The organism is Winogradskyella ouciana, from assembly GCF_965284585.1.
In the GTDB taxonomy this organism is placed as follows: Bacteria; Bacteroidota; Bacteroidia; order Flavobacteriales; family Flavobacteriaceae; genus Winogradskyella; species Winogradskyella ouciana.
Genome location: NZ_OZ260095.1, coordinates 2,422,200 through 2,479,870, shown reverse-complemented (window position 1 = coordinate 2,479,870; position 57,671 = coordinate 2,422,200). Strand labels below are relative to the sequence as shown.

Annotated in this window: 55 protein-coding genes (2 of these 55 cut by a window edge); 25 read left to right on the top strand and 30 right to left on the bottom strand. The window is 34.8% G+C overall.

Going from position 1 to position 57,671, the window contains the following annotated elements:
- A protein-coding gene (locus tag ACQ65V_RS11045; protein WP_430467928.1) for a hypothetical protein crosses the window boundary here: on the top strand, positions 1-117 show its end. 684 nt of this gene lie to the left of the window's left edge; only the last 117 of its 801 coding nucleotides appear in the window; the start codon falls outside the window, past its left edge; its stop codon occupies positions 115-117.
- 35 nt (positions 118-152) lie between these two features.
- Here ACQ65V_RS11045 and ytxJ read toward each other — a convergent pair whose 3' ends face one another.
- Positions 153-530, bottom strand: coding sequence for a bacillithiol system redox-active protein YtxJ (gene ytxJ, locus ACQ65V_RS11040; protein WP_430467927.1), 378 nt, complete (start codon positions 528-530; stop codon positions 153-155).
- A 310-nt stretch (positions 531-840) separates the two neighbouring features.
- Between ytxJ and clpB the strand changes: the two genes are divergently transcribed.
- The 5 genes from clpB (at position 841) to ACQ65V_RS11015 (ending at position 6,923) form a co-directional block, all read left to right on the top strand.
- On the top strand, positions 841-3,450 hold the full coding sequence (gene clpB, locus ACQ65V_RS11035; protein WP_430467926.1) for an ATP-dependent chaperone ClpB: 2,610 nt from the start codon (positions 841-843) through the stop codon (positions 3,448-3,450).
- Positions 3,451-3,567: 117 nt separating this feature from the next.
- Complete coding sequence (locus ACQ65V_RS11030; RefSeq protein ID WP_430467925.1) at positions 3,568-3,972, top strand: hypothetical protein; 405 nt, start codon at positions 3,568-3,570, stop codon at positions 3,970-3,972.
- Positions 3,973-4,197: 225 nt separating this feature from the next.
- The gene (locus ACQ65V_RS11025; RefSeq protein WP_430467924.1) at positions 4,198-5,061 is read left to right on the top strand and encodes a TraB/GumN family protein; all 864 of its coding nucleotides are present in this window, start codon (positions 4,198-4,200) and stop codon (positions 5,059-5,061) included.
- A gap of 237 nt (positions 5,062-5,298) precedes the next feature.
- Positions 5,299-5,961, top strand: a complete 663-nt coding sequence (gene deoC, locus ACQ65V_RS11020; protein ID WP_155087218.1) for a deoxyribose-phosphate aldolase — start codon at positions 5,299-5,301, stop codon at positions 5,959-5,961.
- A gap of 77 nt (positions 5,962-6,038) precedes the next feature.
- A complete protein-coding gene (locus tag ACQ65V_RS11015; RefSeq protein ID WP_430467923.1) occupies positions 6,039-6,923 on the top strand; it encodes a histidine phosphatase family protein in 885 nt (294 codons plus the stop codon).
- Here ACQ65V_RS11015 and ACQ65V_RS11010 read toward each other — a convergent pair.
- A complete protein-coding gene (locus ACQ65V_RS11010; protein ID WP_155087215.1) occupies positions 6,906-7,670 on the bottom strand; it encodes a DUF6503 family protein in 765 nt (254 codons plus the stop codon). The two genes, ACQ65V_RS11015 and ACQ65V_RS11010, sit on opposite strands and share 18 nt — an antisense overlap.
- Positions 7,671-7,855: 185 nt before the next feature.
- Between ACQ65V_RS11010 and smpB the strand changes: the two genes are divergently transcribed.
- The 4 genes from smpB (at position 7,856) to ACQ65V_RS10990 (ending at position 13,532) form a co-directional block, all read left to right on the top strand.
- A complete protein-coding gene (gene smpB, locus ACQ65V_RS11005; RefSeq protein ID WP_155087214.1) occupies positions 7,856-8,314 on the top strand; it encodes an SsrA-binding protein SmpB in 459 nt (152 codons plus the stop codon).
- 171 nt (positions 8,315-8,485) lie between these two features.
- Positions 8,486-10,948 carry a DUF5686 and carboxypeptidase regulatory-like domain-containing protein gene (locus ACQ65V_RS11000; RefSeq protein ID WP_430467922.1) on the top strand — a complete coding sequence of 821 codons (2,463 nt, stop codon included), beginning with the start codon at positions 8,486-8,488 and terminating at the stop codon, positions 10,946-10,948.
- Between the two features lie 61 nt (positions 10,949-11,009).
- Positions 11,010-11,537 (top strand): hypothetical protein, encoded by a 528-nt coding sequence (locus ACQ65V_RS10995; protein WP_430467921.1) that lies wholly within the window; start codon positions 11,010-11,012, stop codon positions 11,535-11,537.
- 159 nt (positions 11,538-11,696) lie between these two features.
- Positions 11,697-13,532 carry a Xaa-Pro dipeptidyl-peptidase gene (locus tag ACQ65V_RS10990; RefSeq protein WP_430467920.1) on the top strand — a complete coding sequence of 612 codons (1,836 nt, stop codon included), beginning with the start codon at positions 11,697-11,699 and terminating at the stop codon, positions 13,530-13,532.
- Here the strand turns inward: ACQ65V_RS10990 and ACQ65V_RS10985 are convergent.
- On the bottom strand, positions 13,529-14,809 hold the full coding sequence (locus ACQ65V_RS10985) for a T9SS type A sorting domain-containing protein (protein WP_430467919.1): 1,281 nt from the start codon (positions 14,807-14,809) through the stop codon (positions 13,529-13,531). The two genes, ACQ65V_RS10990 and ACQ65V_RS10985, sit on opposite strands and share 4 nt — an antisense overlap.
- A gap of 3 nt (positions 14,810-14,812) precedes the next feature.
- Positions 14,813-15,454: a protein-L-isoaspartate(D-aspartate) O-methyltransferase gene (locus ACQ65V_RS10980; protein WP_430467918.1), complete on the bottom strand. Its 642-nt coding sequence runs from the start codon at positions 15,452-15,454 to the stop codon at positions 14,813-14,815.
- A gap of 143 nt (positions 15,455-15,597) precedes the next feature.
- On the opposite strand from ACQ65V_RS10980, the gene ACQ65V_RS10975 reads away from it, so the two are divergent.
- The 8 genes from ACQ65V_RS10975 to miaA all read left to right on the top strand — a co-directional run bounded on the left by ACQ65V_RS10975 (position 15,598) and on the right by miaA (position 24,721).
- Positions 15,598-16,557: a Gfo/Idh/MocA family protein gene (locus ACQ65V_RS10975; RefSeq protein ID WP_430467917.1), complete on the top strand. Its 960-nt coding sequence runs from the start codon at positions 15,598-15,600 to the stop codon at positions 16,555-16,557.
- Between the two features lie 132 nt (positions 16,558-16,689).
- Positions 16,690-17,580: a 3-hydroxyacyl-CoA dehydrogenase family protein gene (locus tag ACQ65V_RS10970; protein WP_430467916.1), complete on the top strand. Its 891-nt coding sequence runs from the start codon at positions 16,690-16,692 to the stop codon at positions 17,578-17,580.
- Between the two features lie 71 nt (positions 17,581-17,651).
- Entirely contained in the window at positions 17,652-18,890 is a 1,239-nt protein-coding gene (locus ACQ65V_RS10965; protein ID WP_430467915.1) for a DUF1015 domain-containing protein, read from the top strand.
- A complete protein-coding gene (locus ACQ65V_RS10960; RefSeq protein ID WP_273289867.1) occupies positions 18,880-19,548 on the top strand; it encodes a YggS family pyridoxal phosphate-dependent enzyme in 669 nt (222 codons plus the stop codon). The genes ACQ65V_RS10965 and ACQ65V_RS10960 overlap by 11 nt, the downstream gene beginning before the upstream one ends.
- Before the next feature lie 69 nt (positions 19,549-19,617).
- Positions 19,618-20,988 carry an exonuclease domain-containing protein gene (locus tag ACQ65V_RS10955; RefSeq protein ID WP_430468628.1) on the top strand — a complete coding sequence of 457 codons (1,371 nt, stop codon included), beginning with the start codon at positions 19,618-19,620 and terminating at the stop codon, positions 20,986-20,988.
- Entirely contained in the window at positions 20,985-22,931 is a 1,947-nt protein-coding gene (locus ACQ65V_RS10950; protein ID WP_430467914.1) for a DUF3857 domain-containing protein, read from the top strand. The genes ACQ65V_RS10955 and ACQ65V_RS10950 overlap by 4 nt, the downstream gene beginning before the upstream one ends.
- 25 nt (positions 22,932-22,956) lie before the next feature.
- Complete coding sequence (locus tag ACQ65V_RS10945; protein ID WP_430467913.1) at positions 22,957-23,826, top strand: ion transporter; 870 nt, start codon at positions 22,957-22,959, stop codon at positions 23,824-23,826.
- Positions 23,819-24,721: a tRNA (adenosine(37)-N6)-dimethylallyltransferase MiaA gene (gene miaA / locus ACQ65V_RS10940; protein ID WP_430467912.1), complete on the top strand. Its 903-nt coding sequence runs from the start codon at positions 23,819-23,821 to the stop codon at positions 24,719-24,721. The genes ACQ65V_RS10945 and miaA overlap by 8 nt, the downstream gene beginning before the upstream one ends.
- 36 nt (positions 24,722-24,757) lie before the next feature.
- Here the strand turns inward: miaA and ACQ65V_RS10935 are convergent, their stop codons facing one another.
- The 19 genes from ACQ65V_RS10935 to ACQ65V_RS10845 all read right to left on the bottom strand — a co-directional run bounded on the left by ACQ65V_RS10935 (position 24,758) and on the right by ACQ65V_RS10845 (position 46,648).
- Positions 24,758-25,471: a response regulator transcription factor gene (locus tag ACQ65V_RS10935; protein ID WP_155087202.1), complete on the bottom strand. Its 714-nt coding sequence runs from the start codon at positions 25,469-25,471 to the stop codon at positions 24,758-24,760.
- 9 nt (positions 25,472-25,480) lie between these two features.
- The gene (locus tag ACQ65V_RS10930; RefSeq protein WP_235898257.1) at positions 25,481-27,055 is read right to left on the bottom strand and encodes a sensor histidine kinase; all 1,575 of its coding nucleotides are present in this window, start codon (positions 27,053-27,055) and stop codon (positions 25,481-25,483) included.
- Between the two features lie 71 nt (positions 27,056-27,126).
- Positions 27,127-27,714, bottom strand: a complete 588-nt coding sequence (gene coaE, locus ACQ65V_RS10925) for a dephospho-CoA kinase (RefSeq protein WP_430467911.1) — start codon at positions 27,712-27,714, stop codon at positions 27,127-27,129.
- A gap of 1 nt (position 27,715) precedes the next feature.
- Entirely contained in the window at positions 27,716-28,672 is a 957-nt protein-coding gene (locus ACQ65V_RS10920; protein ID WP_430467910.1) for a CdaR family protein, read from the bottom strand.
- 7 nt (positions 28,673-28,679) lie between these two features.
- Positions 28,680-29,672, bottom strand: a complete 993-nt coding sequence (locus ACQ65V_RS10915) for a glycosyltransferase (protein WP_430467909.1) — start codon at positions 29,670-29,672, stop codon at positions 28,680-28,682.
- A gap of 75 nt (positions 29,673-29,747) precedes the next feature.
- Positions 29,748-31,487 (bottom strand): FG-GAP-like repeat-containing protein, encoded by a 1,740-nt coding sequence (locus ACQ65V_RS10910; RefSeq protein ID WP_430467908.1) that lies wholly within the window; start codon positions 31,485-31,487, stop codon positions 29,748-29,750.
- Positions 31,488-31,552: 65 nt separating this feature from the next.
- Positions 31,553-33,262, bottom strand: coding sequence for an FG-GAP-like repeat-containing protein (locus tag ACQ65V_RS10905; protein WP_430467907.1), 1,710 nt, complete (start codon positions 33,260-33,262; stop codon positions 31,553-31,555).
- A gap of 22 nt (positions 33,263-33,284) precedes the next feature.
- Positions 33,285-35,018 carry an FG-GAP-like repeat-containing protein gene (locus ACQ65V_RS10900; RefSeq protein WP_430467906.1) on the bottom strand — a complete coding sequence of 578 codons (1,734 nt, stop codon included), beginning with the start codon at positions 35,016-35,018 and terminating at the stop codon, positions 33,285-33,287.
- An 84-nt stretch (positions 35,019-35,102) separates the two neighbouring features.
- Positions 35,103-36,809, bottom strand: a complete 1,707-nt coding sequence (locus ACQ65V_RS10895; protein WP_430467905.1) for an FG-GAP-like repeat-containing protein — start codon at positions 36,807-36,809, stop codon at positions 35,103-35,105.
- Between the two features lie 68 nt (positions 36,810-36,877).
- The gene (locus ACQ65V_RS10890) at positions 36,878-38,260 is read right to left on the bottom strand and encodes a T9SS type A sorting domain-containing protein (RefSeq protein ID WP_430467904.1); all 1,383 of its coding nucleotides are present in this window, start codon (positions 38,258-38,260) and stop codon (positions 36,878-36,880) included.
- Positions 38,248-39,063, bottom strand: coding sequence for a proprotein convertase P-domain-containing protein (locus tag ACQ65V_RS10885; protein ID WP_430467903.1), 816 nt, complete (start codon positions 39,061-39,063; stop codon positions 38,248-38,250). The genes ACQ65V_RS10890 and ACQ65V_RS10885 overlap by 13 nt, the downstream gene beginning before the upstream one ends.
- A gap of 196 nt (positions 39,064-39,259) precedes the next feature.
- Positions 39,260-40,078: an enoyl-ACP reductase FabI gene (locus ACQ65V_RS10880; RefSeq protein ID WP_155087193.1), complete on the bottom strand. Its 819-nt coding sequence runs from the start codon at positions 40,076-40,078 to the stop codon at positions 39,260-39,262.
- A gap of 81 nt (positions 40,079-40,159) precedes the next feature.
- Positions 40,160-41,812 (bottom strand): DNA repair protein RecN, encoded by a 1,653-nt coding sequence (gene recN / locus ACQ65V_RS10875; protein WP_155087192.1) that lies wholly within the window; start codon positions 41,810-41,812, stop codon positions 40,160-40,162.
- An 85-nt stretch (positions 41,813-41,897) separates the two neighbouring features.
- On the bottom strand, positions 41,898-42,788 hold the full coding sequence (locus tag ACQ65V_RS10870) for a DUF4835 family protein (RefSeq protein ID WP_155087191.1): 891 nt from the start codon (positions 42,786-42,788) through the stop codon (positions 41,898-41,900).
- Positions 42,781-43,992 carry a bifunctional phosphopantothenoylcysteine decarboxylase/phosphopantothenate--cysteine ligase CoaBC gene (coaBC, locus tag ACQ65V_RS10865; protein WP_430467902.1) on the bottom strand — a complete coding sequence of 404 codons (1,212 nt, stop codon included), beginning with the start codon at positions 43,990-43,992 and terminating at the stop codon, positions 42,781-42,783. Before coaBC ends, ACQ65V_RS10870 begins: the two co-directional genes overlap by 8 nt.
- Positions 43,993-43,998: 6 nt before the next feature.
- A complete protein-coding gene (locus ACQ65V_RS10860) occupies positions 43,999-44,325 on the bottom strand; it encodes a DNA-directed RNA polymerase subunit omega (protein ID WP_430467901.1) in 327 nt (108 codons plus the stop codon).
- 11 nt (positions 44,326-44,336) lie between these two features.
- Positions 44,337-45,137 carry an outer membrane protein assembly factor BamD gene (locus ACQ65V_RS10855; protein WP_202913863.1) on the bottom strand — a complete coding sequence of 267 codons (801 nt, stop codon included), beginning with the start codon at positions 45,135-45,137 and terminating at the stop codon, positions 44,337-44,339.
- A gap of 108 nt (positions 45,138-45,245) precedes the next feature.
- Positions 45,246-46,130: a 4-hydroxy-tetrahydrodipicolinate synthase gene (gene dapA, locus ACQ65V_RS10850; protein WP_430467900.1), complete on the bottom strand. Its 885-nt coding sequence runs from the start codon at positions 46,128-46,130 to the stop codon at positions 45,246-45,248.
- Complete coding sequence (locus ACQ65V_RS10845; protein WP_155087186.1) at positions 46,130-46,648, bottom strand: DUF6913 domain-containing protein; 519 nt, start codon at positions 46,646-46,648, stop codon at positions 46,130-46,132. The genes dapA and ACQ65V_RS10845 overlap by 1 nt, the downstream gene beginning before the upstream one ends.
- A 71-nt stretch (positions 46,649-46,719) precedes the next feature.
- Here ACQ65V_RS10845 and ACQ65V_RS10840 point away from each other — a divergent pair, with 71 nt between their 5' ends.
- The 3 genes from ACQ65V_RS10840 to ACQ65V_RS10830 are packed head-to-tail and all read left to right on the top strand — an operon-like array spanning position 46,720 to position 48,847.
- Positions 46,720-47,481 (top strand): 5'-nucleotidase C-terminal domain-containing protein, encoded by a 762-nt coding sequence (locus ACQ65V_RS10840; protein WP_155087185.1) that lies wholly within the window; start codon positions 46,720-46,722, stop codon positions 47,479-47,481.
- A gap of 2 nt (positions 47,482-47,483) precedes the next feature.
- Positions 47,484-48,395 carry a bifunctional metallophosphatase/5'-nucleotidase gene (locus tag ACQ65V_RS10835; protein ID WP_273292591.1) on the top strand — a complete coding sequence of 304 codons (912 nt, stop codon included), beginning with the start codon at positions 47,484-47,486 and terminating at the stop codon, positions 48,393-48,395.
- Positions 48,396-48,454: 59 nt separating this feature from the next.
- Positions 48,455-48,847: a DoxX family membrane protein gene (locus tag ACQ65V_RS10830; protein WP_430467899.1), complete on the top strand. Its 393-nt coding sequence runs from the start codon at positions 48,455-48,457 to the stop codon at positions 48,845-48,847.
- Here ACQ65V_RS10830 and ACQ65V_RS10825 read toward each other — a convergent pair.
- The 6 genes from ACQ65V_RS10825 to ACQ65V_RS10800 all read right to left on the bottom strand — a co-directional run bounded on the left by ACQ65V_RS10825 (position 48,836) and on the right by ACQ65V_RS10800 (position 54,583).
- Positions 48,836-49,573: a hypothetical protein gene (locus ACQ65V_RS10825; protein ID WP_430467898.1), complete on the bottom strand. Its 738-nt coding sequence runs from the start codon at positions 49,571-49,573 to the stop codon at positions 48,836-48,838. The two genes, ACQ65V_RS10830 and ACQ65V_RS10825, sit on opposite strands and share 12 nt — an antisense overlap.
- 100 nt (positions 49,574-49,673) lie before the next feature.
- Positions 49,674-51,668, bottom strand: coding sequence for an NAD-dependent DNA ligase LigA (ligA, locus tag ACQ65V_RS10820; protein WP_430467897.1), 1,995 nt, complete (start codon positions 51,666-51,668; stop codon positions 49,674-49,676).
- A 5-nt stretch (positions 51,669-51,673) separates the two neighbouring features.
- A complete protein-coding gene (locus tag ACQ65V_RS10815) occupies positions 51,674-52,537 on the bottom strand; it encodes a hypothetical protein (RefSeq protein ID WP_430467896.1) in 864 nt (287 codons plus the stop codon).
- A 47-nt stretch (positions 52,538-52,584) separates the two neighbouring features.
- On the bottom strand, positions 52,585-53,166 hold the full coding sequence (locus tag ACQ65V_RS10810) for a TIGR00730 family Rossman fold protein (RefSeq protein WP_430467895.1): 582 nt from the start codon (positions 53,164-53,166) through the stop codon (positions 52,585-52,587).
- Positions 53,167-53,219: 53 nt separating this feature from the next.
- On the bottom strand, positions 53,220-54,089 hold the full coding sequence (gene prmC, locus ACQ65V_RS10805) for a peptide chain release factor N(5)-glutamine methyltransferase (RefSeq protein WP_430467894.1): 870 nt from the start codon (positions 54,087-54,089) through the stop codon (positions 53,220-53,222).
- A 2-nt stretch (positions 54,090-54,091) separates the two neighbouring features.
- Positions 54,092-54,583, bottom strand: a complete 492-nt coding sequence (locus ACQ65V_RS10800; RefSeq protein ID WP_430467893.1) for a GNAT family N-acetyltransferase — start codon at positions 54,581-54,583, stop codon at positions 54,092-54,094.
- Positions 54,584-54,644: 61 nt separating this feature from the next.
- Here ACQ65V_RS10800 and ACQ65V_RS10795 point away from each other — a divergent pair, with 61 nt between their 5' ends.
- From ACQ65V_RS10795 to ACQ65V_RS10780, 4 genes are read left to right on the top strand one after another with little or no spacing between them, the layout of a single operon-like run.
- Positions 54,645-55,103, top strand: coding sequence for an LEA type 2 family protein (locus tag ACQ65V_RS10795; RefSeq protein ID WP_430467892.1), 459 nt, complete (start codon positions 54,645-54,647; stop codon positions 55,101-55,103).
- Entirely contained in the window at positions 55,104-56,108 is a 1,005-nt protein-coding gene (gene ribD, locus ACQ65V_RS10790) for a bifunctional diaminohydroxyphosphoribosylaminopyrimidine deaminase/5-amino-6-(5-phosphoribosylamino)uracil reductase RibD (protein WP_430467891.1), read from the top strand.
- Between the two features lie 29 nt (positions 56,109-56,137).
- Positions 56,138-56,749 (top strand): HAD family hydrolase, encoded by a 612-nt coding sequence (locus ACQ65V_RS10785; protein WP_430467890.1) that lies wholly within the window; start codon positions 56,138-56,140, stop codon positions 56,747-56,749.
- Positions 56,746-57,591 (top strand): EamA family transporter, encoded by an 846-nt coding sequence (locus ACQ65V_RS10780; RefSeq protein WP_430467889.1) that lies wholly within the window; start codon positions 56,746-56,748, stop codon positions 57,589-57,591. Before ACQ65V_RS10785 ends, ACQ65V_RS10780 begins: the two co-directional genes overlap by 4 nt.
- Positions 57,592-57,595: 4 nt before the next feature.
- Here the strand turns inward: ACQ65V_RS10780 and ACQ65V_RS10775 are convergent, their stop codons facing one another.
- Positions 57,596-57,671, bottom strand: the 3' end of a protein-coding gene (locus tag ACQ65V_RS10775) for an aryl-sulfate sulfotransferase (RefSeq protein WP_430467888.1). It continues 1,520 nt past the right edge of the window; only the last 76 of its 1,596 coding nucleotides appear in the window; its start codon lies off the right edge, out of view — the gene reads right to left on this strand; it ends in the stop codon at positions 57,596-57,598.

Here is a 57,671-nt window from a genome sequence, read left to right as displayed (position 1 = left end):
TATTATAACATTCTCAAAAACTTTGGAAGCTATATTACTTATGCTCACCTACTAGATGGACGCAATAGCTTTACAGGACCTTCTTATGGTATAGGTTTGGTTTGTAGTTTAAATTGATTTGTTTAAAATATCTATGTGAGAACTACATAATTTTAAATAAATTTAGCTAAATCTATCTCATTAATCCCACCATGAGACGCATGTGCCACCACTGCTCCATTCTTAATCACCAATAGTTGTGGCGATTCGTGCAGGACTTGGAATTTATGACCTGCTTCGTTAGACACGTCTCTATAACTTAGTAAATCGAGGTAATATAAATCGGCATTTAAGTTCAGATCATAATCAGACACAAACTGGTTCATTACCATTCTACTGATACCGCAACGCGTAGAGTGCTTAAATATCAACTGGGTTTTGGTTTTGGATTGGTCTTCTATGGTACTGAGCTGTTCAGTACTGGTCAGCGGTATCCATGGTAATATTTTTTCCTCTTTGGGTTCAGATGACCCGAATATTTTTTTAAACATAGTTTCTATTTTATAATGTAGTCGTAACACAAATTACAACTTACAAATTGACAAAACGTCATTATAAATTACATTAAATCAGACATTTTGTCGTTTTTTTCTTACCTTTTAGTATTGGTAAGATTGTTGAATAAAGATAGGAAAAACATTATAAAAAAATATAGGGTTGTCATTCAGAGCGCTAGCGAAGAATCTCATCAAGAGATTGCCGCGTCCTGCGTCCCTGTCTGCCGAAAGGCAGGCTCGCAATAACAACAAAAATCAAGTTAAACGATAAAAAGATACCTGCTTTCGCAGGCATAATAAAAAGATGAACTTTAATAATTATACAATTAAATCACAAGAAGCCATACAGCAGGCGCAGCAGCTTGCCCAAGGCTTTGGTCATCAACAGATAGAAAATGAGCACATTTTTAAGGCGCTCTTTAATGTTGATGAAAACGTATTACCATTTTTGCTCAAAAAGCTGAATGTTAATGTGTCTATACTACAACAGATTTTAGACAAGGAACTAGAGAGCTTTGCTAAAGTTTCTGGTGGAGAGATTATGCTTTCCCGCGAAGCGAGCAAAGCACTTAACGAAGCATCCATCATCGCTAAAAAGATGAACGATGATTTTGTTTCCATTGAGCATTTGGTCTTGGCTATATTTAAGTCCAAGAGTAAAATTGCACAGATTTTAAAAGACCAAGGCGTAACGGAAAAAGGTCTGAACGCAGCCATTGAAGAATTGCGTAAGGGAGATCGCGTAACGTCTCAAAGTCAAGAGGAAACTTATAATTCCTTGAGCAAATACGCCAAAAATCTTAACCAATTGGCACAAGACGGAAAATTGGACCCTGTTATTGGTCGCGATGAAGAGATTCGTAGAATACTTCAGATTTTATCGCGTCGTACCAAGAACAACCCAATTTTGGTCGGTGAACCTGGTACTGGTAAAACCGCCATTGCAGAAGGCTTGGCGCACAGAATCATCGATGGTGACGTGCCTGAAAATCTAAAGGATAAACAAATTTTTGCGCTAGATATGGGAGCATTGATTGCTGGTGCAAAATTTAAAGGTGAATTTGAGGAACGTTTAAAAGCGGTCATCAAAGAAGTGACGACTAGTGAAGGTGACATCGTACTCTTTATAGATGAGATTCACACCCTTGTTGGTGCAGGTGGTGGACAAGGTGCCATGGATGCCGCTAACATTCTAAAGCCTGCCTTGGCGCGTGGAGAACTTAGAGCTATTGGTGCCACAACTTTAGACGAATACCAAAAGTATTTTGAACAGGATAAAGCCTTAGAACGTCGTTTCCAGAAGGTAACGGTCAACGAGCCAGATACGGAAAGTGCGATTTCAATCCTACGTGGTATCAAGGAAAAGTACGAAACACATCACAAGGTACGTATTAAGGACGAAGCAATTATTGGTGCTGTGGAACTTTCCAACAGATATATCACCAATCGTTTTCTTCCGGATAAGGCGATTGACCTTATGGACGAAGCCGCTTCTAAACTGCGTATGGAAATCAATTCCAAACCAGAGGAACTCGATGTTTTGGATAGAAAGATTATGCAGCTCGAAATTGAACACGAGGCCATTAAACGCGAAAAGGATGAATCCAAATTAAAGTCCTTAAAGGCTGAATTGGCAAATCTTAAAGAAGAGCGTAACGAATTGAATGCCAAGTGGAAATCTGAAAAGGAATTGGTTGAAAATGTTCAGAATATAAAACAAGACATAGAAAACTATAAGCTTGAAGCTGAGCGTGCCGAACGTGAGGGTAACTACGGTAAAGTGGCAGAAATCCGTTACGGAAAAATAAAGGAAGCCACAGAGCAACTTGAAGGTTACCAAAAGCAATTGGCAGAACAACAGGAAACAGCCTTGATTAAAGAGGAAGTGACCTATGAAGATGTGGCTGATGTTGTAGCGAAGTGGACAGGAATTCCTGTAACGAAGATGATACAGAGCGAACGTGAAAAGCTCTTAAAACTTGAAGACGAATTGCACAAACGTGTGGTCGGACAAGAAGAAGCAATTGAAGCTGTGAGTGATGCCGTACGTAGATCTAGAGCTGGTTTACAAAACCCACAGAAACCAATAGGAACCTTCTTGTTCCTCGGTACAACTGGTGTAGGTAAAACAGAGCTGGCAAAGGCATTGGCCGAATATCTGTTTGATGATGAAAATGCCATGACACGTATTGATATGAGTGAATATCAAGAACGACACGCAGTCAGTAGATTGGTTGGTGCGCCTCCAGGATACGTAGGTTATGACGAAGGTGGTCAGCTGACGGAAGCTGTAAGACGTAAGCCGTATTCCGTAGTGCTATTGGATGAGATTGAAAAAGCGCATCCAGATACCTTCAATATTTTATTACAGGTATTGGACGAAGGTCGCTTAACGGATAACAAAGGTCGTATTGCGGATTTTAAGAATACCATAATCATTATGACCTCTAATATGGGAAGTCAGATAATACAAGAGCGCTTTGAAGCGACTAAAGATATTCAGACAGCCATTGAAGGTGCAAAAATTGATGTACTTGGTTTGTTAAAGCAAAGCGTAAGGCCAGAGTTCTTAAACCGTATTGATGACACCATAATGTTTACTCCTTTATCAAAGGAAAACATTGTAGATATTGTTGATCTGCAATTAAAAGGTGTGTCTAAAATGATTGCACAACAAGGCATCACGTTTGATGCCACACCTGAAGCTAAAGCGTACTTGGCTGATAAAGGTTACAATCCTGAGTATGGAGCTAGACCTGTAAAGCGTGTGATTCAGAAAGAAGTTTTAAATGAACTGAGTAAAGAGATTCTAGCAGGACGAGTGACAACGGATAGTATTATTCTACTAGATGAGTTTGACGATAAATTAGTATTTAGAAATCAAGGAGACCTCGTCATTGAGGACACCGAATAACGATTTTTTTGATTGATTGGTTGATAGAAGCAACGTGAGTTTTCTTTAGAAAATGAGCGTTGCTTTTCTTTTTATAGGTTTTATTTTTGTATCTTGAGGATACTCAAAAAATCACTTATGGGAATCATTAAATATCTTAGTACTGAAGATACAGAATGCTTTATTTTTGATGATTTCTTAATCAATCAAATAAAAGAAGGTGTTGTTGTTGAGCCAAAACATAACGAGGATCTCAACAAAATTATTAAGGAATATTTTAGTGGAAAAGACATGGTCTATGTTTCCAATCGGGTAAAGTCCTACTCCGTTAACCCTTTAATTTATGCAGAAACAGAAGCCATACCCAATCTGGTTGCCATTGCTATGATTCCCAAAACGGATGTGATGCGAAAAAATGCTGAATACGAACGTAACTTCTACGATAAGCCTTACGAGATTTTTGACACACTAACCGAAGCCATTACTTGGGTACAAAGTATTCTGGAAAAAGAAAGCAGCCAACAGACTGCAGATAAATCATAGACGTTTTACCGCTTATTACAAAGTACAATCCGCTTTCCAAAATTTAAAAGACATCAAGTTAAACCATTGTGTAACAATTGAGCCTAAAATCAGTCTTTATTATGATTGGTTGGTTAAAGCAACACTGATTTCAAGCCGAGTCGCTATCGGTAGTTTGACGTGTTGCTTTCCTTTTGTAACAAAACCAAGTTTTAAGCTACCTATAGACAATTCAAAACCTTTAAAATGAAACGTATTTTATCTATACTTGTTGTAGCCATTATATCCATCTTTTCTACTAATGCCCAAAAATTAGAAAACTCGACGCTTTGGAAAATTGAAGGCAACGGTCTCGAAAACCCATCTTATCTCTTTGGCACAATTCATCTGACCTGTGATGCTACACTAGAAGACGACGTTAAAAGAGCTCTCGATGAAACATCCCAAATTGTATTAGAATTAGACATGGACGACCCAACCATGCAAACAAAATTAATGTCTGGCATTTATCTTTCGGAAGGTGAAAGCATAAAAGATTATGTTTCTGATGATGAATATAAAGCCATTGACTCGCTGCTCACCAACCAGTTAGGCATGCCATTAAAACTTATGGAAAACGTAAAGCCCTTTTTCTTGAGTTCTAGTTTATATCCAAAAATGCTCGATTGTTCTATGCAATCTTTTGAGCTTGAGTTTATGAAAGTCGCCAAAGAACAGAACGAAGACATTAAAGGATTGGAAACCGTTGAAGACCAACTCAAGGTATTTGACGAAATTCCGTTAAAGGACCAATATGCCGATTTAGTTAGAATGGCAGAAGACAATCTTCAATATGATAAAACAAGTTTTGCCAAAATGCTCGACATCTATAAAAAAGAAAACATTACAGAGCTATTGGAACTGATGAATGATGAAAACAATCTTACCGTTTCGGAGCATCAAGATATTCTATTAGATGAGCGAAACAAGAATTGGATATCAAAAATCACTGAATATGCTAAAGAACAACCTACTTTTTTTGGTGTAGGCGCAGGGCATTTAGCGGGTAAAAACGGTGTGATTAATCTACTTAGAAATGCTGGCTATACAGTGACAGCAGTAGTTGAGTAAAGTTTACTCATTTTTAATAATTCACTCTCAGGTAATTAAGGTTTCAGATTGAACTTTTCGATGAAATGCACAATAAAATATGAGTTTTAACATACATTTTAACGGATAAATCGTTAATTTTACCGAGCTATTTAATTCCAACATTACTTAAGACACGATTAAGCTTGTCTGGTATTCCCTCAAACCGTAAGGGAATTACTATAGTTATTTTTTTGTCAAAACCCTACTTATAAATAAATGGAATTAAATAGATACATAGACCATACATTGTTGAGTCCAACAGCGACCGAAGCCGATATCCTTAATCTTTGTGATGAAGCATTAAAACACAACTTCTATTCTGTTTGTGTAAATAGTTGCTATGTCCCTATAGCAAAACAAGCCTTGGGAAGATCTAATGTTAAAATTTGCGCGGTTGTCGGGTTTCCTTTAGGAGCCATGTCCACCGAAGCTAAAATTTTTGAAGCCAAAAAAGCTATTGAAGACGGAGCTTCAGAGATTGATATGGTTATAAATATCGGACGCCTTAAAAGTAAAAATCATGTTGCCGTTCTAAAAGATATAAGCGATGTAAAACGTGCTATTGGACTAAATACCTTAAAAGTTATTCTAGAAATCAGCGAGCTGTCTAAAAATGAAATTGTAAAAGCTTGTGAAATATGTATTGATGCCAGAGCTGACTTTGTAAAAACCTCAACGGGTTTCTCTACAAGTGGTGCTACGTTAACTGCGGTAAAAATCATGAAGAAGAGTGTTAAGGACCAATTGAAGATAAAAGCTTCTGGTGGTATTAGAGATGCTGAAACGGCTTTAAAGTATATTGAAATTGGTGTGCACAGAATAGGAACATCCTCTGGTGTTGCCATGTCAAATGAAGCCAATATTTTCAAGGCCTCATAAAACTTATTTAACAAACATTTAAAAAAAACATAGCGATTCTACTTTATATTTGAGAGTATTAATCAATCTCTCTCATTATGAAATCACTTCTCGCTACACTTTTGCTATTATTTTCATTTTCTGTTTTTGCACAAGATTCATCAGACGAAGCACAAATTGAAACGACTTTAAACAATTATTTAGATGGCTTTTACAAAGGAGACACGCTTAAACTAAAAGCAGCCTTAAAGTCTAGATTGTATAAATTTGGCTATTGGAAAAACAAAGAGTCTGGAGAATACGAATATTATGACCAGATGACTTTTGACAAGGCTATTGATTTTGCTAAGCGTATAAAGAAAAACAATCAGCAAAAGGGTGATGATGTGATTAGAAAAGCAGAAATCTTAGAGGTAAGCAATCATATTGCAGCAGCAAAGGTTATTGGTTTTTGGGGTGTAGATTATATGTTACTATCCAAGGAAGACGATAAATGGATGATAGAGCAAGTCATTTGGGAAGGGCCTTTAGAGAAAACACATTTAGGAAAAACCACAACCTATTATTTAATAAGGCATGCTGAAAAAGATACCTCAGATAAGGAGGATAAAGATCCACATTTATCGGAAGCAGGTAAAACACGTGCCGATAAATGGGCCAAACATTTTGAAGGTATAGCTTTGGATGCTGTATATTCCACAAACTACAACAGAACCAAAGAAACAGCGACTCCAACAGCAAAGTCAAAAAACTTAGAGCTCACCTTTTATGATCCACGTAATATGGATGCCAAGGAATTTATGGCGCAAACCGAGGGGAAAACCGTTTTAATCGTTGGTCATAGTAATACTACTCCAATGTTTACAAATGCTATTTTAGGCGAAAAGAAATACGAAATGATGCAAGAAGATGACAATGCAAGTCTCTATAAAGTTACTGTGACAGAAGGTTCTAAAACCTCAGAGCTATTGAAGATCGATTAGATCAACCGTAACATTTTCGAGTTCAATTTTAGAGAGCAGTTCCAACTGGTTGTTTTCAAAAGCTTTTCCCAAATCCTGAAGTTTTATGGATTTATCTTTGGGTTTGTAATTATTATAATCTACAAAACGCAAACCATTGACATAACGTTCGTTATAGGCTTCCCTGAATCGCATTCCTTTTCCGTCAGCTTCGTTATACGAATAGGCTAAATAATCGACTTTAAAACTTTCTTTATCAATCCAATACAAAAAAACATCTTCATAATCCTCTCCTCCACCATTTTTATCAAAAGTGACTTGGATTTTGTAATAGTTTTTAGCTTTAATTTCTTCTTCTCCAATTAAGGTTTTGTTTACGGCTTTATCATTTAAACCATAAGGCAACACAGAAAAATAGTGCACTGAATTTACAGAAGCTGAGTATTTAGTAATCATCGAATCTGGAACGACCACATTAATCATATCATTCAATTTTCGTTCATAACCAGCATTAGTCAAAACGTCATAAATTGAGTCGTTGTTTGCATTAATAGTAACACGCATCAATAAGAAGTCTCCATGATTTCTTTTAGCATAGTAATGCCTATCTCTAAAGTCAAAGTTTATTTCCGATTTATTAAAACTATCGCCGCCAGCTACTTCAATAGATTTATTGATTATATCATCAGCGGATAAGTTCTCAACTTTTGGCTCATTCTTACAGCCAAAAATCAAAAGGGCAAAAAATAAAATTGAAAATCGTTTCATATAGAAGTATTAAGTGCTTTCAGTCGCAAAAATAAAGATAAGTTTACAATATGCTTAGCCTTCAAATCAAATCCCACTTTACACTATATACTTTACACTCCACTCTTCAATACTTTACGCCTCTGCGAGAAAACTTCTAACTTCTGTCTTCAAACTTCAAACTTACTTTACTACCTTTGCCATCCATGCAAAAAAAGGTCAACATACTCAACAAAAAAGCGAAATTCCAGTACGAGCTATTGGATAAATATACCGCTGGAATTGTACTTACTGGCACAGAAATAAAATCGATAAGAGCTGGTAAGGCTTCAATTGCTGAAGGGTTTTGTGAATTTAACGACAGAGGTGAACTCTTTGTGATAAATATGACCATTCAAGAGTATGCTTTTGGTAACCACTACAACCATAAACCAAAAGCCGAGCGCAAACTTCTTCTCAATAAACGTGAGCTAAAAAAGCTAGAAAAAGAAGTCAACATTAAGGGTAATGCTATTATACCAACACGACTTTTTATCAATGATAAGGGTTTGGCAAAATTGGAAATTGCATTAGCAAAAGGAAAGAAACTCTACGATAAGCGCGAAACCATTAAAGACCGCGACAACAAGCGTAACTTAGACCGCATTAAGAAAAGTTTTCGATAACTTTAAGATTGTTATAACTTTCAGCAGTGTTTTTTTAATCTATGTTTGAAACTGAATTTAACAATCACAGGCAACCATTTTTCATTTTTAAGCGTCTATTTTAATTAAGTATATGAAATCCGTGCTAATCCGCGGAATCCGTGTCTAAATATTAACCATCAATCAAACTCAATGAACAGACTATTACTCAGTGTTTGCTTTCTTATCATCAGTTTTATGGCTTCGGCACAAGTTGTCGGCACAATCACAAACACCAAAGGCGAGCCCTTACCATTTGTAAATATCCTTATCGAAAACACCTATAAAGGTACTACCAGTAATGACGATGGCTATTACGAGCTCAATATTACAGAGCCCAAGACTTATACTATTATATATACCTATTTAGGCTACAAAACCGTGAGGGAAAAAGTGGCTGTTGAGAAATTTCCCTATACCATTGATGTCACACTACAAGAGGAATCGGTTTCCCTAGGTGAAGTGGTTATAGATGCAGAAGACAATCCTGCCAATGCCATTATACGTCAAGCTATAGCAAATCGAAAGGAAAATCTTGAAAAAATACAATCTTTTGAAGCCAATTTCTATTCCAGAGGTTTAATAAAAATCAAGGACGCTCCCGAAAAAATATTAGGCCAGGAAGTTGGGGATTTAGGTGGTGGGCTGGATTCTACACGTAGCGGCATTATATATCTTTCTGAAACCATATCCAAAATCCAATTCTTAAGACCAGACAAGCTCAAGGAAAAAATCACAGCCTCAAAAGTCAGTGGAGATGATAACGGTTTTAGTTTTAATACTGCCATTGATGTGAATTACAATTTTTACAATAATACGGTTGAATTTGGCAATGAAATCGTTTCTCCTATTGCCAATAACGCCTTTGGCTATTATCGATACAAGTTAGAAGGCGTGTTCTATGACGAACGTGGCAATCTTATCAATAAAATAAACGTGATTCCTAAAAGTGAAAACGACCCAGTCTTTTCCGGAACCATCTACATAGTTGAGGACCAATGGACTATTTATGCTTTAGAACTGGATATCACTGGTGTACAAGCTCGTATTCCTGTGGTGGATGTTATATCACTGAAGCAAAGTTTTTCGTATTCTGAAGCTATTGATATGTGGGCAGTGATTTCGCAGAGCATCGATTTTAAATACCAATTTTTGGGCATAAAAGGTGATGGGCGTTTTACGGCAGTTTACAGTGATTATGAATTTAATACAGGACTTACTAAAGCAGATTTCGGGCGAGAAATTGTGGCTTTTGAAAACGAGGCCAATAAGAAGGATTCACTATTCTGGAAAACTCTAAGACCAGTACCTTTAACTATTGAAGAACGTACGGATTACATCAAAAAAGATAGTATTCAAATTGTGAAGGAATCTAAACCCTATCTCGATTCTATTGATCGAGCAAACAATCGATTCAAATTAGGAAGTATCTTGGGTTACACCTATCAAAATTCGCATAAGGATTTTCGAGCTGGGTGGGATATTCCAACAGTTCCTCAGTTTAATACGGTTCAAGGCTACACAGCAAAAGCGAATCTGTTCTACATCAAAAATTATGACGAATTTAAACGCTTTTTTAGAGCCAATGCTAATTTAGAATATGGATTTTCAGATAAACGCTTAAGAGCAACAGGTTCCTTAACTTATAAATTCAACAATACAAGCCGACGGTTTTTAACGCTTTCAGGTGGCGTGAGCGCAGAACAGTTTAATCCTTCAGAACCAATATCACCACTTATCAATAGTGTTAGCACCTTGTTTTTTGAAGACAACTATATGAAGTTGTATGATAGAAGTTTTCTTCAACTCAGCTATTCCGAAGAGTTGTTTAATGGTTTTAGGTTTTACACCACCTTAAGCTACGACAGACGAAAAGCGCTATTCAACACTACAGATCAAGTCTTTATTAATGAAGATAATGATATGTACACGAGTAATAATCCATTGGATGAAACCGCTTATGGAGTGGCTCCTTTTGAAACCCATAATATTCTAAAAGCCAATGTGACGGCGCAAATCAATTTTGGGCAAGAGTATCTCAGTTATCCTGATAGTAAATTCAATATTGGAAATGACGCCTACCCTACTCTGGTTTTGAGTTACGAAAAAGGCTTTGGTGCCACCAATAGCGATTATAATTTTGACCAAGTCAAAGCAAGGTTGTATCAATCTTTTAACGTGGCTGATAAAGGGCGCTTTAGATACAACCTAAGAGCAGGCAAGTTTTTTAATGCGGATGATATCGCCTTTATGGATTACCAACATTTTAACGGTAACCAAACCCATGTGAGTACAGAAGGCAATTACACCAATGTCTTCAACAACTTACCATATTATGCTGGCAGTACCAATGACGCTTATTTAGAAGCACATGCTGAGCACGATTTTAACGGTTTCATTTTAGGAAAAGTACCATTACTGAACAAGCTCAACTTTAACTTGGTTGTCGGAGCACATTTGCTGGCCACACCAGATTTTAAACCGTACCAAGAATACAGTATCGGAGTCGATAATATAGGTTGGGGAAAATGGCGTTTCTTAAGAGTGGATTATATTCGTTCGTACCAAAGCGGATTTCAAAGTGATGCAATTTTGTTTGGGTTGAAATTCTTTTAATTTTATCAAGTTGTCATTCCTGCGTAGGCAGGAATCTATCATATGAATAAAATCAATAATCATGAAAAAATATATCCTTTTACTATTTCTATTTGCTTCAGTTAGCCTTCCAGCACAAGAAGAAGAAACCAAAGACTACTCAAAACAAGTCGCCACTTTAGACAGCACCATCGAAACTTTATATTCGGTTATCTCTGGTGATGCTGGGATTGAGCGCGATTGGGATTTGTTTAAACATCTGTTTCACAAAAACGCGAAGCTAATTCCAACAGGGAAAACCCAAGAAGGTGAGACGGTAGCACGCTATTTGACACCAGATGATTATATAAAATCCTCTGGAAAATGGCTGTTTGAAAACGGCTTTCACGAGGTGGAAATTAACCGAGAAACACAAACCTTCGGGAACATTACCCAGGTATTCAGCACCTACGAATCCTTTAAAAACAAAGACGACGAAAAGCCTTTTATGCGAGGCATCAATAGCATCCAATTAATGAACGATGGAGAACGCTGGTGGATTATCAATATCTACTGGATGCAAGAGTCTAAAGAGAATCCAATTCCTGAGAAGTATTTGCCTAAGAATTGATGATGTTGATTGTCATTCCTGCGAAGGCAGGAATCCACCTTAAAAATAGATTCCTCATCAAGTGCGGAATGACGAAATTTGTAGAATTAGTCTTAAAAACCTATTTGTGGTCTAACAATAACTCCTTACTTTTATAACAAGAAAAAACACCATTCACAAATGACATTCAAATCCACTTCAAGCCTAATCATAGCATTAGCAATTTCAATCCTAAGCTTTGCCCAAACCACTACAGAAAACGCTAAGCCCATTTTTAAGGATGGAGAAGCTCAAATCGTAGAAGCCTTCAATTACCCAGATAATTGGTTAAGACACGATCTTTGGGTTGAAACCGAATTTGATACCGATGGAGATGGAGAAAAAGACAGAATGCATGTTTCGGTAACTAGACCAGAACAAACCGAAACAGAAGGTTTAAAACTTCCTGTCATTTATGTCACCAGCCCATACTTTGCTGGAGTTGCAGCCGATGCGCCTGGGACAATGTGGGATATAAAACATGAGCTAGGAGGTAAATCAAAAGAACGTTTTCACCCAGAAGTAAAGCGACGCGGTGAACGACCAATCATTTCAAATTCGCACATTAGAAAATGGGTGCCACGAGGCTATATTGTCGTTCACTCTTCATCACCTGGAACAGGTTTATCTGACGGAGCGCCAACCATTGGTGGTAAAAACGAATCTTTAGCTCCTAAAGCGGTAATCGATTGGCTAAATGGACGTGCAAAAGGTTATAAGGAGCGTAATGGCAATGAAGAAGTGAAAGCTTATTGGACTACAGGAAAAGTTGGTATGACAGGTACATCTTATAACGGAACTTTACCATTAGCTGCTGCCACAACTGGTGTTGAAGGTTTAGAAGTCATAATTCCTATTGCTCCAAATACTTCCTATTATCATTACTATCGTTCGCACGGATTGGTACGTTCGCCAGGTGGTTATTTAGGTGAAGATATCGATGTACTATACGATTTTGTACATAGTGGAGATGAAGATAAGCGTGCACACAACAATAAAGTAGTACGAGATACCGAAATGATGGACAATATGGACCGACAGACTGGTGATTACAATGATTGGTGGGCTGGTCGTGATTATTTGAACCAAATGGATAATATGAAAGCCGCAATGCTAATGTCTCATGGTTTTAACGACTGGAACGTGATGCCAGAACACAGTTACAGAATATATAAAGCAGCAAAGGACAAAGGCTTAACAACACAAATTTATTATCACCAAAACGGCCATGGTGGACCACCCCCTACTTCAATGATGAACAAATGGTTTACTAAGTATCTGCATGGTGTAGATAATGGTGTTGATCAAGAAAAGCACAAAGCTCATATCGTAAGAGAACATGATGACAGGCAACAACCAACTGCATATGCAGATTATCCAAATCCGAGTGCCACACACGTTACGTTAAGGCTTACACCAGGTGGTAATGGTGTTGGAGGGTTATCCTTAGATGATACAGCAGAAGTTGGAGAAACCTTAATCGACGATGTGTCATTTTCTGGAAAAGATTTGGCAACTGCTAAAAGTTCTGAAAACAGGTTATTATACGCAACCCCAGTATTAAAAAACGACCTCCATATATCAGGTGTACCTAAAGTGAGCATTACGCTTTCTAGCAACAAATCAGCTGCAAATCTATCTGTTTGGTTGGTTTCGTTGCCATGGCAAGAAGGAAGTGATGTGAAAATTACCGATAACATCATTACACGTGGATGGGCAGACCCGAAGAACTATAAATCGCTAACAGAAGAAGAGGATTTGGTACCAGGCCGTTCTTACAATCTTACTTTCGATTTGCAACCAGATGATCAAATTATTAAGGCTGGCCAACAAATAGGGTTAATGATTTTTTCTAGTGATCAGGAGTTTACACTGCATCCACAACCAGGCACAGAACTGACAATTGAGTTAGACAAAACAAAGCTGGTGTTACCAATAGTTGGTGGAGAAGAAGCGTATAAAAAGTTTGTTGATTAATTTTTGATAAGCTTAAACGTCTGACGAGATGTTTCGTTTATAACAGTTAGAAAATAGATACCATGTTCTAAAGATGTGGTATCTATTTTGTTTGAAACCGTATTGACATTAACCTGTTTTCCTAAAACATCAAACATTTCATAATTTAACTTTTCCGAATTAGATACAACAGTAATTTGGTCCGTAAATGGATTAGGGTACACCTGTGCAGTCTCACGAGTCACATCATCAACACTCAACAAGTCATTACAATTAGGATTTACGGTTGTTGCTGTCATAAAAGTGCCATTATTCACATACCAATTCTGCCATTCGCCTCCGCTACCACTTTGCCAATCGGATAAATCGAAATAATTTTCTCCTGAAGTCATTCCTGGTACTTTATAGACTTTTAAGGCTTCATTGTCTCGCATCCAATTGAGTGGATTATTCGGTGAGCAGTTTTCAGGTAAGTATGATGTGGTACAATTCGTTTGAATAAAAAAAGCGTGCTCTTCATACGTAGGATAATCGCCAAATACATAAGCTTTACCATCGACGTCTACACACACAGCAGTGTATTCATTGCAGGCAATTCCGAATGCTCTTGAATTGTTATCCGTTGCATAACGAGCCAAAAAGGTACTATGTCTTCCTCGTCTATCAGGATCGTCATAATGCGTATCCGTTATTACATTTTCAAGAAACGGAATCTCTAAAAAATCATTATAACCCAATGTCATTCTGCTATGATATGGATTTCCCAAAGCCTGAGTATTGGTCACAGTTCCATTTTGCGCTGAAAAATAAGCACTCCCTAAAATTGCCATACCTGCACTTGTTCCTCCAATCACACCGCCTTTTATATTTACAAAATTATTTAATGCAGCTTCCAGTTCATTATCCTTAAAAAAACTAACATAATCATACTGGTCGCCACCGGCAAACCAAATCGCTTCAGCTTTTTCAACCTTATCCAAAAGATAACCGCTTGTCGCACCTTCTTCATTATCAACCACAAAAGTCCTAACCGAATTTATAGCTACACCCAATTGCGAATAGAAATAATCGTTATAGCCATCACTTCCTGAGGCTCTCAAAACCACCACGTCACCGCCATTGGCTTTGTTAAGAAACCAAACCATAGCCTCATCACTTTCGCTTGCGCCTCCCATCATACAGATTCCTGAATCTGGAGTTACCACTAAATCCGTTGAGCTACCGGTTAAATATTCTGTATAGCCTTGGGAAAACCCAAATTGAATTGACAAAGTGATTATAAGTGTAATTTTTTTCATATTTTAATTCTTATCCTCTAATAAAGGTACAAATCGAAACTCGCCAAGCTCATGTTTTTCAAATTCCTTTGGGCCTTTTCTAATAAATAAGGTCATGACTTGCACGTCATCACCAACAGGAATTACTAAGCGTCCGTTAATTGCTAACTGACTCAATAATGGTTTAGGCACAAATGGTGCACCAGCCGTAACAATAATACTATCAAACGGTGCTTCCTCTGGTAAACCTTTGTAGCCATCGCCAAAAATGAGTTTCTTGGCTCTGTAGCCTATTTTTGGTAAGAATTTAGAAGTTTTTTTGAATAGCTCTTGTTGTCGTTCAATACTATAAACTTTAGCTCCAAGCTCAATCAACACAGCACATTGATAACCACTTCCTGTTCCGATTTCCAAAACTTTATCACCAGGCTTCACTTGTAACAATTCCGACTGAAAAGCCACCGTATAAGGTTGGGAAATAGTTTGATCTGCAGCAATAGGAAACGCTTTGTCGACATAAGCATGGTCTAAAAATCCAGAATCCATAAAAAGATGTCTCGGAATTTTACCAATGGCTTTTAAAACTGCTTCTTCCTTAATGCCCTTTGTTATCAGAGTTTCAACCAATTGCTGTCGCATCCCTTGATGCTTAAATGTATCTTTCAAATCTTAGTTTAGTTTCTCGCTAAATTAATTGAAAGAAAAGCAAAATCCAATCCTAAATTTGAATTATTGAATTCACAGTATTTTATATTTTCTTTTTTAAATTTCTGATTCAAAACGCCTATTTTTGTTAAAAACTGAAAAACATGCTAAAAGCTGGTGTTCTTGGTGCTGGTCACCTTGGTAAAATTCATCTGAGATTACTTAATCAATCTACTAAATATGAGCTTGTAGGATTCTATGATGCCGATCCCGAAAACGCCAATCGCGTTGTTGAGGAATTCGGATACACCTATTTTGATTCCATTGATGATTTAATCGATGCTGTTGATGTTGTAGATATTGTAACTCCTACCCTTTCACATTACGATTGTGCCAAAAAAGCCATTAAAAAAGGGAAGCACATATTTATAGAAAAACCTATTACCAATACGGTTGAAGAAGCTGAAACCATCAGAACACTGGTTGCAGAACACGGAGTTAAAGGACAGGTTGGTCATGTAGAACGTTTCAACCCTGCATTTATTGGTGTAAAGGATAAGATTGAAAATCCGATGTTTATTGAAACCCATCGTTTAGCTGAGTTTAATCCTCGTGGTACAGATGTGCCAGTGGTATTGGATTTAATGATTCATGATATTGATATTATCCTTAGTGTGGTAAATTCGCCTGTAAAGCATATTTCTGCCAGTGGAGTTTCTGTTGTAAGTGAAACGCCAGATATTGCCAATGCACGTATTGAATTTAAAAATGGTTGTGTTGCCAATCTTACCGCAAGTCGTATTTCACTAAAAAATATGCGTAAAACAAGATTCTTTCAAAAGGATGCCTATATCTCGGTTGATTTTCTTGAAAAGAAATGTGAAGTCGTTAAAATGAAAGATGCACCTGAAAATCCAGGTGATTTTGATATGATTCTTCAAAATGCGGAAGGGGTAAAAAAGCAAATCTATTTTGACAATCCCGAAATTGAAAACAACAACGCCATTTTAGACGAGCTCGAAACTTTTGCAGATGCGATTAACAACAACACAAAGCCAGTTGTGACTTTACACGATGGTACAGAAGCGTTGCGTGTAGCGAATATGATTATAAATCAGTTTTAAAACAAAACGTCATTACGAAGGAAGAATGACTGAAGTAATCTTTTTAATTGAAACTCAATTTTTATTTTAAATTATTATACAAACAGATTGCCACGACTTTAGAAAAGTCTCGCAATGACAAATACATTATAAATGAAAAACATAGCAGTAATAGGAGCAGGAACAATGGGAAACGGAATTGCCCACACTTTTGCTCAATCTGGATTTAAAGTTAACCTTATTGATATTAGCGAAGCTTCACTAGAAAAAGGCATGGCTACCATTTCTAAAAATCTTGATAGAATGGTTGCTAAAGAAAAAATTTCTGAAGCTGATAAAGCAGAAACCCTTGGTAACATAGAAACGTTTACCGATTCAGGATATGGAGTACAGAATGTCGATTTAGTTGTTGAAGCCGCAACAGAAAATATAGATCTAAAGCTCAAAATCTTTAAGCAATTGGATGACATCTGTGGTGATGACACCATCTTGGCAACGAACACGTCTTCCATTTCCATTACACAAATAGCAGCTGCAACCTCAAGACCTGAAAAGGTTATCGGGATGCACTTTATGAATCCAGTGCCAATTATGAAATTGGTTGAAATCATTCGTGGTTATAACACAAGTGATGACGTCACAAAAACCATTATGGATTTATCTAAAACCTTAGGTAAAATCCCAACGGAAGTTAATGATTATCCTGGATTTGTAGCCAATCGTATTTTAATGCCAATGATCAACGAATCTATTGAAACACTTTACAACGGAGTTGCAGGTGTTGAAGAGATTGATACCGTTATGAAGCTAGGTATGGCACATCCAATGGGCCCATTACAGTTGGCGGATTTCATAGGTCTTGATGTATGTTTATCAATTTTGAATGTAATGTACGATGGATTTAAAAATCCTAAATACGCACCTTGTCCATTATTAGTTAATATGGTTCAGGCTGGCAAACTAGGTGTTAAATCTGGTGAAGGTTTTTATGATTATTCTGAAAGTCGAAAGGCTGAGAAAGTCTCTAAGCAATTTTCTAAGTAAACAGTCACAGTCACAGTTTTCAGTCAAATTTTATCAACTGAGACTGAATACTGAGACTGAATACTAAATGCATGGCAAAAATTATCCCATTTAAAGCCGTAAAACCAACAAGAGCCATAGTTGGCTTGGTTGCGGCGCGTCCTTACCAGAGTTACACAGTAGATGAGCGCGAATCTCGAATGGATTATAATCCTTATAGTTTTCTTCATATTGTAAATCCTGGCTATAAGTATGCTCAAGAAGTGATCGGGAAGGAACGGTATAGGTTGGTAAAAAATCGCTACGAGGAATTTAAGGAAGATGGTGTATTTGTTCAAGAAAAAAAACCTTCACTGTATGTCTATAAAATCGTAAATAGACACGGACAAGAATTTAACGGCATTATCGCTGCAACAAGTGCTGAAGATTACGAAAATGATGTCATTAAAAAGCACGAAGATACCATTGCCAAACGTGAGCAAACCTTTAAAACCTACCTTAAAACCGTTGGTTTTAATGCAGAGCCAGTACTCCTCACCTACCCAGACAATGATATAATTTCTTCCATAATTAAAAATACTCAAAAAGGTCATGCCATTTTTGAATTTACAATGACCTACAGAGATACGCATTATCTCTGGAAAATTGATAATGAAGATACCATTAGGACAATTCAAGGTGAGTTTGAACAAATGGAAACCATTTACATAGCAGATGGTCATCATAGATCTGCCTCATCGTATTTGTTGTATAAAGACGAAAAAGAAAAGAACTCGAACCATAATGGAAGTGAATCTTACAATTTCTTTATGTCGTATTTAATTCCGGAATCGGATTTGGTCATTCATGAATTTAACCGGTTGGTTACCGATTTAAATGGACTTACTAAAGAGGAGTTTCTTATAAAACTAGATGAGTGTTATCGAATAGAAAACAGAGGTATTATGCCATACAAACCTTCTAAACCTCATCATTTTAGCATGTACTTAGATGGTGAGTTTTATTCTTTATATTTAAGGAAGACCAATTACCAGTTCAACAACGCTTTAGATGAGCTAGATGCGCAATTATTATACAAAACTATATTGCAACCCATTTTAGGTATTGAAGATCTTCGTAATGACAATCGCATAGAGTATGTCAATGGTCAGCACGAGATGATTACCATAAAAAGCAGTGTGGACAGTGGCGCCTTTGTGGTTGGTTTTGGTATGTGCCCATCTAATGTTGAGCAAATGAAACAAATTGCTGATGAAGGCTTAAAAATGCCACCTAAAAGCACTTATATATTACCTAAACTAAGAAGCGGAATAACAATTTATGAGTATTAAAGAGAACTTACAAAATATAAAATCAAGTATACCAGAAGACGTCACTCTTGTGGCCGTTTCAAAAACTAAACCCGTTAGTGATTTAATGGAAGCCTACAACGCTGGTCAACGCATTTTTGGAGAAAACAAAATTCAGGAAATGGTTGATAAGTATGAGGACATGCCAAAGGATGTTGAATGGCACATGATTGGTCATGTACAACGCAACAAGGTGAAGTATATGGCGGAGTTTGTGAGTTTAATTCATGGTGTAGATAGCTTCAAACTATTGAAAGAGATCAACAAAAGAGCCAAAAGTCATGATAGGGTTATAGATTGTTTACTTCAAATTAAAATTGCTGAAGAAGATAGCAAATTTGGGATGTCAGCTAAGGATGCTTCTTCCCTACTTCAATCTGAAGCATTTTCAGAATTAAAAAATATTAGGATTGTTGGCCTCATGGGAATGGCGACGTTTACAGATGACATGAAACAAGTAGAAAGTGAATTTAAGTTTTTAAAGTCCACCTTTGATGCGCTAAAACCACTGCAAACAGAAAACTGCCAACTGCAAACTATATCTATGGGCATGAGCGGTGACTACCAGTTAGCTATTGATTGCGGCAGTAATATGATCAGAGTTGGAAGTAGCATCTTTGGAGCTAGAAATTATAATTAATATTCTTATACGGATAGCATTTACTTTTTTAACTTAGTGCTTTATTAGTAAACTTCCAATTTTAGAATTATATACGCAATACTAGACATAGAAACCACAGGTGGTAAGTATAATGAAGAAGGTATCACAGAGATAGCAGTTTACCAATTTGATGGTCATAAAGTCACCGATCAATTTATTTCCTTAGTAAATCCTGAGCGTGAAATTCAACCCTTTGTTGTTAATCTTACAGGTATAAATTCTAACATGCTCAAAAATGCGCCTAAATTCTATGAAGTCGCCAAACGCATTGTAGAAATCACGGAAGACTGCATCATCGTGGCTCATAATGCCGATTTTGATTATCGCATTCTTAAAACAGAATTTAAACGTCTTGGTTTTCCCTTTAAACGCAAAACACTTTGCACAGTAGAACTGTCACAACAGCTTATGCCAGATATGGAATCCTACAGTTTAGGTAAGCTGACACGAGCGCTAGGTATACCTGTAAGTGATAGGCACAGGGCGAATGGAGATGCCATGGCTACTGTGAAGTTATTTAAAATGTTGTTGAATAAGGATACTAGCAAAAAGATTATAAAGGATGCTGTAAAAATTGAACAGAAGTCAAAATTAGCACCGAATCTTAAAGAAATAACAGAAGATTTACCAAGCGATACAGGAGTATACTATATCCATGACGCGCAAGGCAATATTATATATATTGGCAAGAGTAACAACATTAGAAAACGAATTATACAACACTTCACTAATAAAAATTCTAAATCGAAGAAAATACAAGTACAGGTCAATGCTGTTACTTATGAAAAAACCGGTAGTGAACTCGTTGCTCTCCTAAAGGAAAGTGAAGAAATAAAGAAAAACAAACCTATATTAAATAGAGCTTTAAAACGTAATCGATTTACTCAAGGTCTTTATAGTTTTGTTGATGAAAATGGATACGTTAATCTTAGGATTAGTCATATTAAGCCTAACGAAAAACCAATAACGACGTTCACCAATAGAAAAAGTGGTATTTCTTTTATTAACAGAATGGTTGAAGTGTACGAGCTGTGTAACAAACTCTGTGGCATAGACAAATCTATAACAAGTTGTTTTAATTATGGAATTGAAAGTTGCCATGGTGCTTGCATAGGTGGTGAAACACCTGAAGATTACAACAAAAGAGCTAATGAAGTCATCCTAAAAAACAGTTATGATAATAAAAATATGATACTTATTGATAAAGGGAGAGATGTGCATGAAAAAAGTGTAGTACTTATTGAAGATGGTATTTTTAAAGGTATTGGTTTTTTTGATCTTAATCACCAGATAAACAATCGCGAAATACTTGAATCACTTATCACACCGATGCAAAATAATAGGGACACACAGCATATCATACAGAGCTATATGCGCAGAAATAAACGACTAAAAATCATAGAACTACAAAACGCATGAAATTAAAATTTACGCTGCTTACAATTCTTTTTTCCTCATTTTGCTTTGCCCAAAACTACAATGTAGCTATGCAGGTTTCTAAAAGTGACTTAGAATATACATCTTATGCAAAAGATTCAACTGCAAATGCACTGGTCATATATGATTATGGTAATAGTTTTGTTGATGAAGAAACATTCTGGCTTAGGTTTCAGCTTGAGCAAAAAATAAAAATCCTAAGAAAAGAAGGTATTGAACGTGGTGAAGTTGAAGTAAAACTTTATAAAGGCAAATCCTCTAAAGAAAAAATTCTTAAAATAAGAGGCGCTACCTATAACCTAGAAAATGGTAAAACAGTGAAAACTGAATTAACCCAAGATGCCATTTTTGAAGAAGAAAATGAAAATTACACCTTAGTAAAGTTTGTCTTACCCAATGTAAAAGTTGGAAGTGTTATTACTTACAGCTATGAAACACAATCTCGTTTTATGTCCAAGTACCAGCCTTGGTATTTTCAAGGTCCGGATCCTGTATTATATAGTGAATATAACACCAGCATCCCAGGTAATTACGAATACAACATAAAGCTTGTAGGTTCTATACCATTAGAGGTTAACGAAACAAGCTTAAAAAAGAACTGTATTGACCTAAGAGGAGATGTTGGTGCTGACTGTGCTATAGCTAAATATGTAATGAAAAATATTCCTGCTTATAAACCAGAAGGCTTCACTACTACACCGCTCAACTATATAGCAAGAATTGAATACGAACTAAGCGTGATAAGAGGGTTTGATGGAAGTGTTGATAAGCTCACAAAAACTTGGGCAGATGTTGACAAGGAACTAAAATCGGACAAAGATTTCGGAAGGCAAATCAGCAAAAAAAGTCTTGCAAAAAATATACTCCCAGACGATATAACTTCAATGCCTGATAATTTAGAAAAAGCTAAGGCCATTCATCAATTTGTTTTGGATAATTACAAATGGAATCAAAAATATGAGAGACATGAAGTGTCTGTAAAAAATACAGTTAAAGAAAAAATTGGAAATGCTTTTGAAATCAATTTGCTTTTGGAAAACCTATTATCTTCCGAAGGTTTCCAAGTCTATCCTATTTTAGTGTCTACTCGTGGCAATGGTTTTGCTACCAAAATCTATCCCGTTTTAACAGATTTCAACTATTTAATTTTAAAAACCACCATAGATGGCAAAGATTACTTTTTAGATGCCACTGAACCGTACTTGTCTTTTGGCGAATTACCGTTTAGAGTACTTAATCAATATGGAAGGTTAATGGATTTAGAAGATGGTAGCTATTGGGAGGATATTGAGATAAAAGATTATTCCACAAGGCTACACACCATACAAATTAACTCATTTGAAGAAGATGTTTTTGGAGGTGTTATAGAAAGTAAGTCTACAGGATATCAAGCCCATGATCTAAAACGTATGTATACTGAAAACTCTCAAACATACAAAGAACAGAGAGCTGATAAGTATACGGAAATCAGTATTGAAGAGCATAATGTTTCTGACTTAGAAAAAAACAGTTATGATTTTGAAGAGGAAATACACTTTACCTTAGAACCAGAGTTTATTGGTAATAAAATTTATTTAAATCCTTTTATAGTAAAATTCTTTGAAGAGAACCCATTTAAATTACAAGAGCGCACCTACCCAATAGACTTTGGTTATAAAGATACCTATACCTATATTATGAATATAGACTTGGGAGACGATTTAAATATTTTAGAGATTCCTGGTTCTGTTAACTATGCACTACCAAACAAATCAGGTACATTTTTATTTAATGTTGAAAATAAAGACAATCAGTTAACATTATATTTTAAAGTAAAATTTGATAAGGCTATCTATGCTCCAGAATTTTATGACTACCTTAAAACGTTTATGGATACTGTTGTTGAGACACAAAATAATACGGTAATAGTCCTAGAGAAAATCTAAACTTTTCTTTTTGTATTTTTAAAACGTGGAAAACGACAACAAACATACTTGGAAAACCAAACTGCATGAAATAATTTATGAAGCTGATACTAGAGCTGGAAAATTATTTGATATCATTTTGCTCATTGCTATTCTCGCTAGTATTGTTTTAGTAATGCTAGAAAGCATTAGCAGTTTTGATGAAAAGTATCACGCTTTTTTAAATGTAAGTGAATGGGTTATTACCATATTGTTTACTATAGAATATATAGTTCGTATTATTACAGTAAACAAGCCTATAAGGTATATTACAAGTTTTTATGGTATCGTTGATCTTTTATCAACTATACCTAAATATTTATCACTATTTTTCGTAGGGTCTCAAGCACTTGTTGCCTTACGTGCTTTGCGTCTATTGAGAATATTCAGAATTTTAAAATTGGCACGTTACCTAGGTGCATCAAACCAATTGGCAAGTGCTATTAAAGCCAGTAGAGCAAAAATTTCGGTCTTTTTATTTGCCGTAATTATTGCCTCTGTAATTTTTGGTACCATAATGTATTTAGTGGAAGGAGCTGCCAGTGGCTTTACAAATATCCCAAAAAGTGTTTATTGGTGTATTGTAACCTTAACTACTGTTGGTTTTGGAGATATTGCACCTGTGACTCCTTTAGGGCAATTTATTGCAGCGGTGATTATGGTTATGGGTTATGGTATTATTGCTGTGCCTACCGGAATTGTTTCTGCTGAATATACTAAGGCCTCTAACAGCAAGGATAAAATTACTAAAGAAGAAGAAACGCAGTTAAAGACAGTAACACTTAACACACAGTGCTGTGCCAATTGTCTTGCTGTAAAACATCAAGATGGTGCAGAGTTCTGCCATAAATGCGGATGTAAGTTACACTATGACTAACACACTCATTTCCATAGTTGGGCCTACAGCTATTGGCAAAACAGCTCTAAGCATCAAACTGGCTCAACATTTTAATACCGAAATAATTTCTGCCGATTCTCGTCAGTTTTATAAAGAAATGAATATTGGTACCGCTGTACCATCTGCTGAAGAATTGAGCGCAGTAAACCATCATTTCATTCAACATAAATCCATTAAAGATATCTATACGGTTGGAGATTTTGAACGTGATGCAATTTCTGCAATTAAAGATATTCACCAAAATAATCCTGTCGCCGCTATGGTTGGTGGTTCTGGTTTATACGTAAAAGCCGTTACTAAGGGATTGGATGATTTTCCTAATGTAGATGCAAATATTAGGATAGAACTCAATAAAAGATTTGAAGATATTGGAATAGAATCTTTACAAAACCAACTTAAAGAATTAGACCCAGTTGCTTACAAAACCATTGCTATTGATAATCCACAACGCTTGGTTAGAGCCTTAGAAATTTGTATTGGCACTGGGAAACCATACTCATCATTTTTAACCAATCCTGAAAAGAAGCGACAGTTTAAAACCATAAGCATTGGGCTTAAGGCAGAGCGCCAAATCATATACGATAGGATCAACCAGCGTGTTGATATAATGATCGAAAACGGACTATTGGAAGAAGCTAAAAGTTTGTTGCCTTATAAAAATTTAAACGCACTGAATACAGTTGGCTACAAGGAATTGTTTCAATATTTTGAAGGTAATTCTACCTTGGATTTTGCAATTTCAGAAATAAAGAAAAACACCAGACGTTTTGCCAAACGGCAATTAACATGGTTTAAAAAAGACGATAGTATAGCGTGGTTTGATTATGAAACCGATGTGAATAAAATAATTAGCTATATTGAAAAACAGCTATAAAAAAACCCAACTTAACAAGTTGGGTTTTTTCTTTTTTTATTTGTCGTTACCGTTAACTACCAATCTAAATCCTTCACCATGAATATTTAATATTTCAACTTTTGGATCTGGTTTTAAATACTTACGAAGCTTAGCAATATAAACATCCATGCTTCGTGAAGTAAAGTAGTTATCATCTCTCCATATCTTGGTCAATGCTAACTCTCTTGGCATTAAGTCATTTTCATGTAGTGCCAACAAACGTAACAGTTCGTTTTCTTTTGGAGATAATTTTGTTGGTTCACCACCATCAAACTTTAAGAAACGTAGTTTAGAATTTAGGTCAAAACGACCAATCTTAAATTCAAACTGTTTACTATCTGCAACAGAATCTGTTGCTTTACGTTGCATAATGGCTTTTATCTTCATTAATAAGACTTCGCTATCAAACGGTTTGTTTAGATAGTCATCCGCACCAACCTTATAGCCTTTAAGCACATCTTCTTTCATGGCTTTTGCCGTTAAAAAGATAATCGGTACATCTGTATTTTTCTCACGAATTTCTTTTGCCAGTGTAAATCCATCCTTATAAGGCATCATTACATCTAAGATACAAAGATCGTAATCGTCTTTTTTGAACTTTTCAAAACCTTCCATTCCATTCTTGGCATGGACAACGTCGTAATCGTTCATCATTAAATAATCTTTTAAAACGGTTCCAAAGTTTGGATCGTCTTCTACCAAAAGAATTTTCTTGTTTTGTTCTTCCATGATTCGTTTTTATGATATTAACGGCAACTTTATAATAAAAGTACTGCCTTTTCCTTTTTCACTTTCTACTGATATATGACCTTGATGATCATCTACTATTCGTTTTACATAAGCTAATCCAAGCCCATGCCCTTTTACATTATGTACATTACCTGTATGTTCTCTGTAAAATTTTTCGAACACACGTTTTGCAACTTGCTTAGACATACCATTTCCTTGATCTGCTATCTTTAATATAACATTATTACCGATATTTTCGGTATAAACATCAATTTTAGGTACATCGTCCGAGTACTTAATGGCATTATCTAATATATTGACTATCACATTTGTAAAATGTGTTTCGTTAGCCAAAACTGATGACATGGCAGCATTTAAATGTGTTTTTACATAACCTTTTCTATCCTCAACTATTAATTCTACATGTGTAATAGCATCTTCAATTAAGTCGTGTAACTCAATACGCTCTTTACTAATATTAAGTTCGTTCTTTTCTAACTTAGAAATACGTAACACGTTTTCTACTTGTGCGTGCATGCGTTTGTTCTCATCCTTTATCATTCCTAAATAACGCTTTACCTTATCTTGGTCGCTAATTATCTTAGGGTTTCTTATGGCATCTAACGCTAAATTTATAGTTGCTATTGGCGTTTTAAACTCATGCGTCATATTATTGATAAAATCAGTCTTTATCTGCGATATTTTTCGCTGTTTTATCAATTGGTGAATAGCGCTAGAGAATGCCAAAATGATAATACCCGTAAAAACAATAGACAATACCACCATCCACATTATTGAAGACAACAGGTATTTTTTTCTATTGGGAAAATCTACATAAAGCGTATAATTGCTTTCGTTGTTATTGTCTAAAAAGACTGGTATCCCAACGGTTGTTTCTGGGTTTTTATCAAAATTCAACGTTTGAATCTTAGTCGCCAGGTCATCATCATATATCGCAAAATCAAAGTCTAGATCTATACCTTCGCTACGCAACTCCCGTTCTAACATGTTTTCTACAAATGGTATCGATACCCTTCTATGAATTGGCACATCTTTAAGAAGCGTCTTAAAAGTGGCTTCATATATTTGCTTTTCAATTTCTGGTAATCTAGAATATTCTACCAAACGTCGTTGTGGTTTTATACTCAGATCATTCTCACTTAGCCTTCTATTACTAAAATACTCTGTCACACGCTCGTTAGTAAAACTAGGAACATCTATGCTGTCTGCATCAATTTCAAAGAACAATGAGGGCACCTTAAAGCGTTCCTCTAAAACCGTATTTCTATGAATTATGGTTTCGTCATTAACGTCATCTTCTGTAGTGATATACAATTGCCTGAGTATTGTTGAATCCGGCACTTTGTTATCTGCAATAAAAGGTTGAATAAAACTAGTGTATTTCTTGAGCTCAAATTCTTCTATATCCCTCGACACAAAACTGAGCGCTCGTGTAACACTTAACGTAAAATTCTTTTCCTCATTTTCTAAACTATTATTAATAAAAAATGATTGCACAAAGATTATACCAATGAGCGATAGACTCATTAATACCACCAATAAGATGAATAGCTTTTTGCCCATCAGCCAAATTTAACATTTTAACATTTAGCACAAATTAGGTTTAACCTTACATTAACAAAAGCAGAGTAAGGTTATTTAATTTTTTTAAGGATAGATTCATGGATTTCTGCAGCCTGTTGCTTTGCCACATTTAAATCGTTATTAACAATGACAAAATCTGATTTCTCAATCTTCTCATCATCAGTCAATTGATTTTCTATTATCGCCTTTATTTTTTCCTTAGAAGCATTATCTCTATGCATTACCCTTTCTATCCTCAAATCTTCGTCAGCAACAACAGTAATAATATAGTCGTATTGATTCTCCATGTTGTTTTCAAAAATAATTGCAGCTTCTTTTATAACATAAGGACTTTCTTGCTTTTTTAACCAGCGTTTAAAGTGTGAGGCCACTTTGGGATGAACAATAGCATTCATCTTAACTAAAAGCTGTTTATCATTAAAAATTTTTGAAGCGAGATAAGGTCTATTTAGCATATCGTCTTTGTACGCAGATTTACCAAATAATTGAATTAGTTTTCGTTTTATGACCTTAGAGCGATTCATTAATGCCTTTGCTTCCTCATCCGCAATGTATACAGGTATGCCAAAAGATTGAAATTCTTTGCCTATAGTGGTTTTACCACTACCTATACCACCTGTAAGACCAACTACTATCATCTTATAATTTAATAAAGTCTATACGCTTTTGCTTCATAGCTGTACGTTTAACGAACTCTGGTTTTTTAACAATTTTTGGAACAAGAAACGATTGGTCATCTACTAAAGCCTCATAATCGCATTCTACTCTAAAATCTGAAGCGTCAATAGCATTATAATTATCTAAATCTACATAATATGTAATTGTCACCGTCTTTGGGAAATAATTAATTTCAACATTATCTGGCTTGTTTATTATTGTTATCGGACATTCAATTGTGCCCTCTGTAAAACGTTTGACTTCTGCTTTTACGGTTATATTTTTAGGAAAGACCTCAATATCTTGTAACCTCTCGAAATTTAAATTTCTGCTAATGTTAGAATTGACGTCCTGTAGCGTTAGCTCTTCTGTAGATATTGATTGTATTTCATTTACTTTCTCTGATGACCCAACAACTTTAACGCTATCTATGCTTAATTCATAATCGCCTATGATATCATATCCGGCAGCAAAATCAACATTAGTTTTTAAAACTACAGGAACATACTTTGATGCTCTTGTTGAATAAGACAACAGCAAAGTATCTGGTTTCAGGGACAATACTTTGTAAGCAGAGCCAAGTTGTCCTTCTATTAAAAACCTGTGTTTTTGTACATCAAAAATGTAATATTCTGGCATTGTCACTATATCTGTCTTTGCGTCCAAAACCACCTCTTTAGAATCCTTAAAAACAAATGGTATTAAGGCAAACCCTTTGGCTTCTATTAAAGCTTCCATGGTGTTTAATGAGTCGTTATTCAGAATAATTTCATCGTCAATATTTATCAGGTTTACTTTTAAGTTTATAGTCTGTTTGTAATCATTAGAAAGTTTAGAAAAAATAAGAAACACAAAAGCAATAACCACAAATAGACTAAAGCGCTTAACGTTTCGTCGCTTTAGATACTCAGATATTTTCATTTTTTTCTTAGAGTTCATAGGTCATCTAGAAAAACAAATTAGGAAATGCCTCTTGAGGCTGTTTTCTCAAAACCACCAAGTTGAATGTTGACTTAAAAAACCCAAAACCATATCCAAAAAACTGTACTATAATTGCGACAATAGACTGAAAAGCCACTATTATATTTTTGTTCACAATTAATGATACTAAAAATGCTATTATAAAATAAAAAAGATAAGCATAAAATGGCATTGCTATCTTAAAAACCAGTAGCAATATTGAAACTAAAAAGCCTAAACTAAATAGAGTTGGAAACCAATATACTAAACTCTTGGAATGAGGGTGCCATTGATTAAGGATAGGCCTTACCATGCCAAACTTATGTACTTGCTTATAAAATTTAGACCAGGATATGCGTCGTTTATGAAAAACAAAGGCATCTTTAATTAATGTTGTTTTATAACCCAAATTTAATAACCGTAAAGATAAATCTGGATCTTCGCCAGGATGTATTTTACCAAACCCACCTGAATCCAAGAACGCTTTTTTAGATAAGCCCATATTAAAACTTCTTGGCTGAAAATTTTCCACCTGTTGTTTACCTCCTCTTATTCCGCCTGTGGTAATAAAAGACGTCATAGCAAAATTAATCGCTTTTTGGAGATTGGTAAAAGAAGGATGTGCGGCATCTGGCCCACCGAAACAATCGTAATAGTTCTTATTTAAGAAAGTATCTACTTCAGATAAATAATTTGAAGGTAAAATAACATCAGAATCTAAAATGATAAAATAGTCCCCTTTGGCTTTTTGCATTCCAAAATTTCTAGAATCGCCAGGGCCAGAATTCTGTTTAAAATAATATGAAATATCTAATTCCATCTTATAGCTGTTCACAATCGACTCTGAAGTCTCTCTAGAGCCATCTTCTACGATAACTATTTCGTACTTATAATCGCCCTTTAAGCCTAAAAAACTTTCTAAAAGCTCTTTAATTTCATCTGGTCTATTATATACAGGAATTATAAATGAGATAAACATAGTTTGCGCAAAACACAAAGGTAATTAAAGCTATCACATAACTTTATAATAAAATGAACAATAGAGCCTCAACTTCTATTTTTTAATGAATTTGATGATTTCTGACTTACCGTCACTGGTCAATTTAGTAAAGTAATTACCGCTTTCTATTGAAGATAAATTAATCTTAGTATTATTTACCAAAGGATATGACACAAATACTATTCTACCTGTGATATCGAAAACTTCTAGTGAATCTATTTTCTTTTTAGAATTAATAAATAATTCTTCAGTTACGGGATTAGGATAGTAGTTGATTATAGAATGATCATTAAATTCATTAATAGACAAAAACGTGCCCTCAACAATATTTATCTTTTGATTTGGTGATACATTATAGATAATGTCTTCAATACCGCTAAGCCATTTAATTTTTATATAATCAACAACTGTAGCATTACCAATCCCGAAGTGTTCTGTTTCGGTATTCTGGGACAAATACCCTTCGCCTAACATTACATGACGGTATTGTTTAGTTCCATTAACTGAAATCTCAATAATGGATCCTACGGCATCTATATTGCTAACTGTACCTTCTAAATCTATTGAAATATAATTATTACTCTGTACTTCGATGTTTTCCCAAAGTGATGGCTCTTGGTCAACATCATTATTAACAAGAATTTCTACTACTCCATTGTTATCATAATCACCTATTGCAGAAGCATAACTTCTATAGGCATTTGTTTGAAATCCTGAAATGGTGGAATTATCAAATGTCTCATCGCCGTTATTTACATAAAATGCATACGTAGCGTACATATTCTCTCCGCTATATTGAGTATTTACGTATAAATCTATGTTACTATCGTTATCTGCATCCAAAAAACTTGATCCCCAAGAAAAGCTATCCAAATCAGTCCCTGAACTCAATGCTATATTTGTAAATGTTTCATCACCATTATTTTTAAACAATACACAACCAGGTTGCGGTGTACTTATGGTTTCTGGTGTATTGGTAATGTAAATATCAAAAAAACCGTCAGCATTAAAATCGTCAATGGTAACTGACATGGCGTCCATTACTACATCTGTACCAGATGATTGACTGACATCCGTAAAAGTACCATCTCCATTGTTTTTATATAGGTAATTGGGTTTAAACTTGTCGTTAGCTACATACAGGTCTTGCCAACCGTCATTATTAAAGTCAAAGAATCCTGAGCAAAAACTAAGTGCTGGTAAGTTATTTAACCCAATACTATTTGTAACCTCAGAAAAAGTGCCATCACAATTATTCTTAAACAAATAGTTTGTAATGGTCGTATCTCCAATCCTATTTGATAAATAAACATCTAAACAGCCATCATTGTCTATATCTCCCCAAGATGCTCCATAGGTGTATAAATTATCCAATGGGAAACCTGAAGATACCGTAACATCAACTAAAGTGTTATTTTCTCGTCTAAAAAGCCTATTGCCATCAGTGTCGCTAGTGAGAAAAAAGTCTTTATCACCATCATTATCGTAATCGACCCAGCATGCGCTCCTTGTCCTGTAGTTGTATGTATTAGGGCTGGTAAAAAAAGACGTTTCTACGAAAAACTGACCATTAATGTTTTTATAAAATTGCACAGGCACACCTGCTCCTGTAGCTAATGTTATATCGTCCAATCCATCATTGTCAAAATCTACAAAACTCGCGCCACTACCTCCAAAAACCGAGTTGCCAGTGTGCTCATCTATACCCAATATATCTGCCCTATCTACAAAATTGATTTGTGAAAAGGCCAAATGACATGGTAGAATCAATAAGAAAAAGATAATTCTAATCATCAGGGGATTTTATTCTTTTAAATTAAATATAAAAAGAATATTTAATTCAATTCGTAGTACATCCATTAGTATTTAATGACTTTAATTGTTTTAGAGTGATTAGACGAAGTAACTTTCGCAAAATAAGTACCTGCTTGTAAATGAGTTATATCAATATTTTCATATAATTCAGTCGAGTAAATCCTTAAGACCTCCTCACCTAGCACATTAAATATCAACACCTTATCAATATCAACTTCTGAATTAATCATAAATCTATCTTTAACAGGATTTGGATAAATTTTCATTGACGACAATTCATTATCATTAATGGATAATGCGGAACCTTCAACAATATGTATTTGCTCATTAGCTCCAATATTGTAAATCACATCTTCCACTCCACTCAACCATTTAACTTTAACATAGTCCACAACTGTAGCATTACCCAATCCAAAAAATTCGCTTGAAGAATTTTGGGATAAATAGCCCTCACCACATAATGTGTATCTATACTGTTTTACTCCATTAATAGATATTTCAATTAGAGAACCAATTCCATTTCTGTTACTCTCTGTTCCTTCTAGTTTTACTTTTAGCCAATTATTGGTTGATGGAGAATTATTTTTCCAGAGGAAGACATTGTCGTGATTAATATTATTAACTACTATTTCTGGATAGCCATCATTATCGGTATCACCAATAGCATTTGAATAACTTATCGCAAAATCATTAGGTATTGAAGAGTTGGTGATATTAAACGAACCATCATTATAATTCTCGTATAATGCCGAAGATAAATAACCAGGGACAGAGCCATTGTGTTCGGCACTTACATACAAATCTAAATCAGTATCATTATCAGCGTCTAAAAAAACAGCTCCCCAACCCACACTATTAAATGTTGTGCCTGTAGGTTGTGCTACATCGGTAAATGTGCCATCACCATTGTTCTTTAAAAACACATTGCCAGGAACGTCATTTGTTATATAAATATCCATCCAGCCATCAGCATTATAATCATCAATGGTCACAGACATAGCGTCAATTGTAATATCAGAACCAGATTCCACGCTAACATCTGTGAAAGTACCATCACCATTATTCTTATACAGTGTATTTGCGTTCTCTATTTTATCATTTGCCACATAAATATCTTGGTGACCGTCATTATTATAATCAAAAAACGCTGAACAAAATGACAACGTACCAATATTAATAATTCCAGCTTCAGTATTTACAAGCGAAAATGTATTATCTCCATTGTTTTTATACAAAACATTAGGAATGGAAGTACTTCTATTACTTAAAAAAACATCTAAAAATCCGTCTTTGTTATAATCTCCCCAAGATGCTCCATAGGTAACAAGCACATCTGTTAATATACCCGAAGATAAGGTGATATCTTCCATTATCATGTTACCAAGGTTTTCATATAACTTATTGCTACTATTATCGCTAGTGACAAACAAATCGTTATCTCCGTCATTATCAATATCCACCCAATTAACCTGTTTATTTTTCCAGTTGTTGGAATCAATATTCAAGGTTTGCTCTACAAAGTTTCCGTTAATATTTTTTAAAAATCGTATTGGATCACCCTCAGCTGAAGCAATAGTTATATCATCCCAACCATCATTATCGTAATCATAAAATGTTATACCGCTACCATATAGCGTATTTCCACAAGTAACATTTATTCCGATTTCCGTAGCTTGATTTTCAAAACTTATCTGTGCAATAGCATCACTTAATACAAAAAATAGTATTAAAGAGAATGTAATTCTAAAATGCATTTCATTATTTAAATTTTGATATCTATTGTTTAATTACTCTAACCGTTTCAGTAATATCTGCGATAGTTACCCTAATATAGTAAGTTCCTTCTTGTAAAGTAGACATGTCTAATATACTTTCTACATTTTTCGGTGTCGCTCTTTGTACTTCTTGGCCCAGCATATTATATAGAACGATATTTTCAATAGCGTTTTGAGCGTTTAATGTCAATGTATTCTCTACTGGGTTAGGATAGTACAATAGAGTGTTCTGAGTTTCAAATTCTCCCATTGACAAGGTGTTTGAGCCTTCGGTGATGTTTAATAATTGATTTGAAGAAACATTATATATGACGTCTTCTATTCCGCTCAGCCATTTTACTTTTACGTAATCTACGTTTTCAGCAGTACCTAGTCCGAAAATTTCAGTAGCAGAATTTTGTGATAAATAACCTTCACCGCAGAGTGTATAGCGGTATTGTTTTTCGCCATTAATAGAGATTTCAATAAAAGATCCTATACCATTTCTATTACTTTGAATTCCTTCTAATTTTACCTTGAGCCAATTATTATTAGGTTCTGTATTATTTTTCCAAAGAAAAATATTATCGTGGTTGATATTATTAACAACTATTTCTGGATACCCATCGTTGTCAGTGTCACCAATGGCATTTGAAAAGCTACTCGCATAATCATTAGGAACCGATGAGTTACTTATACTATAAGTGCCATCATTATTATTTATATAAAAAGCCGAAGATAAATAACCAGGCACAGTACCGTTAGTTTCTCCGCTAACGTATAAATCTAAATCCTTATCATTGTCAGCATCTATAAAAACAGCTCCCCAACCTAAGCTATTAAATGTAACTTGTGCAGAAACTGCTATATCAGTAAAGGTTTCATCACCATTATTTAGTAACAGAACACTGTCGGAATCATCGTTTGTAATATAAATATCTAACCACCCATCTGAATCAACATCATCTACGGTTACACTCATTGCATCTATATAAACATCAGATCCAGAAATTTGACTTACTTCCGTAAAAGTACCGTCACCATTATTTTTATACAATAGATTATGAGTATTTGGTTTGTCGTTTGAAACATATATATCTTGATAACCATCATTATTATAGTCTAAAAAAGCCGAACAAAAAGACAACATACCTTCACTTAGAAGGCCAGCTTCGGCATTTGCCAGTGTAAATGTATTATCTCCATTGTTTTTGTACAGAATATTGGGTGTGTCGTAGTCTCTAATACTTAAAAAAGCATCTAAAAACCCATCATTATTGTAATCTCCCCAAGATGCACCATAAACATAAAATGTTTCCATTAACATTCCACTTGTGTTAGTAATATCATTCATAATCATATTACCCATATTTTCATAGAGCCTAACATGAGTGTCATCGCTTGTTACAAATAAATCATTATCACCATCATTATCTATATCAACCCAATTAACTTGTCTATTTTGCCAATTATTTTGATCTATGTTTAAGGTTTGCTCTACAAAACTACCATTAATGTTTTTTAGAAAGCGTATTGGGTCACCATCTGCTGATGCTATAGTTATATCATCCCAACCATCATTGTCATAATCATAAAAACTAATTCCATTGCCTAAATATGTATTACCACATACAACATTAATACCAGCTTCGGTAGAAAAATTATTAAAGGAAATTTGGGCGAATAGATTATAGGGCGAAGCTGCAAGCACTATAATTAAACTAATTAAATGGTTATTAACATTCTTCCCTATCATAACAGGTATATAATATATCTTTAAAGATAATAAAAAAGCCGCTAATCGATAGCGGCTTTTTAAATGTCTACTATTATTTAGAAATTATTGTTTAATTACTCTAATCGTTTCTGTAGTGTTAGCAATAGTTACCTTAACAAAGTAAGTACCGTTTGCTAAATCCGACATGTCTAAATCACTATTAAGGGCATCAGGCTTAGCTCTTAACACCTCTTGACCTAGCATGTTATACATCGTCACATTCTCAATATTATTTTGAGCATTTAATGTTAATGTGTTTTTTACTGGGTTAGGATAATAAGTAAATACTGCTTCATTTTCTACATCATCCAATGATAAAGTTGAACCTTCAGTGATGTTTAATAATTGATTTGAAGAAATGTTATATATGACATCTTCTATTCCGCTTAACCATTTTACTTTTACGTAATCTATGTTTTCAACTGTACCCACTCCAAAAATTTCAGTAGCGGAATTTTGTGATAAATACCCTTCACCACAGAGTGTATAACGATATTGTTTTTCGCCATTTATAGAAATTTCAATAAAAGAGCCAATACCATTACGATTACTCACAGTCCCTTCTAATTTTACCTTTAACCAGTTATTTGAATTTTCTGTCTGATTTTTCCACAGAAATATATTGTTATGACTATCGTTATTTACAACTATTTCAGGAAATCCGTCGTTATCTATATCGCCTATTGCATTAGAATAACTTTTAGCATAATCATTGGGCACCGCGTTATTTAACAAAGAAAAAGTACTATCGGCATTATTTTGAAAAAAAGCTGATGACAAAAAATTTGGGTTTGTACCATCATGATCACTACTGACATATAAGTCTAAATCCTTATCATTGTCAGCATCTAAAAAAACGGCACCCCAACATTCGCTAAAAACTGATGTTTGAGACGATGGGGCTATATCAGTAAAGGTTTCGTCTCCATTATTTTTAAGAAACACATTGCCTTCTGCCTCATTTGTAATATATATATCTAACCAACCATCATTGTTATGATCATCAATTGTTAATGACATGGCATCTATATTAACATCAGCACCAGTGATTAACCCTACTTCAGTAAAAGTTCCGTCCCCATTATTTTTATACAAATCATTACTATAAATAGATTTATCATTGGCAACATACAAATCTTGAAAACCATCATTATTAAAATCAAAAAATGCCGCACAGAATGAAAGTTTGCCAAAATTTATTATTCCTGCTTCTGAGTTCACAATTGTAAATGTATTATCGCCGTTATTTTTATACAACACGTTAGGTATTGACTCACTTCTATTACTTAAAAATAAATCTAAATAACCGTCATTATTGTAATCTCCCCAAGAAGATCCATAAGTAAACATTATCTCTTGAAGTATTCCTGCATTCTCAGAAATATCAACAAAGTTAAAATTTGAATCATTGAGATATAATTTATTGGAACTTGTGTTACTCGTGATAAACAAATCTTCGTCACCATCATTATCTATATCAACCCAATTAACTTGTTTGCTAGTCCCTATATGATCAAAATTAAATTGCTCTTCTACAAAAAATCCACCAATGTTTAAAAAGAATCGAATCGGATAATTATTTGCCGATGCTAATGTTAAATCGTCAAAACCATCATTATTATAATCATAAAAACTTACACCACTACCAAAATTAGAATTGCCACAGTTAACAACTACACCATAGTTCTCTGCCAAGTTTGAAAATGAAATTTGTGCATTTAGACAAACCGAAGATACTAATATCCAAAAGTAAGGTAATAATGATTTCATTAGCTTAAATTTACGTAAATGAAAAAAGCTGCTTTTAAAAGCAGCTTTTTTCATAAATATATATCAAATTAATGTTTAATTACTCTAACTGTTTTACTTGTTTCACCAATAGTAACACGAACAAAATAAGTTCCTGACTGCAGGTGAGACATATCTAAATCGCTATCAAGAGCATTAGGCATAGCGCTTAATACCTCTTGACCTAACATATTATACATCGTCACATTCTCAATATTATTTTGAGCATTTAATGTTAATGTATTTTTTACTGGGTTAGGATAATAAGTAAATGCTGCTTCACTTTCTACATCATTAACACCCAAAGTAGCACAACTCACAGATAACTCAAAATCACCCTCATTACCTACATTCCAACCACCAATGGCAATATAATACGTAGTTGTACCATCAGAATCGAAAGAAGTTTCTGCAAAAAAGTCTGGTGAGCCACACTCATCGTAACCATCATCAATACAAGTCAATGCCCCTGAAGTTCCCGTATAAACAAAAATCTCAGTATCAAAACTTGAGCCTAGATTACAAGTTGATAAAGTGATACGCTCTGCTACACCGCTACCGGTAAAAGAATACCAAACCCACGGAGAGTCATTATCAGCTGGAGTGTCTGCTTCAACAGTAGCTACATCTGGTGCACCAGCCTCATCTTGTGTTGCATAGAAAGTAGTGCCCAAAGTTGATGATCCGCATGATATCGCAATAGCATCAGCAAATAAATCGTTAGGTGGAGGGCAATCTAACACAAAAGGTCCAAGAACAACATCACATGTCGCATTTGACTCGTGTTCAATATTAATAGAAAACGCAGTTTGTGGAACAGGTACGCCAGTAATTGTGAATAATCCTGTAGCAGTTGCAGTACCACCAGTACCAACTGGATTACCCATATCATCCTCACCAGAAATAGTTAAAGTACTAGAATCTCCCAAATCATCAATAGAAATCGTTACATCAACTGTAGCAGGGCAATTAGTAAAATCAATTGGGTCAGTTGGTATAGTTACCGTAGGTGCAGCACAACTTGGTTCATAAGCACAGAAATTAAAATCGCCTGGCCCATCATCATTAAGAGAGTCCCACGCTCTAATCCAAAGCGTTTCACCAGGAGTTCTACCTGTGAGCGCCATTTCATATGCAGAAGGGTCATTTCCAGAAGTAGCGGAACAAGCAATCGACGTTAAGCCAGAGCAATCAGCCCCTTCATACACTTCATACCATAAAAAAGAACAACAATTAGAAATATCACCAGATATAGTAACATTACCACTAGCTGGTACGGTTACACTAAACCATATATCTCCACCACCGTACGATGTACATGTTGCAGCAGGTGGTGCAGGTGTATCTAAGTCTGAATCTGTAGCGTTAGTGTTGTTTCCTGTAGTAATACCAGTACACATATCCGTTGTTACAGGGATATTTATAGCTCCCATAAAACATCCTCTACAGGAGGGCATGTGTCTTGAAAAGTACCTAAATTAACATCACACACTGGGTCAGAACCGTGTTGCAAAGTAAATGTTACAGGTGTTCCTGTTGTATATCCTCCTAGAGAGAAAGGACCTGTACCAGTAACAGGAAAAGTATTTGTACCATCAAAAATTGCTGGACTACCGTCTCCTAAATCCGTAACGTCAAAATCCACTGCAAAAGTACCAGCACCACAATCAACAGTACCTAATGTAGCTGTACCTGCTGGAGGAGTACAAGTTGGCACAGGAGCAAACGTCAATGACCAACTGTTAAAAGTTCCTGTGTCACCGCCTGCATCATCACAGAAATTTAAAGTCCACGTACCGTCTGCATCTACCCCATCAAATGTTGATAGCGGCTGTTCTGGCATATGCGGACCTGTAAATGGCGCAGAGCCAGCTGTAATTGAAGTAGCTGCATTATCTCTAAATTGAGTACCCGCATAATCGTCTCCAGACCCACCATTATCAGTCGTCAATTCTACAATAGTAGTGCCATCTGGTGCAATTAAAAATAATTCAACATCTCCAGACCAGGTATGGGTAATATCAATATCTACTTGATCTAATAAATTGGTTACGCCCAAAACACCTACTCCTGTAACTGTAACAGTAAGGTTTAATTCATTAGCAGTACCACAAGTCGCGGCTGTACCACCTCCAGGTCCTTGAGTATCGGCTGGTGTACCAGTTCCGGGAAAGGTTTGCCCATAACCCATCGCAAACAATAATAAAAAGCTTGCGAGTAAAGTAATTTTCTTCATAAAAACATATTTTAAGTTAGTAATTCATTAAAAATATGTTAATTATCTAGAAGATTATTATGCCTTAACCACAAATCGATGAAATGTAAATAACAACGTTAAAATACTGTTAAATATATCACTGTTAACATGTTATAAACAAAAAAAACTGTGATGCAAATTGCAACACAGCTTTTGGATAAATTTAGAATTCTAATTACTGTTTATCTACAAAGGTATCCATAACAGCATCACTCACTCCCATATTGCTAAAACCACCATCGTTATAAAGGTTCTGTAAGGTTACTCGTTTTGTAAGGTCACTGAATAAGGTAACGGTATAATTGGCACAATCCATAGCTGTTGCATTACCTAAAGGAGACATTTTATCTGCGTAAGCTAAGAAGCCATCAAAGCCTTTTACTCCACTACCAGCCGTTGTTGGAGTTGGTGATTGAGAAATGGTGTTAACACGTACTTTTTTATCTCTTCCGAAGAAATACCCAAAACTACGTGCAATACTTTCTAAATACGCTTTGTTATCTGCCATGTCATTATAATCTGGAAAAACGCGTTGGGCAGCCATATAAGTTAAGGCTACAATGCTTCCCCATTCATTCATAGCGTCCGCCTTGTAGAGTGTTTGCATTACCTTATGGAAAGACATTGCAGAAACATCTGTTCCCTTTTGTGTCCAAGCGTAATTTTGGTCCGTATAGTGCTTTCCTTTTCTTACATTAATAGACATACCAATGGAATGCAATACAAAATCCAATTTACCACCAAGAATTTCCATAGATTGCTCTACCAAGTTTTGTAAATCTTCTTCAGATGTGGCATCTGCCGGAATGATTTGAGAGCCTGTTTTTTCGGCCAAGGCATTTATCTGTCCCATTCTCATAGCAACAGGTGCATTGGTCAGTACAAATTCACCTCCTTCTTCATGGACGCGTTCTGCAGTTTTCCATGCAATTGAGTTTTCGTCTAATGCTCCAAAAATGATTCCTTTTTTTCCTTTAAGTAAGTTATATGCCATAGTTGTTAGTTGTTTGTCAGTTATTTGAAATATAGTCAAAGTTAACAAAACTTTGAATTTTAAACTTTGAATTTTAAATATTTAATTGAGCAATTGCTTGGCGTGTGCCATAGCAGATTCGGTAATATTCACACCTCCTAGCATTTGAGCAATTTCCACAATGCGCTCGTCTTCATCCAATCGCTTTAATTGTGTATGCGTTGTATTATCCATATCTGTTTTAAACACCTTAAAATGTGTATTTCCTTTTGCAGCAATCTGAGGCAGATGCGTAATGGTAAAGACTTGCATCTTGCCACTCATCTGCTTCATTATGTCACCCATCTTGTTTGAAATTTCGCCAGAAACTCCTGTATCTATTTCATCAAACATTATGGACGGTAGCTGCATATATTCAGATAGAATGGACTTTATCGCCAACATAATCCGAGATAATTCTCCACCTGAAGCAGACTTCTTCAATTCATTAAAGTTTGAACCTTTGTTTGCTGTAAATAAAAACTCTAGGCTGTCTTTTCCGTTTGACGTAAAATGTCCCAAATCATCAAGCTCTATTTTGAACTTAGCATTTGGCATACCTAAATCAGATAAAATGGCCTCCAACTTTTGTACTAATAGAGGGATAACTTCTTCTCTATTATTATGAACCTTTGCTGCTACTTGATTCAATTCTATATTAAGACTTTTAATTTCTTGCTCTTTTTCAGCAATTTCATCATCGAGATTTTCTGTATTCGAAATTTTGGATTCTAACTCTTTCCTTATTTCTATTAATTCTTCAATATTGCTCGAAGCATGTTTTTGAAGTAAATTATTAATGATTTGAAGTTGTGCGTTAATACGTTCTAGTGCTTGAGGATCCGAGGATAATTGTTCTTCAAGATTGTCTAGTTCTGTTAAAATATCATCTAATTCAATAGTTACACTCGAAACTCTTTCTAATAATGACTCGTATGCCTTTCCAAATGTAGATATTTTATTCAGTTCTTGTTTTGCAGTCTTTAATTGGTCGATAACACCTTGATTTTCGGTATTTAAAATAGCTCTGGTATTACCTAGCCTTTCTCCAATAGTTTCAACATTGTTAAGCTGCTCATATTGCGACTCTAAATCTTCAAGATTAACAGATTCTAGATCAATCTCATTCAGTTCTTTAGTCAGAAACAAGTTATAATCATACTCCTTGAGCATTTCTGATTTAGAAGTTTGTAGATCTTCCAAAGATTTTTGTAATGATCTGAACGCCTTTAATTGTTTAGTAAACAATTCTAAGTTTGCACCATTATCTGCCAATGCATCAATGACCTTAAATTGATAGTCGTCTTGCATCAATTGCTGTGTTTGGTGCTGTGAATGAATATCAATAAAATATGAGCTTAGAGCAACCAAACTGTCTAGGGTCGCAGGAGTGTCATTAATAAAGGCTCGCGACTTTCCTGATGGTAAAATCTCACGCCTTATAATGGTCTGCACATCGTAATCTAAGTCTAAAGATGCAAAAAGTGCTTTTAGATTGTAATTGGCAACATCGAAGGTTGCTTCGATTATACATTTTTCATCCGTATTCTTTACCTGACTAAGATCTGCGCGTTTTCCCAAAACCAATGACAAGCCACCTAAAAGAATGGATTTACCTGCACCAGTTTCACCAGTAATTATGGTCATCCCATTATTAAACTGAACATTGAGTTCGTCTATAAGCGCGTAGTTTTTTATGTAAAGTGAGGTGAGCAATAATTTGTAATTAGTTATTACAAAAGTATCGATTCTGAGTTACTGAAACAAGTTCAGTACAAGCAAGTTCGTAATGATGTAAAAATTAAAACTTAATGTTTCTCCACTTTTGGGAGTGCATCGGTGCAATCTTGTTTAAAATATCTACGGCTTCGGTAATATTGACACTTGGACCACCAGAAAGTATATCCATTAATTCATCTGATTTCGCATCGAAAAACACACGCATTAAATAGGAATTTGGTCGTCTTCTATGAATCTTTTGTAGTTCTGATAGTGTTGAAACAACCTGGGATTTTCCTTTTTTTGCATCATCTGCCATAATATCCAAACCATCTATATGATAGTTATACATGGTTGATCTCATTTCCTTAAACGTTGGTGACAATAAATTATCTATAAGGGCGAAACGCGATTGTAAGCCGTCTTCTAACTTCCACCCTTGCCCATTTAATTGCTGAGAATAATTAGCAATAGTTTGTGCCTGGGCAAAATATTCGTCACCTCCGTTGAGCGCAAAAGAATCTGCGTCCATACCTAAAATCATAAATACATGAAACGATAATACCGAAACAAGGTTAGACTCAAATTGACGTGGGTTATATACCAAATTCTGAAATTCTAAATATTGAAAGTTAAAATCCCTGTCATTGTAGTTATATACTGGTGAACTGTATGTTGAATTAAATACTGGTCGAGAAGATGATACTTGAAGCGTAGCGCTAAATCTATCATTTTCGTAATTATTTACATTTATAACCATACTACAATTAATGCGCTCTTCTGCGCTGAACGATTTTTCCGTCCATTGTGTATTATTGACAAACTCGCTAAGTTGTTTTTCTAAAGTCTTAAAAACCACATTATTGTCGTTACCTGTTTGCTGAGCTATAACATTAACCGTGCAGTTTAATTCTTGGGCAAGAACAACTGTTGATGATAGTAAAAAGGCCAATAAAACTAATATCTTACGCATGTAATTGTTTTAAAATCTGATTCATTAAATCGTTAGCAACTTCTGCCTTTGACTTAAGCGGATGTTCAATAATATCGTTAGACGATGTTATAAATGTAACTTTATTTGTGGATACTCCAAAACCCGCGCCTTTATCCTGTAAAGAATTAAGTACAATTAGGTCTAAATTCTTAGATTTTAATTTTCCTTTTGCGTGCTCTAGTTCATTATTAGTCTCTAGTGCAAAGCCAACCAAGAATTGATGTTCCTTAATTTCTCCTAAGGATTTTAGAATATCTTTCGTCCTCTCTAACTCAACACTAAACGTTGAATCTTTCTTTTTTATTTTCTTATCTGCTACAGATTTTGGTCTATAGTCTGCAACAGCTGCTGAAAGTATCGCTATATCTGAATTCTTGAAATGTTTATGTACTTCATTGTACATTTCTTCTGCACTAACCACAGGCATAACCTTAACTAAACTATGTGCGTTTTTTTGATGTGTGGGTCCTGTGACCAGAATTACCTCAGCGCCAAGATTAGCAGCTGCATTTGCAATTTCAAATCCCATTTTACCGCTAGAATGGTTTCCTATAAAGCGTACAGGATCCAAAGCCTCGTAAGTTGGGCCAGCAGTAATAAGAATTTTTTTTCCTCTAAGAGGCAATTGATTCAGAATATCTTTTTCAATAAAGTCAATAATATCTTCTGGCTCTGCCATTCGGCCTTCTCCCACTAAACCACTAGCCAATTCGCCAGTACCAGCAGGAATCATCTTATTTCCGTAAGAGGTTAACTTTTCAAATGAAGTTTTAGTGGATTCGTGTTTATACATATCCAAATCCATAGCTGGTGCAAAATACACAGGGCATTTAGCAGAAAGATATGTTGCCAACAACATGTTATCACAAACACCATTTGCCATTTTGGCCATGGTGTTGGCCGTAGCTGGAGCGATTACAAAGTAATCTGCCCAAAGACCTAAATCGACATGGTTATTCCAAACTTGTCCCTCATCTTCTTCATCTACAAAAGACGAATAGACTGGATTTTTGGATAAGGTGGATAATGTAAGTGGAGTTATAAAATCTTTAGAAGCAGGCGTCATAACTACTTTAACGTTAGCGCCTGCTTTTATAAATAATCTTACTAAGTTAGCAGATTTATACGCGGCAATACCAGCGGTAATGCCCAATAAAATGTTTTTGTCTTTTAGAATAGACATGAAATATTATTCCTGAGTATCCTCAGTATTTCTGTGATAAATTTTATCATCTAACCACTCTTTCACTGCAAGTGCATGTGGTTTCGGTAGTTTTTCGTAAAACTTAGATACTTCAATCTGCTCTTTGTTTTCGAAAATCTCCTCAAGACTATCGTTATAAGTTGCAAACTCCTCAAGCTTGTCAATCAACTCACGTCTTATGTCTGTATTAATCTGTTCTGCACGCTTTGCAATAACAGAAATAGCTTCGTAGATGTTATCCGTTGGAGCATCAACTTGGTTTCTGTTATAAGTTACTGTAGTAACTGGTGCATCGGTCTTCTTTAAATCCATCTTTATAATGATTAACTTTTTGTAGTAAATGTATTTAACTCTTGTTGTAATTCCTCTTTCATCCTATCAGCATCTTCTAAAAACTCTGAATTAGGATAAGCTTTTTTTAATGCGTTATAGTAACCTAAAGCGTTATTTAAACGTTCTTCTTTCAGTTCATCTATACTCAATATTGCTAAATTATAAGCAGCATCAAACCTGTAAAACATGGCCTCATTTCTCAATGTAGTGCCAGGGAACTCAAGTAAAAAATTATTGAATGATTTAATTGAAGCTTTATAATCTCTAATTAAATCATACTGTTTTGCTATCTCAAAAGCCTTTTTCTCTAGTTTAAAATCCAATTCTTTAACAAGTGTATTGGCCTCTGACAGATACTGTGAATTTGGATAAGCGTTAACGAACAATTGCAGTTTTTCAATAGCTTCTACTGTTTCCTTCTGCTCTTTTGAATACACAGGCGAATTATAATAATAACCCTTTGCAGCTAAAAACGCAGCTTCTTCAGCTTTTTCACTTTGCGGATAAATATCCGTAAACTTATCAAAATGATAACTTGCTATATAGTAATCTTTCATTTGGTAAGAGCACATAGCATGCATAAAGGTCAACTTTTCAGCTTGAGGCTTACCTCTATACTGAGGTAAAATCTGATTTAATAGCCTATGGGCTTTACTCCACTTGCCAGCTTCAAACAATTCAGTACCCATTTTAAACTTTTCAGCGACATCATCAGATCTTAACGTTTTCTGAAAGTCGCTACAAGATACCAATATAATGGCTGTGAATAGTATGTAAAGTCCTCTTTTCATAAATTTTAAACAGGATGCAAAAGTATGCATTTTTAACGGATTTAAAAAACAAATATTATATGCTAAAATAACCTTAGTTTTTATTGCGAAATGTAATTTAGATTAAGTTTAACTTTTGCCTAAAACTTTAAGGACATCAGTAATTTTTTTCTTTAGTCCGTCCGTCGCTTCCACTAATGGTAAACGAACATGTGATTTAGATATATTTAAGGCTTCTAAAACAGCTTTTACACCTGAAGGATTGTTCTCAGAAAATATAAGTCCGGTGATTGGCATTAAATCAAAATGAAGTTTGTAAGCTTCCTTTGCCTTACCTGCGATTCCCAATCTAATCATTTCTGAAAACTCTTTAGGTAAAGCCTGCCCAATTACCGATATAACACCAGAACCACCTGCTAAGGCTACTCCTAGGGCTAAATCATCATCGCCAGATATTACCAAAAAATCATCTGGTTTCGTTCTTAACAATTCTAAATACTGATGTACATTATTACCTGCTTCCTTTACCGCAACGATATTGTCAAAATCTTTTGCCAAACGTAAAGTTGTTTCTGGCTCCATGTTTTTAGACGTTCTACCTGGAACATTATATAAAATGATTGGTTTTGAAGTTGCTTCAGCAATGGCCTTAAAATGTTGATACAATCCTTCTTGGGTTGGTTTGCTGTAATATGGTGATACAGATAAGATACCGTCAATACCAGATAAATCTGTTGTCTTAATTTCATCAACTACTGTTTTAGTATTGTTACCGCCTATGCCTAAGACCAACGGCAACCTTCCGTTGTTAACTTTTATGATAAACTTTGTTAATTCCTTTTTCTCCTCTGCTGTAATAGTAACACTTTCTCCTGTAGTACCACTAATTACCAAGTATTCCGTACCGTTTTCAATATTATGTTCTACTAATCGTTCTAGAGCATCAAAATCTATGCTAAGATCTGCTTTAAAAGGTGTTATTAATGCTACTCCTGTACCTATAAATTTGGTCATTATATTTTATTTAAAATGTTGAGATATTTCTTAAATTCTTTTTTAAACGTTTCTATTTCTTTTGGTTTAAGATCTATAATCAAATCGTACAACCGTTCATCATTTCTGGCCAATCCAACTTTAAAATTTGCTTTTGAAAGTGCTGTTATTAAATTCAATTCTAAACTTTCCTGCTTATAAAAACTGATTAATACATCATAATCTTCATCAACAAAAGACTGTAAATCTATATTGTTCAATTTGCCTTTCCATCCGAAGTCTTTTGGACTAAAATACGTTTCCCATTGACTAGATTCATATTTATCATCATTAACAAAAGCAACAACTTTATGCTTTGGAGATGTTAAATTCAGTTCTTTAAAATACAGTCTAAACGACTCAAAATCATCATATTCATTAGCATTAAGCAAAACCGCGATAGTCTTAACCTTATTGTTATTTACAGCCGCTTTTGGAATATCTAACAATTTATTAATGTACTTTCGGTTCGATTTTTCCTTAAAAGCTTTTAAAAACATTTATCTTTAGACTTTGTGCAAATTTACTAAAAGCACTTGCAAATATCCGTTAACTATATAGAAGTTATTCAATGATAATTAAACATCTTTTTAAACTGTTTATTTTACTGTTCATTTTTTCGTGCCATAACGAAACGCACATCTCTAAAATTGAAGGTAAACGTATAGAAATCAATGCCGATATCGCTTCGGATACCGCAATTGAAAATTTTATTAAACCCTACAGGGAAAACGTAAATAAGAACCTAGATAGTATAATATCCTACGCACCAGAAACCTATTCTAAAACTGACGGTGAACTAAATACTGCTATTGGTAACCTCATGGCTGACGCTGTTTTTGAAGAAAGCAATCCTGTTTTTAAGCAACGTACAGGAAAAAATATTGATTTAGTACTCTTAAATCATGGTGGGATTCGTTCTATAATTTCCAAAGGAAATGTTACAACTAGAACTGCTTTTGAGGTTATGCCCTTTGAAAATTCTGTAGTAGTGGTAGCGATGAAAGGAGAACAAGTTTTGGATATGATGCAATATTTAGCACAAGCCAAGCGTGCTCATCCCGTTTCTAATCACCTACAATTGGAACTTGGAAAGGATTTTGAAATTAGTTCTGCTACTTTAAATGGAAAACCTATAGATAAAGACGCCATATATCATGTCGCTACAAACGACTATTTATATAATGGTGGTGATCGAATGACGTTTTTTCATCCCAACGACAGCTTATACGTATTGGATTATAAAATACGCAACGTACTTATTGACTATTTTAAAAAGAAAGATACGATCAACCCGAAACGCGATAATCGCTTTATAAAATTAGAGGATTAAACATGAAAAGAAGACAATTTATTCAGCAATCTACGGCAGCAACAGCATTACTAGGTTTGGGCGGATTAGGTTTGCAATCCTTTGGGCCAGAAACCAAAAAGATTACCATACTTCATACAAACGACGTACACAGCCATATAGATCCTTTTGGACCAGACCATGAGCGTAACGCTAATAAAGGTGGTGTGGCAAGACGAGCTACTTTAGTAGAATCTATTAGAAAAGAAAATCCTAATACACTTTTGCTTGATGCTGGTGATATTTTTCAGGGCACTCCATACTTTAATTATTATGGTGGTGAGTTAGAATTTAAGTTAATGAGCATGTTAGATTACGATTTGGCGACCATTGGTAATCATGATTTTGATAATGGCATAGATGGATTATATGCGCAACTACCACATGCTAAATTTGAATTTGTCTCTGCGAATTATGATTTTTCGAACACAGTAATGGACACACATGTAAAACCCTATAAGATCTTAGTAAAAGACGGTATTAAAATAGGAGTGTTTGGTTTAGGTGTTCAGCTTGAAGGTCTTGTTGATAAAAATATGTATAAGGAAACGGTTTACCATAATCCAATTGAGGTTGCCCAAGACATGTCTCGTATTCTAAGGGAAGAACAAAAATGCGATTTAGTAATCTGCTTGTCTCATATTGGTTATCATTATAGAAATAGACCAGAGAGGGTTAGTGATTTGAACTTAGCGAGAGCTACAAAAGATATAGACCTTATAATAGGTGGTCACACACACACCTTCTTACCAAAACCAACTATAGAAAAGAATAGCGCAGGTAAAAATGTACTTATAAATCAGGTTGGTGCTTATGGTTTGTACCTAGGTAAAATTGACTTCTATTTTGAACCAGGTGAACCTGTAAAATCAGATGGTGCTTCAATAATTGTATAAGTTCTTTTGTAAGTTAAAAGAATAGAATCGTCTAAGATTTCAATTCAACCATTGAAATTATGAAATCTGACAAAATCATTTTAGTACTACGAATTGTTGTAGCCATAATTCTAATTCAAACGCTTCGCTTTAAGTTTACTGCAGATGACGTCAGTGTTTATATATTTGAAACTGTTGGTTTAGAACCTTACGGAAGAATAGGTATTGGCATATTAGAACTCATAGCTGGTATTTTACTCTTAATACCAAAAACCATTTGGACTGGTGCATTATTGGCTCTAGGTTTAATGAGTGGCGCTATTGTAATGCATCTTACAAAATTGGGAATTGAAGTGCAGGGAGATGGAGGCACATTATTTTACACAGCCATTGCAACGTTTCTTCTTAGCGCAATTATTTTGTACACCCAAAGAAAAGCCATACCTATTATCGGTAAAAAACTAAGCTTCTAATTGCTCATCTATATAGTTTGGTTGTGGCTCAGAAAGCTGTAATTGCGACTGTAGATAAAAGAATATAAACGCAACTACTAAAAATAATGAGTAAACAAAAATCAAGCTTTTGTCTTCTAACACATAATAATATGCCAGCTGAATAATTTCAGAAAACACAATAAAAATAGATCCTATTAAGAACAGCATGGATTTTCTATCATCTCTATACATATAATCAATTAACGCCACAGAAAGCAAGGCCATAATCACTGCATTATAGGTAAATTCCAATGTATATTCATATCCTGTGAGAGCTCCTTTAGTCGTATCCGTAACCAGTACAACACAAAACACATCCAAAAGCAAGAGAATCATTATTGGTATTGACAATTCTTTAAATATATCTCTTAACTTAAATGACGATGCAATTTTTACTATTAGGAATAAATAGGATATAATATATAAGACATTAGCACCATAATAATAATAATCCACCTCTCCTACTTTTATCTCTGGCCCATACCAAGAGATGTAACTTAAAAGTTGCCCAGCCGTAAAAGCGACCAAAAACCAAAAGAAGAACAATGACTTATTAGTTGTCCATCTACAATATAGAATGGTCAATAAAACAAGCATAAACGCACTTACCGCAGCACCCTCTTTTTCATAAGCTAAGCCTTGAAGAATTATGAAGACACCACCTAAAAGCAATAATATTACTTTTAATAATTTATTTACAAACATTAATTAATCCCTTATTTATAAAGCGAATATATAATTATTATACATATAAACGATAAAAAAATACATTTTATCGATGAAATGCATATTTTTTTGTAAGTATTTACTTCAATAAAGTTAAAAATTCCTGTTCTGAGATTATTGGTATGTTTAAACTCTCGGCTTTTGTACGTTTGCTTGGACCCATTTTATCTCCTGCCACCAGATAACTTGTTTTAGAAGAAATAGACGAGGATACCTTACCTCCATTATCTTCTATAAGCTTTTTAAGCTCATTTCTAGACACAGTTTCAAAAACACCAGAAACCACAATCGATAACCCTTTTAACTTATCGGTTTGATTAGCTAACTTATCCGCTGAAATTTCCAACTGCACACCAAATGACTTTAAACGCTCAATATTTATTTTATTTTCTTCAGACGAAAAGAATTCCACAACACTTTCTGCAATACGCTCACCAATCTCATCCACAGAGACCAAATCTAGGATTGAAGCATGCATCAGTGCATCAATTGATTTATAGTGCTTTGCCAATTTTTTGGCAACCGTTTCACCGACATAGCGAATACCCAAGGCAAACAATACGCGTTCAAAAGGGATTTGCTTAGAAGCTTCAATACCATTCACTAAATTTTCAGCACTTTTTTCTGCCATACGCTCCAGAGGTATCACTTCTTCAACGGTCAACTCATATAAATCAGCATAGTTAGAAATTAACCCTTCCTTAACCAGAAGAGCCACAGTCTCGCCTCCAAGCCCTTCAATATCCATAGCCTTTCTGGATATATAATGTTGAATACGTCCCACAACTTGAGGTGGACAACCATTGTAATTAGGACAATAATGTTTAGCCTCTCCTTCTGGCCGTATCAATTCTGTTTCACATTCTGGACAACTAGTAATATACTCTGTAGGCTGGGAATTCTCTGGTCGCTTGGTTAAATCAACCGCTATGATCTTAGGAATAATTTCACCGCCTTTTTCCACAAACACCTCATCTCCTTCCCTAATATCCAACTTTTCAATCTGATCCGCATTATGCAGTGATGCTCGCTTAACAATTGTACCTGCCAATTGTACAGGTTCTAGATTGGCAACTGGAGTAATTGCTCCTGTACGGCCAACTTGATATGTTATTTCATTAAGTCTTGTAGAAACTTGCTCTGCTTTAAACTTATACGCCATTGCCCAACGTGGTGCTTTTGCCGTATAACCTAACTCATCTTGTTGATAAAGACTATTTACCTTTACTACAACACCATCTATCTCGTATGGTAAATCGTGGCGATGCTTATCCCAATATTCAACATACGCCAAAACCTCATCAATCGAGTTGACCAACTTTGCTTCCTTTGGCACTTTAAAACCCCATTCCCTAGCCTTTTGCAACCCTTCAAACTGTGTGGAAATATTTAAGTTGTTTCCTTTTATACTATATAACAAACATTCTAATGGTCGTTTAGCTACCTCTGCGCTATCCTGCAATTTTAAACTTCCTGATGCTGTATTTCTTGGGTTTCTATAAGGTTCCTCTTCATTAGCGATACGTTCCTCGTTCATTTTTAAAAACCCTTCAATAGGTAGAATGATTTCTCCTCTAATATCAAATCGTTTTGGGTAATCACCCTTTAATTGAAGTGGTACTGTATTAATGGTCTTTACATTGGTCGTTACTTCATCACCTTGTACTCCATCACCACGTGTTACTGCTCTCAGCAGCTTACCATTTTCATATGTGAGGTTCATTGACGCTCCATCGTATTTAAGCTCGCAAGTGTACTGCACGTCGCCATCCACCATTTTTTTGATGCGTTTTTCCCAATCCAATAAATCTTCTTTGGAATACGAATTATCCAAGGAATACATTCTAAAATCATGAACGACCGTATTAAAGTTCTTGGTCACTGCACCTCCTACACGCTGTGTCGGTGAGTTGGCATCAAAAAACTCAGGATGCGCTTCCTCTAGAGCCTGAAGCTCCTTTAGCTTAATATCGAACTCATAATCGGTAATCGTAGGATTATCGAGAATGTAGTAATTGTAGTTGTGCTGGCGAAGTTCTTCTCTTAATTCGTTTATTTTTTGTTTTGTGCTCATTTAAATTACCAAGTTTGATATTTAATTTGACCAAATAAATTTCTAAAACTTTCAGTTCTTTCTATGAACTGAACTATAATTGGAAGAAACTTTTCTGAATCAATTTCATAAATTTCACTTAAGGATGAAGACATTATTTTTTCTGATTCTTGATATTTAACATAATTATATCCTCGTGATTCTTCACTACCAATCAATTCTACGTCAAGACCAAAATTTTCTTTAAATTCATTTCCAATATGATTTGCATAATCAAAATGTGTTGATGTTATTATGCCTTCAAGCCAAAAAATATTATTTCTATTCTCAGAATCAAAACCGAACCAATAATTATTACTTGAAGTTTTGATATTAACCTGGTTGTTATCAATCTTAATTAAATCTACAAATTTTGAATCCAATTCCTTTTTTAGCAGTCTCTTTAATTTTGTAATAAATTTAGTTAAAGAAACTGTTCTATGAATTAAATTTGGCTCTATATAACGCTTATAAAAGTCTAACAATTCATCAAATTCCAACTTGTTTTCAGTTTTATACGCAATATCTAATGAGTTTTCGTCTGAATACTTATAAAGATTCATTGAAGAAACAACTCCTTGTTTCTCATTTAAATATATCTTACAATGCAAATTCTTAATTGGATAAGCCTTTATTCCTAATTTTTTTACTTCATTGAAAGTCTGACTTTCATTTTCGCGATAAAAAATTTTTAAATCAACTTTTCTATTCTGAAGATTTTTAAATGTATTAAGTAATTTATTCCATTCCGATACTTTAATATAAGGTGATATTATAATGACTTCTTTATCGGCTTCATCCAATAAAGTCATTATTTCTCCAGAGATCTGTTTAGGTTTTATTAGTCTCATTGTAGGTAAAAGTTTTATCTGGGTTTTTGTTTTTGTTATATTTTCATTTAGAGTCTATCTTTATTCAACCATTTTGGTGCTGGTAATGGCACGTAGTTATTCATTTTTTCCAGTAAACCATCGATAGTATCATCAATGACTACTGCATCTAGATTTTCTTGTTTTAAAAATCCACGTTCCACCATGGTTTTGCATTGGCTTATTAACGCATCATAGTAACCATTGATATTTAAAATTCCGATGGGTTTAGTATGCAAACCCAATTGTCCCCATGTTGTGATTTCAAAAAACTCATCCATAGTACCAAAGCCACCTGGAATAATAATAAAACCGTCACTTTTATCATACATGATTACTTTTCTGTCGTGCATGTTGTCCGTAGTAATCAGTTCGGTAAGCTGTGTATGAACAATTTCTTTGGTTTTTAAAAAATGAGGGATAACACCAATCGTTTTTCCATTATTATCAATGGTCCCCTGAGCCACTTTACCCATTATACCAATCTTTGCGGCACCATAAACCAATGCTATATTTCTATCTGCTAAAGTTTTACCGAGCTGATAGGCTGTTGAAATAATTTTTTGGTCGTTTCCTTCGCTACTTCCACAAAATACTGATATACTATTCATAGGCCTTCCTTAATCCTTCCAATGGAAGGAAACTGTTGCTTTTAATTTTCTTGTTATTTTATTCCTTTTAACATTCTATCGTTGCCGTTCAAGTCCTTTTTCAATTCTACTTCACACAAACCTGAATCTATTAACAATTGCTTAGTTTCATCGCCAAGATACTGGTTAATTTCAAAAAATAATTGACCTTTTGGCTTTAAGTTTTCAACAGCAAACTTTGTGATTGCTTTATAAAATTGAAGGGGATTCTCATCCTCAACAAACAACGCCAAATGTGGTTCGTTGTCTAATACATTGGGTTTTATTTCTATCTTTTCTAGGTTTCTAACGTATGGTGGATTGGACACTATCGTGTCAAATTCCAAGTTTTTAAACTCTAAATTCCAAGACATTTCGTTTAATATGTCTGCTTTAATAAACTCAATGTCAACTTTATTGATTTCGGCATTTTTCCTGGCTATTGCTAATGCTTCTTTACTTACATCTAAAGCATAAACTTTTGCATGTGGTAAATTCTTTGCCAAACTAATGGCTATGCAGCCAGAACCTGTACCTATATCTAATATTTTTATTTGAGATTCTTCGCTTCGCTCAGAATGACACTTAACAATCCAATCAACCAATTCTTCCGTTTCTGGGCGTGGAATAAGTACATGTTCATTTACTTTAAAATTTAAACCATAAAACTCTGTTTCTCCTAAAATGTATTGAATTGGTTTTTGTTGTTTTAATTCTTCGAGAACATTAAAAAAGGTGTTTGTTTCAGGCTTAGTGAATGTGAATTCTGGCTCTAAAGTCAATTGTATTCTAGGAACATTAAGATAGTGTTCGGTACATAGAAAGAAGAAACTTTCAACTTCATTTTTACCATAGATGGCATCTAACTCCTTGTGGAAGATATGTTTAAGGTCGAGTGCTTTCAATACTATAAATCTTTAAGCATCCAGACGGAACAAGAGTAATGACCTGTATCTCCCATAGGTTTGTCAATGCTCTCAAAACCAACCTTTCTGTACAGTTTTCTGGCATCGTCCATATATGGCATGGTTTCTAGATAGCATTGATCGAAACCAGCTTGTTTTGCAAAAGCCAAACATTTTTCCATCATTTTACTACCCAAACCTTTACCTCTAGCTTCTGGCATAAAGTACATTTTCTGCAATTCGCATACGTTGCCATCGTAATTGTCTAAAGGAGAAATTCCGGCGCCACCAATAATGGTGTTTCCTTTTTCAACCACAAAATACGCTTTTCGAGGCTTACTGTAAGTTTCAGTCATACAATCCAATGCTTTATCCTCATAAGCTGTACCTACTTTAGGTACACCAAATTCGATTAACACAGACCGAATGGCCTTAGCTATTTTAGGGTCGTCCTTTTGTTCTATTTCTCGAATAACAATAGTATCTTTACTCACTTAATTTATGAAATTTATACTGACTTTTTTTCGGTATGAAGATAGTTATAATTACCGTTTTATGCTTAAAAGAATTTTATTGATTTCGCTGTTTTGTTCACTGGTTTTTAACTGTACTGTAAATAAGCAGCCTGAGTTTTTAGGACTGGAAAATATAGAAGTTGTTGATTCTAACATTAATAAAATTACACTCAGTGCAGATGCTTTGTTCATTAACCCGAATGACGTTGGTGGCACACTAAAAACCGATGATTTAAAAGTTTTTATTAACGATACGGAAGTCGCAAATATTGTTTCGGAATCATTTGATGTTCCTTCTAAAAACAACTTTAAAATTCCGCTTACTGTTGCTGTTGATACAGACAGCATTATTGATAAAAAAAGTCTAGGAGGTTTATTGGGCAGTTTAATATCCCAAAAACTAGAAGTACAGTATAAAGGAGAAATAAAGTATAAAGTATTTGGTTATTCTTCCACATATAACGTCGATGAAACTCAAAATGTAAAAATTAAACTTTAATTGCACAGTCACGAATACTATATAAATCGCTGTTTACAACTCGCAAAAAACGGATTGGGCACCACGAGACCTAATCCTGCGGTTGGTGCTGTAATTGTTTACAATGATACTATTATTGGTGAAGGTTTTACAAGTCCGTATGGCGGCAACCATGCTGAAGTAAACGCCATTAACTCGGTAAAAGACAAATCGCTATTGAGCAATAGCACCATCTATGTAACGTTAGAACCTTGCAGTCATTACGGTAAAACACCTCCTTGTAGTGACTTAATCATTACCCATAAAATTCCAGCCGCAGTCATTGGCTGCATTGATGACAACCCAGAAGTTGCTGGTAAAGGTGTTGAAAAACTTAAAGCATCAGGTTGTAAAGTAACCGTTGGTGTTATGGAAGCGGAATGTAAAGCGCATCATAAGCGATTCTTTACCTTTCATAACAAAAAGCGTCCTTATATTATCTTAAAGTGGGCTGAAACACGTGATGGTTTTATCGCACCAAAAACAAAAAATGAAAAGAAACCAGTTTGGATTACCAACCCGTATTCTAGGCAGTTAGTCCATAAATGGCGTGCAGAAGAACAAGCTATCTTAGTTGGCACAAATACTGTGATTGAAGATAACCCAAGCTTAACTGTTAGGGATTGGAAAGGGTCAAATCCTATTAGAATTGTTTTAGATAAAGATGAGAAACTACATTCTGATTTTAATGTGTTTGCCGATAAAGTAAAAACCATTAGAATAACGAACAATCTTATTGATTTTGAAAAACCAATAGCTCAACAGATTTGCAATCTTTTACATGGAGAGAACATTAATTCTGTAATTATTGAAGGTGGTTTAAAAACGCTTCAAACTTTTATCGCTGAAAACCTATGGGACGAAGCACGTGTTTTTACCGGAAATATTGAGTTTAAAGAAGGTGTTAAAGCTCCGCTATTTACAGGAAAACTCATTTCGGAATCCAGAATTAATAAAGACGCACTAAAAATTTTTTTGAACAGATAATGAGACTTCCGTTTACACGGAAAATGAATATGATAAAAACGTTGATTTTTGATTTTGGTGATGTGTTCATCAACCTAGACAAGCAAGGTGCAATGCAAAATGCATTAGAGCTTTTTGGGTTGAAAACTTTTGAAGACGACATGCTTTCTGCAAATATTCATTATGAAATTGGAAAAATTTCCACCACAGATTTTATTGCCTTTTACTTGAAAAAATTTCCGCATTTAAACGAGAATCAAATCATAGAAGCGTGGAATTATATCCTAAAGGATTTCCCGAAACATCGCTTGGATTTTGTGAGAGATTTGGCTCAAAGTGGCAATTACAAGCTTATACTATTGAGCAACACCAATGATATGCATATTGATTTTATTAAATCAAATGTAAAGTTCTATGAAGATTTTAAAAGCTGTTTTCATAAGTTTTATCTTTCGCAAGAAATACACCTAAGAAAACCCAATGCAGATATATTTGAGTTTGTTATGAAAGAAAATAATCTTAATCCTACTGAATGTCTATTTATAGATGACACAAAAGAAAATACCGAGACAGCAGCATCAATGGGATTTAACATTTGGAATATAAATGAAACCAAAGAAGATATAGCCAACTTATTTGAAATAAAAAAAGACCTCTTTTGATTTACTTAATCCTTAGCATCTTATCCTCTACTGCAATATTTGTTGTATTCAAAATTCTAAGCAAATACAATGTTAACACATTGCAAGTTATTGTTGTAAACTATGTTATAGCTTTTACAACTGGCATAGCTCTGTATGATGAAACAATAAATCTAAATATTATCAATGCAGATTGGTTTATTGTAGCAATCGCATTAGGGTTTATGTTTATCGCAATATTCAATGTTTTGGCGCTTACCGCACAAAAAAACGGACTCTCAGTAGCTTCAGTTGCAAGTAAGATGAGTGTTATAATCCCAGTATTATTCGGACTTGTTATTTACAACGAAAGTACTGGTTTACAAAAATTGATTGGAATAATTCTAGCACTAATAGCTGTATTATTAACTTCAATTAAACCAAAGTCAGATGTGGTTTTAACCAAATCCATCTATTTACCTATTATATTGTTTTTAGGTTCTGGAATCATTGACACTAGTGTAAATCACTTTGCACCAGATGGGAATAAAGCCTTATTTTTAGCTATAATTTTTGGGATAGCTGGTATTATCGGCATTATAATTTTAAGCTACAAATCTATAGTAGCAAAAGACCATTTTAAATTAAAAAGCATACCCTTTGGTATTATTCTAGGTATTGTAAACTACGCTTCCATGCATTACATCTTAAAAGCATTGCGCGTCGATGGGTTTGAGAGTTCCTCTGTTTTTACAATCAACAATGTGGCCATTGTTGCTATTTCAACTTTAATAGGCCTTTTTCTTTTTAAAGAACATATATCCGTAAAAAATTGGTTAGGGATTATACTTGCCTTAGTTTCAATAGGTTTAGTAACACTTTAACCGCTTAATTTTTAAGCACTTTGATAAATTCAGAATTACTATCTGTAGAAATTTTAACCATATACATTCCTTTGGCTAGA

Bases quoted from the DNA above. Each gene is read 5' to 3' on its own strand.
- ACQ65V_RS10880 (WP_155087193.1), bottom strand. From the start codon at position 40,078: ATGGCATATAACTTACTTAAAGGAAAAAAAGGAATCATTTTTGGAGCA.
- ACQ65V_RS10845 (WP_155087186.1), bottom strand. From the start codon at position 46,648: ATGTTTTTAAAAGCTTTTAAGGAAAAATCGAACCGAAAGTACATTAAT.
- ACQ65V_RS10965 (WP_430467915.1), top strand. From the start codon at position 17,652: ATGGCAAAAATTATCCCATTTAAAGCCGTAAAACCAACAAGAGCCATA.
- ACQ65V_RS10915 (WP_430467909.1), bottom strand. From the start codon at position 29,672: ATGTTTATCTCATTTATAATTCCTGTATATAATAGACCAGATGAAATT.
- ACQ65V_RS10935 (WP_155087202.1), bottom strand. From the start codon at position 25,471: ATGGAAGAACAAAACAAGAAAATTCTTTTGGTAGAAGACGATCCAAAC.
- ACQ65V_RS11025 (WP_430467924.1), top strand. From the start codon at position 4,198: ATGAAACGTATTTTATCTATACTTGTTGTAGCCATTATATCCATCTTT.
- ACQ65V_RS10975 (WP_430467917.1), top strand. From the start codon at position 15,598: ATGCTAAAAGCTGGTGTTCTTGGTGCTGGTCACCTTGGTAAAATTCAT.
- ACQ65V_RS11015 (WP_430467923.1), top strand. From the start codon at position 6,039: ATGAAATCACTTCTCGCTACACTTTTGCTATTATTTTCATTTTCTGTT.
- ACQ65V_RS10950 (WP_430467914.1), top strand. From the start codon at position 20,985: ATGAAATTAAAATTTACGCTGCTTACAATTCTTTTTTCCTCATTTTGC.
- ACQ65V_RS10985 (WP_430467919.1), bottom strand. From the start codon at position 14,809: ATGAAAAAAATTACACTTATAATCACTTTGTCAATTCAATTTGGGTTT.
- deoC (WP_155087218.1), top strand. From the start codon at position 5,299: ATGGAATTAAATAGATACATAGACCATACATTGTTGAGTCCAACAGCG.
- ACQ65V_RS10990 (WP_430467920.1), top strand. From the start codon at position 11,697: ATGACATTCAAATCCACTTCAAGCCTAATCATAGCATTAGCAATTTCA.
- ACQ65V_RS10905 (WP_430467907.1), bottom strand. From the start codon at position 33,262: ATGCATTTTAGAATTACATTCTCTTTAATACTATTTTTTGTATTAAGT.
- ACQ65V_RS10815 (WP_430467896.1), bottom strand. From the start codon at position 52,537: ATGAGACTAATAAAACCTAAACAGATCTCTGGAGAAATAATGACTTTA.
- coaE (WP_430467911.1), bottom strand. From the start codon at position 27,714: ATGATAGTAGTTGGTCTTACAGGTGGTATAGGTAGTGGTAAAACCACT.
- ACQ65V_RS10830 (WP_430467899.1), top strand. From the start codon at position 48,455: ATGAAATCTGACAAAATCATTTTAGTACTACGAATTGTTGTAGCCATA.
- ACQ65V_RS10825 (WP_430467898.1), bottom strand. From the start codon at position 49,573: ATGTTTGTAAATAAATTATTAAAAGTAATATTATTGCTTTTAGGTGGT.
- smpB (WP_155087214.1), top strand. From the start codon at position 7,856: ATGCAAAAAAAGGTCAACATACTCAACAAAAAAGCGAAATTCCAGTAC.
- ACQ65V_RS11030 (WP_430467925.1), top strand. From the start codon at position 3,568: ATGGGAATCATTAAATATCTTAGTACTGAAGATACAGAATGCTTTATT.
- ACQ65V_RS10885 (WP_430467903.1), bottom strand. From the start codon at position 39,063: ATGAAGAAAATTACTTTACTCGCAAGCTTTTTATTATTGTTTGCGATG.
- ligA (WP_430467897.1), bottom strand. From the start codon at position 51,668: ATGAGCACAAAACAAAAAATAAACGAATTAAGAGAAGAACTTCGCCAG.
- ACQ65V_RS10910 (WP_430467908.1), bottom strand. From the start codon at position 31,487: ATGATTAGAATTATCTTTTTCTTATTGATTCTACCATGTCATTTGGCC.
- ACQ65V_RS10810 (WP_430467895.1), bottom strand. From the start codon at position 53,166: ATGAATAGTATATCAGTATTTTGTGGAAGTAGCGAAGGAAACGACCAA.
- ACQ65V_RS11000 (WP_430467922.1), top strand. From the start codon at position 8,486: ATGAACAGACTATTACTCAGTGTTTGCTTTCTTATCATCAGTTTTATG.
- ACQ65V_RS10840 (WP_155087185.1), top strand. From the start codon at position 46,720: ATGATAATTAAACATCTTTTTAAACTGTTTATTTTACTGTTCATTTTT.
- ACQ65V_RS10930 (WP_235898257.1), bottom strand. From the start codon at position 27,055: ATGGGCAAAAAGCTATTCATCTTATTGGTGGTATTAATGAGTCTATCG.
- clpB (WP_430467926.1), top strand. From the start codon at position 841: ATGAACTTTAATAATTATACAATTAAATCACAAGAAGCCATACAGCAG.
- ACQ65V_RS10960 (WP_273289867.1), top strand. From the start codon at position 18,880: ATGAGTATTAAAGAGAACTTACAAAATATAAAATCAAGTATACCAGAA.
- ytxJ (WP_430467927.1), bottom strand. From the start codon at position 530: ATGTTTAAAAAAATATTCGGGTCATCTGAACCCAAAGAGGAAAAAATA.
- dapA (WP_430467900.1), bottom strand. From the start codon at position 46,130: ATGACCAAATTTATAGGTACAGGAGTAGCATTAATAACACCTTTTAAA.
- ACQ65V_RS10855 (WP_202913863.1), bottom strand. From the start codon at position 45,137: ATGAAAAGAGGACTTTACATACTATTCACAGCCATTATATTGGTATCT.
- ACQ65V_RS10970 (WP_430467916.1), top strand. From the start codon at position 16,690: ATGAAAAACATAGCAGTAATAGGAGCAGGAACAATGGGAAACGGAATT.
- ACQ65V_RS10860 (WP_430467901.1), bottom strand. From the start codon at position 44,325: ATGGATTTAAAGAAGACCGATGCACCAGTTACTACAGTAACTTATAAC.
- ACQ65V_RS10900 (WP_430467906.1), bottom strand. From the start codon at position 35,018: ATGATAGGGAAGAATGTTAATAACCATTTAATTAGTTTAATTATAGTG.
- miaA (WP_430467912.1), top strand. From the start codon at position 23,819: ATGACTAACACACTCATTTCCATAGTTGGGCCTACAGCTATTGGCAAA.
- ACQ65V_RS10785 (WP_430467890.1), top strand. From the start codon at position 56,138: ATGATAAAAACGTTGATTTTTGATTTTGGTGATGTGTTCATCAACCTA.
- ACQ65V_RS10835 (WP_273292591.1), top strand. From the start codon at position 47,484: ATGAAAAGAAGACAATTTATTCAGCAATCTACGGCAGCAACAGCATTA.
- ACQ65V_RS10920 (WP_430467910.1), bottom strand. From the start codon at position 28,672: ATGAACTCTAAGAAAAAAATGAAAATATCTGAGTATCTAAAGCGACGA.
- ACQ65V_RS10995 (WP_430467921.1), top strand. From the start codon at position 11,010: ATGAAAAAATATATCCTTTTACTATTTCTATTTGCTTCAGTTAGCCTT.
- ACQ65V_RS10795 (WP_430467892.1), top strand. From the start codon at position 54,645: ATGCTTAAAAGAATTTTATTGATTTCGCTGTTTTGTTCACTGGTTTTT.
- ACQ65V_RS10890 (WP_430467904.1), bottom strand. From the start codon at position 38,260: ATGGGAGCTATAAATATCCCTGTAACAACGGATATGTGTACTGGTATT.
- coaBC (WP_430467902.1), bottom strand. From the start codon at position 43,992: ATGTCTATTCTAAAAGACAAAAACATTTTATTGGGCATTACCGCTGGT.
- ACQ65V_RS10895 (WP_430467905.1), bottom strand. From the start codon at position 36,809: ATGAAATCATTATTACCTTACTTTTGGATATTAGTATCTTCGGTTTGT.
- ACQ65V_RS11010 (WP_155087215.1), bottom strand. From the start codon at position 7,670: ATGAAACGATTTTCAATTTTATTTTTTGCCCTTTTGATTTTTGGCTGT.
- ACQ65V_RS10870 (WP_155087191.1), bottom strand. From the start codon at position 42,788: ATGCGTAAGATATTAGTTTTATTGGCCTTTTTACTATCATCAACAGTT.